49 protein-coding genes (2 of these 49 running past the window's edge) are annotated in these 56,880 nt (G+C 73.3%); 17 read left to right on the top strand and 32 right to left on the bottom strand.

The window, feature by feature from the left end:
* From ABD254_RS10290 to ABD254_RS10275, 4 genes are all read right to left on the bottom strand, one after another.
* A protein-coding gene (locus ABD254_RS10290; RefSeq protein ID WP_344248188.1) for a glycoside hydrolase family 35 protein crosses the window boundary here: on the bottom strand, window positions 1-216 show its 5' portion. It extends 1,665 nt beyond the left edge of the window; 216 of the gene's 1,881 nt are visible here — the first part of the coding sequence; the start codon lies at window positions 214-216; its stop codon lies off the left edge, out of view.
* 87 nt (window positions 217-303) lie between these two features.
* The gene (locus ABD254_RS10285; RefSeq protein ID WP_344248186.1) at window positions 304-1,647 is read right to left on the bottom strand and encodes an ABC transporter substrate-binding protein; all 1,344 of its coding nucleotides are present in this window, start codon (window positions 1,645-1,647) and stop codon (window positions 304-306) included.
* Between the two features lie 74 nt (window positions 1,648-1,721).
* The gene (locus ABD254_RS10280) at window positions 1,722-2,651 is read right to left on the bottom strand and encodes a carbohydrate ABC transporter permease (RefSeq protein ID WP_344248184.1); all 930 of its coding nucleotides are present in this window, start codon (window positions 2,649-2,651) and stop codon (window positions 1,722-1,724) included.
* A gap of 2 nt (window positions 2,652-2,653) precedes the next feature.
* Window positions 2,654-3,574, bottom strand: coding sequence for a carbohydrate ABC transporter permease (locus ABD254_RS10275; protein WP_425553710.1), 921 nt, complete (start codon window positions 3,572-3,574; stop codon window positions 2,654-2,656).
* A gap of 318 nt (window positions 3,575-3,892) precedes the next feature.
* On the opposite strand from ABD254_RS10275, the gene ABD254_RS10270 reads away from it, so the two are divergent.
* Entirely contained in the window at window positions 3,893-4,876 is a 984-nt protein-coding gene (locus ABD254_RS10270; protein ID WP_425553737.1) for a LacI family DNA-binding transcriptional regulator, read from the top strand.
* Window positions 4,877-4,898: 22 nt separating this feature from the next.
* On the opposite strand, the gene ABD254_RS10265 is transcribed toward ABD254_RS10270, so the two are convergent.
* A complete protein-coding gene (locus tag ABD254_RS10265) occupies window positions 4,899-5,465 on the bottom strand; it encodes a TetR/AcrR family transcriptional regulator (protein WP_344248178.1) in 567 nt (188 codons plus the stop codon).
* Between the two features lie 102 nt (window positions 5,466-5,567).
* Here ABD254_RS10265 and ABD254_RS10260 point away from each other — a divergent pair, with 102 nt between their 5' ends.
* Window positions 5,568-5,882: a DMT family transporter gene (locus ABD254_RS10260; RefSeq protein WP_344248537.1), complete on the top strand. Its 315-nt coding sequence runs from the start codon at window positions 5,568-5,570 to the stop codon at window positions 5,880-5,882.
* A 2-nt stretch (window positions 5,883-5,884) separates the two neighbouring features.
* Window positions 5,885-6,298, top strand: a complete 414-nt coding sequence (locus ABD254_RS10255; RefSeq protein WP_344248176.1) for a DMT family transporter — start codon at window positions 5,885-5,887, stop codon at window positions 6,296-6,298.
* Here ABD254_RS10255 and ABD254_RS10250 read toward each other — a convergent pair.
* The 3 genes from ABD254_RS10250 to ABD254_RS10240 form a co-directional block, all read right to left on the bottom strand.
* A complete protein-coding gene (locus ABD254_RS10250) occupies window positions 6,252-7,001 on the bottom strand; it encodes an SDR family NAD(P)-dependent oxidoreductase (protein ID WP_344248174.1) in 750 nt (249 codons plus the stop codon). The genes ABD254_RS10255 and ABD254_RS10250 overlap by 47 nt on opposite strands.
* A gap of 97 nt (window positions 7,002-7,098) precedes the next feature.
* Window positions 7,099-7,929: an aldo/keto reductase gene (locus tag ABD254_RS10245; RefSeq protein ID WP_344248172.1), complete on the bottom strand. Its 831-nt coding sequence runs from the start codon at window positions 7,927-7,929 to the stop codon at window positions 7,099-7,101.
* Between the two features lie 51 nt (window positions 7,930-7,980).
* Window positions 7,981-9,186, bottom strand: coding sequence for an MFS transporter (locus tag ABD254_RS10240; RefSeq protein WP_344248170.1), 1,206 nt, complete (start codon window positions 9,184-9,186; stop codon window positions 7,981-7,983).
* A 186-nt stretch (window positions 9,187-9,372) separates the two neighbouring features.
* On the opposite strand from ABD254_RS10240, the gene ABD254_RS10235 reads away from it, so the two are divergent.
* Both ABD254_RS10235 and ABD254_RS10230 read left to right on the top strand, forming a co-directional pair.
* A complete protein-coding gene (locus ABD254_RS10235; RefSeq protein ID WP_344248168.1) occupies window positions 9,373-9,819 on the top strand; it encodes a MarR family winged helix-turn-helix transcriptional regulator in 447 nt (148 codons plus the stop codon).
* Between the two features lie 8 nt (window positions 9,820-9,827).
* A complete protein-coding gene (locus ABD254_RS10230; protein ID WP_344248166.1) occupies window positions 9,828-10,271 on the top strand; it encodes a pyrimidine dimer DNA glycosylase/endonuclease V in 444 nt (147 codons plus the stop codon).
* A 9-nt stretch (window positions 10,272-10,280) separates the two neighbouring features.
* Here the strand turns inward: ABD254_RS10230 and ABD254_RS10225 are convergent, their stop codons facing one another.
* The 6 genes from ABD254_RS10225 to ABD254_RS10200 are packed head-to-tail and all read right to left on the bottom strand — an operon-like array spanning window position 10,281 to window position 15,369.
* Entirely contained in the window at window positions 10,281-11,189 is a 909-nt protein-coding gene (locus tag ABD254_RS10225; RefSeq protein WP_344248164.1) for a prenyltransferase, read from the bottom strand.
* Window positions 11,186-11,521, bottom strand: coding sequence for a lycopene cyclase domain-containing protein (locus ABD254_RS10220; RefSeq protein ID WP_344248162.1), 336 nt, complete (start codon window positions 11,519-11,521; stop codon window positions 11,186-11,188). The genes ABD254_RS10225 and ABD254_RS10220 overlap by 4 nt, the downstream gene beginning before the upstream one ends.
* Complete coding sequence (locus ABD254_RS10215; RefSeq protein ID WP_344248160.1) at window positions 11,518-11,856, bottom strand: lycopene cyclase domain-containing protein; 339 nt, start codon at window positions 11,854-11,856, stop codon at window positions 11,518-11,520. Before ABD254_RS10215 ends, ABD254_RS10220 begins: the two co-directional genes overlap by 4 nt.
* Entirely contained in the window at window positions 11,853-13,436 is a 1,584-nt protein-coding gene (gene crtI / locus ABD254_RS10210; RefSeq protein WP_344248158.1) for a phytoene desaturase family protein, read from the bottom strand. The genes ABD254_RS10215 and crtI overlap by 4 nt, the downstream gene beginning before the upstream one ends.
* Entirely contained in the window at window positions 13,433-14,332 is a 900-nt protein-coding gene (locus tag ABD254_RS10205) for a phytoene/squalene synthase family protein (protein WP_344248156.1), read from the bottom strand. Before ABD254_RS10205 ends, crtI begins: the two co-directional genes overlap by 4 nt.
* On the bottom strand, window positions 14,329-15,369 hold the full coding sequence (locus tag ABD254_RS10200; RefSeq protein ID WP_344248154.1) for a polyprenyl synthetase family protein: 1,041 nt from the start codon (window positions 15,367-15,369) through the stop codon (window positions 14,329-14,331). Before ABD254_RS10200 ends, ABD254_RS10205 begins: the two co-directional genes overlap by 4 nt.
* A 70-nt stretch (window positions 15,370-15,439) precedes the next feature.
* On the opposite strand from ABD254_RS10200, the gene ABD254_RS10195 reads away from it, so the two are divergent.
* Together ABD254_RS10195 and ABD254_RS10190 are read left to right on the top strand one after the other, a co-directional pair.
* A complete protein-coding gene (locus ABD254_RS10195) occupies window positions 15,440-15,985 on the top strand; it encodes a MarR family winged helix-turn-helix transcriptional regulator (RefSeq protein ID WP_344248152.1) in 546 nt (181 codons plus the stop codon).
* Window positions 15,982-17,496, top strand: a complete 1,515-nt coding sequence (locus ABD254_RS10190) for an SDR family oxidoreductase (protein ID WP_344248150.1) — start codon at window positions 15,982-15,984, stop codon at window positions 17,494-17,496. Before ABD254_RS10195 ends, ABD254_RS10190 begins: the two co-directional genes overlap by 4 nt.
* On the opposite strand, the gene ABD254_RS10185 is transcribed toward ABD254_RS10190, so the two are convergent.
* Entirely contained in the window at window positions 17,476-18,138 is a 663-nt protein-coding gene (locus tag ABD254_RS10185; RefSeq protein WP_344248148.1) for a transcriptional regulator, read from the bottom strand. The genes ABD254_RS10190 and ABD254_RS10185 overlap by 21 nt on opposite strands.
* A complete protein-coding gene (locus ABD254_RS10180; protein WP_344248146.1) occupies window positions 18,135-18,548 on the bottom strand; it encodes a DNA-binding protein in 414 nt (137 codons plus the stop codon). Before ABD254_RS10180 ends, ABD254_RS10185 begins: the two co-directional genes overlap by 4 nt.
* 77 nt (window positions 18,549-18,625) lie before the next feature.
* Here ABD254_RS10180 and ABD254_RS10175 point away from each other — a divergent pair, with 77 nt between their 5' ends.
* The 4 genes from ABD254_RS10175 to ABD254_RS10160 are packed head-to-tail and all read left to right on the top strand — an operon-like array spanning window position 18,626 to window position 22,359.
* Entirely contained in the window at window positions 18,626-19,933 is a 1,308-nt protein-coding gene (locus ABD254_RS10175) for a PEP/pyruvate-binding domain-containing protein (RefSeq protein WP_344248144.1), read from the top strand.
* On the top strand, window positions 19,930-21,039 hold the full coding sequence (locus ABD254_RS10170) for an RDD family protein (RefSeq protein WP_344248142.1): 1,110 nt from the start codon (window positions 19,930-19,932) through the stop codon (window positions 21,037-21,039). Before ABD254_RS10175 ends, ABD254_RS10170 begins: the two co-directional genes overlap by 4 nt.
* Before the next feature lie 7 nt (window positions 21,040-21,046).
* On the top strand, window positions 21,047-21,676 hold the full coding sequence (locus ABD254_RS10165; RefSeq protein ID WP_344248140.1) for an SRPBCC family protein: 630 nt from the start codon (window positions 21,047-21,049) through the stop codon (window positions 21,674-21,676).
* Window positions 21,673-22,359 (top strand): DUF4166 domain-containing protein, encoded by a 687-nt coding sequence (locus ABD254_RS10160; protein ID WP_344248138.1) that lies wholly within the window; start codon window positions 21,673-21,675, stop codon window positions 22,357-22,359. Before ABD254_RS10165 ends, ABD254_RS10160 begins: the two co-directional genes overlap by 4 nt.
* A 10-nt stretch (window positions 22,360-22,369) precedes the next feature.
* Here the strand turns inward: ABD254_RS10160 and ABD254_RS10155 are convergent, their stop codons facing one another.
* The 4 genes from ABD254_RS10155 to ABD254_RS10140 are packed head-to-tail and all read right to left on the bottom strand — an operon-like array spanning window position 22,370 to window position 26,133.
* Window positions 22,370-22,864 (bottom strand): pyridoxamine 5'-phosphate oxidase family protein, encoded by a 495-nt coding sequence (locus tag ABD254_RS10155; RefSeq protein ID WP_344248136.1) that lies wholly within the window; start codon window positions 22,862-22,864, stop codon window positions 22,370-22,372.
* A 38-nt stretch (window positions 22,865-22,902) separates the two neighbouring features.
* The gene (locus tag ABD254_RS10150) at window positions 22,903-23,790 is read right to left on the bottom strand and encodes a carbohydrate ABC transporter permease (RefSeq protein WP_344248134.1); all 888 of its coding nucleotides are present in this window, start codon (window positions 23,788-23,790) and stop codon (window positions 22,903-22,905) included.
* Window positions 23,791-23,797: 7 nt separating this feature from the next.
* On the bottom strand, window positions 23,798-24,748 hold the full coding sequence (locus ABD254_RS10145) for a carbohydrate ABC transporter permease (protein WP_344248132.1): 951 nt from the start codon (window positions 24,746-24,748) through the stop codon (window positions 23,798-23,800).
* Window positions 24,745-26,133, bottom strand: a complete 1,389-nt coding sequence (locus ABD254_RS10140; RefSeq protein WP_344248130.1) for an ABC transporter substrate-binding protein — start codon at window positions 26,131-26,133, stop codon at window positions 24,745-24,747. The genes ABD254_RS10145 and ABD254_RS10140 overlap by 4 nt, the downstream gene beginning before the upstream one ends.
* Window positions 26,134-26,304: 171 nt before the next feature.
* Between ABD254_RS10140 and ABD254_RS10135 the strand changes: the two genes are divergently transcribed.
* Together ABD254_RS10135 and ABD254_RS10130 are read left to right on the top strand one after the other, a co-directional pair.
* On the top strand, window positions 26,305-27,252 hold the full coding sequence (locus ABD254_RS10135) for a sugar-binding domain-containing protein (protein ID WP_344248128.1): 948 nt from the start codon (window positions 26,305-26,307) through the stop codon (window positions 27,250-27,252).
* A gap of 82 nt (window positions 27,253-27,334) precedes the next feature.
* On the top strand, window positions 27,335-28,399 hold the full coding sequence (locus ABD254_RS10130) for a YihY/virulence factor BrkB family protein (protein ID WP_344248126.1): 1,065 nt from the start codon (window positions 27,335-27,337) through the stop codon (window positions 28,397-28,399).
* Window positions 28,400-28,436: 37 nt separating this feature from the next.
* Here the strand turns inward: ABD254_RS10130 and ABD254_RS10125 are convergent, their stop codons facing one another.
* Together ABD254_RS10125 and ABD254_RS10120 are read right to left on the bottom strand one after the other, a co-directional pair.
* Window positions 28,437-29,609, bottom strand: a complete 1,173-nt coding sequence (locus ABD254_RS10125; RefSeq protein WP_344248124.1) for a PQQ-dependent sugar dehydrogenase — start codon at window positions 29,607-29,609, stop codon at window positions 28,437-28,439.
* Window positions 29,606-30,343 (bottom strand): SDR family oxidoreductase, encoded by a 738-nt coding sequence (locus tag ABD254_RS10120; RefSeq protein ID WP_344248122.1) that lies wholly within the window; start codon window positions 30,341-30,343, stop codon window positions 29,606-29,608. The genes ABD254_RS10125 and ABD254_RS10120 overlap by 4 nt, the downstream gene beginning before the upstream one ends.
* An 88-nt stretch (window positions 30,344-30,431) precedes the next feature.
* Between ABD254_RS10120 and ABD254_RS10115 the strand changes: the two genes are divergently transcribed.
* Window positions 30,432-31,034: a TetR/AcrR family transcriptional regulator gene (locus ABD254_RS10115; protein WP_344248120.1), complete on the top strand. Its 603-nt coding sequence runs from the start codon at window positions 30,432-30,434 to the stop codon at window positions 31,032-31,034.
* Window positions 31,035-31,043: 9 nt separating this feature from the next.
* Here ABD254_RS10115 and ABD254_RS10110 read toward each other — a convergent pair whose 3' ends face one another.
* Window positions 31,044-32,528: a mannitol dehydrogenase family protein gene (locus tag ABD254_RS10110; protein WP_344248118.1), complete on the bottom strand. Its 1,485-nt coding sequence runs from the start codon at window positions 32,526-32,528 to the stop codon at window positions 31,044-31,046.
* Window positions 32,529-32,704: 176 nt separating this feature from the next.
* On the opposite strand from ABD254_RS10110, the gene ABD254_RS10105 reads away from it, so the two are divergent.
* Window positions 32,705-33,133, top strand: coding sequence for a hypothetical protein (locus ABD254_RS10105; protein WP_344248116.1), 429 nt, complete (start codon window positions 32,705-32,707; stop codon window positions 33,131-33,133).
* A 40-nt stretch (window positions 33,134-33,173) separates the two neighbouring features.
* Here ABD254_RS10105 and ABD254_RS10100 read toward each other — a convergent pair whose 3' ends face one another.
* The 4 genes from ABD254_RS10100 to ABD254_RS10085 all read right to left on the bottom strand — a co-directional run bounded on the left by ABD254_RS10100 (window position 33,174) and on the right by ABD254_RS10085 (window position 39,005).
* Window positions 33,174-33,932, bottom strand: coding sequence for a GH25 family lysozyme (locus ABD254_RS10100; protein WP_344248114.1), 759 nt, complete (start codon window positions 33,930-33,932; stop codon window positions 33,174-33,176).
* Window positions 33,929-35,593, bottom strand: coding sequence for a GMC family oxidoreductase (locus tag ABD254_RS10095; protein WP_344248112.1), 1,665 nt, complete (start codon window positions 35,591-35,593; stop codon window positions 33,929-33,931). Before ABD254_RS10095 ends, ABD254_RS10100 begins: the two co-directional genes overlap by 4 nt.
* Complete coding sequence (locus tag ABD254_RS10090; RefSeq protein WP_344248110.1) at window positions 35,590-37,176, bottom strand: AMP-binding protein; 1,587 nt, start codon at window positions 37,174-37,176, stop codon at window positions 35,590-35,592. The genes ABD254_RS10095 and ABD254_RS10090 overlap by 4 nt, the downstream gene beginning before the upstream one ends.
* 71 nt (window positions 37,177-37,247) lie before the next feature.
* The gene (locus tag ABD254_RS10085; RefSeq protein ID WP_344248108.1) at window positions 37,248-39,005 is read right to left on the bottom strand and encodes an aldehyde dehydrogenase family protein; all 1,758 of its coding nucleotides are present in this window, start codon (window positions 39,003-39,005) and stop codon (window positions 37,248-37,250) included.
* A gap of 133 nt (window positions 39,006-39,138) precedes the next feature.
* Between ABD254_RS10085 and ABD254_RS10080 the strand changes: the two genes are divergently transcribed.
* Window positions 39,139-40,353 carry a PucR family transcriptional regulator gene (locus tag ABD254_RS10080; RefSeq protein WP_344248106.1) on the top strand — a complete coding sequence of 405 codons (1,215 nt, stop codon included), beginning with the start codon at window positions 39,139-39,141 and terminating at the stop codon, window positions 40,351-40,353.
* A gap of 239 nt (window positions 40,354-40,592) precedes the next feature.
* Entirely contained in the window at window positions 40,593-41,012 is a 420-nt protein-coding gene (locus tag ABD254_RS10075) for a transferase (RefSeq protein ID WP_344248104.1), read from the top strand.
* Window positions 41,013-41,055: 43 nt separating this feature from the next.
* Here ABD254_RS10075 and ABD254_RS10070 read toward each other — a convergent pair whose 3' ends face one another.
* From ABD254_RS10070 to ABD254_RS10050, 5 genes are all read right to left on the bottom strand, one after another.
* On the bottom strand, window positions 41,056-43,725 hold the full coding sequence (locus tag ABD254_RS10070) for an MMPL family transporter (RefSeq protein WP_344248102.1): 2,670 nt from the start codon (window positions 43,723-43,725) through the stop codon (window positions 41,056-41,058).
* Window positions 43,718-44,437, bottom strand: a complete 720-nt coding sequence (locus tag ABD254_RS10065; RefSeq protein ID WP_344248100.1) for a TetR/AcrR family transcriptional regulator — start codon at window positions 44,435-44,437, stop codon at window positions 43,718-43,720. Before ABD254_RS10065 ends, ABD254_RS10070 begins: the two co-directional genes overlap by 8 nt.
* 71 nt (window positions 44,438-44,508) lie before the next feature.
* Window positions 44,509-44,781, bottom strand: a complete 273-nt coding sequence (locus ABD254_RS10060; RefSeq protein ID WP_344248098.1) for a GlsB/YeaQ/YmgE family stress response membrane protein — start codon at window positions 44,779-44,781, stop codon at window positions 44,509-44,511.
* Window positions 44,782-44,922: 141 nt separating this feature from the next.
* Entirely contained in the window at window positions 44,923-54,081 is a 9,159-nt protein-coding gene (locus tag ABD254_RS10055; RefSeq protein ID WP_344248096.1) for a DUF5979 domain-containing protein, read from the bottom strand.
* Window positions 54,082-54,385: 304 nt separating this feature from the next.
* Window positions 54,386-56,880: the 3' end of a CshA/CshB family fibrillar adhesin-related protein gene (locus ABD254_RS10050; RefSeq protein ID WP_344248094.1), read on the bottom strand. It continues 3,457 nt past the right edge of the window; 2,495 of the gene's 5,952 nt are visible here — the last part of the coding sequence; the start codon falls outside the window, past its right edge; the stop codon is at window positions 54,386-54,388.

Here is a 56,880-nt window from a genome sequence, read left to right as displayed (position 1 = left end):
GCGCCGCCCGGTGAGGTCGAACTCGTCGGGCTCGGGCGCGTGGAAGTTCCACGCGACGTACGTCTCGATCGTGTTCAGACCCAGGAGCCGCGCGGAACGGATCCGGTCGGCCCACTGGTCGGGGTGGACGCGGAAGTAGTGCAGGGCCCCGCTGATCACCTGGAAGGGTCGGCCGTCGAGCAGGAAGTCCCGCTCGCCGATCTCGAACGTGGGCATGCGCAAGCCTTTCGGGCAGGTCGGAGGGCGGCGGGGCGGGCACGTCGCTGGCACGGTGCCCGCCCCGCCGACGCCACGGGCGGGGCGTCAGGGGTTGACGGTGAAGCCCTGGTCGGTGCCGTACGTGACGGACTGCTCCTGCCAGGCCGCGAGCCCGTCGCTGAGCGTCGTGCCGCCCACGTACGCCTGCCCGACCGAGTCGTTGAAGACCGAGTTGGCGTAGACCTGGAACGGCAGGTACTGCCAGCCCTCGACGACGTTCGCCGCGGAGTCGGCGAGGATCTCGTTGATCTTCTGCCCGCCGAAGTACTCCGACTCGGCGCTGCGGAACTCCTCCGACTCGAGGTCGGCGGTGGTGGCGGGGAAGGCGCCGTTCTCGACGCGGGTGGTCGCGCCCTCGCCCGTGGTCGCGTACTCGGTGAAGGCGTACGCCAGCTCGGCGTTCTCGCTCGCCGCGGGCACGGCCAGCGAGGAGCCGCCGTTCTCGGAGGTCGCGTGCGCGCCGGCCTCCCACTGCGGCATCTCGGCGACGCGCCACTTGCCCGCCCCCTGCGGCACCCCGGACTCGAGGTTGGCCGGCATCCAGGCGCCGATCGTCAGCGAGGCGATGGTGCCCTGGGCCATGCCCTGGTACCACTCGTCGCTCCACGACCCGACGGGGGCCAGCAGCTCCTCGTCGATGAGCTGCTGCCAGACCTCGGTGAAGGTCGTGGTGCCCTCGTCGCCGGCGAGGTCGATGGTGACGTCGGTGCCGTCCACCTGGTACGGCTGGCCGCCAGCCTGCCAGATCATGCTGGTGGTGAAGCCGGCGTCGCCGATGTCGTTGGTGATGTAGGCCTTCGGGTCGGCCTTGTGGATCGCGCGGGCGGCCTCGAGGTACTCCTCCCACGTGGTGGGGACCTCGACGCCGTACTTGTCGAAGACCTCCTCGTTGTAGAAGAGGGCCATGGGGCCGGAGTCCATCGGCAGGCCGAAGACGCCCTCGCCGCTGTGCACCGACGACCACGGGCCGGGGCTGTACGTGCCCTCGAGCTCGCTCGCGCCCAGGGACGACAGGTCGGTGAGCGCCTCGGAGATCGCGAACTGCGGGACGGCGTAGTACTCGACCTGCGCGACGTCGGGGACGCCGTCGCCCGCCGAGATGGCGTTCTGCAGCGCGGTGTACTGGTCGTTGCCCGTCCCGACGTTCTCGAGGTTGACGGTGACGTTCGGGTACTCGGTCTCGAAGTCCTTCACGACCTGCTCGAGCGTGGGCTCCCACGCCCACACGGTGATCTCGCCGCCCCCCTCCAGGACGGAGGCGGTGTCGACGGCGTCGGCGTCGCCGCCGTCCGAGCCGGCGTCGTCACCGGAACCGCAGGCGGCCAGCCCCAGGGCCAGCGCCCCGGCGACGGCCGTGCCACGCAGCACGTGGCGGGATCGAACGGTCATGTCAGTCCTCATTTCGTTGTGAGGTCGAGCCGTCGACGGTGCTGTCGGCGAGCTGTCTGGGGTGCGGCGGGTCGTCATTCCTTGACGCTCCCGGCGGCGAGGCCGGACTGCCAGTAGCGCTGCAGCAGCAGGAAGGCGGCGACGAGCGGCAGGATCGTCAGGAGGGAGCCGGTGATGACGAGGTTGAAGATCGCCTCGCCCCCGGCGGTGGCGGCCTGGGCGTTCCAGGCGTTGAGGCCGAGCGTCAGCGGGTACCAGGTGGAGTCCCGCAGCATGATCAGCGGCAGGAAGTAGTTGTTCCAGGTCGCGACCATCGTGAACAGCAGCACGGTGACGATCCCGGGCCCGAGCAGCGGCAGGCTGACCTTGAAGAAGGTGCGGAACTCGCCCGCGCCGTCGATCCGGGCGGCCTCGAGCAGCTCGCCCGGCACGGCCTCGGCCGCGAACGTCCACATGAGGTAGAGCCCGAACGGCGAGATCAGCGACGGGATGATCACCGCCCACGGCGTGTTGGTGATCCCCAGCTGGCTGAACATGAGGAACGTCGGCACGGCCAGGGCCGTGCCCGGCACGGCGACCGCGCCGATGACGACCGCCAACACGCCCCGCTTGCCGGGGAAGTCGAACTTCGCCAGGGCGTACCCGCCGAGGACGGCGAGGAACGTGGCCCCGCCCGCGCCCACCACGACGTACAGCACGGTGTTCAGCAGCCAGCGCACGAAGACGCCGTCGTCGTAGGTCAATGTGGTGGTGATGTTGTCCCACAGGGAGAACGAGCTCCCGAACCAGAGCCCGAACGAGGAGAACAGGTCCTCCTGCGTCTTGGTCGCGTTGATCAGCAACCACGCGAGCGGCACCAGCGAGTACACCAGCACCACGGCGGCGAGCACGGTGAGCAGGGGGCTGCGGCGCGGCCGGTCCACGGTGGGGCGCCGGCCGCGGAGGCGGGCCGCCGGGCGCCGGGCGGCTGCGTCGGAGGCTCTGCCGGTGGCGAGCGTCGTCATCGTCACGGCTCCTTGCGCATGCCGCGCAGCTGCACCACGTAGGCGATCACCATGGTGATCAGGCCCATGATGATGGCGACCGTCGCGGAGTAGTTGTACTGCTGGCCGGAGAAGGACAGCGAGTAGGCGTACAGGTTCGGGGTGTACGACGTCGAGATGGCGTTCGGCGCCAGGGACTGCAGGATGCTCGGCTCGTTGAAGAGCTGGAAGCTGCCGATGATCGAGAAGATCGTGGCGATGACGAGCGCGCCGCGGATGGCGGGCAGCTTGATGGCTGTGACGACCCGCCACTGGCCGGCGCCGTCGATCTCCGCCGCCTCGTACAGCGAGTGCGGGACGACGCGCAGCGCCGAGTAGAAGATCAGCATGTTGTAGCCGACGAACTCCCAGGTGACGATGTTGCCGATCGACGCCAGCACGAGCTCGGGCGACAGCGGGTTCGGCAGGCTGACGCCGAACGCGTCGTTGATGTTGCCGATCAGCCCGAACCGCGTGCCGTACATGAAGCCCCACATCAGCGACGCCACGACGGCCGGCACCGCGTAGGGCATGAAGATCGAGATGCGGAAGAAGTTGCGGCCGTAGAGCCGACCGCTGTCGATGGCGAGCGCCACCAGCAGGGCGATGCCGAGCATGATCGGCACCTGCACCACCAGGAACAGGCCGACCCGGCCGACGCCCTCCCAGAACTGCGGGTCCTGGATCGCGCGGGCGTAGTTGTCGAGCCCCACGAACGTCGTGCCGCCGACCATCTGGGTGCGGAACACCGACAGGTACAGCGAGTAGACGATCGGCGCCAGGAACACGAGCGCGAACACGAGCATGAACGGACCCACGAACATCCATCCCGTCCAGCGCCGCCTGCTGCGGCGCACGGCGACGGGGACGGTGCTCGCCGGTACCGGCGGAGACGTCATCGTCATGCTTCTTCCTCGGGTCACGTGGATGTTGACGTGAACATCGATGCTCGCGCCAACGGATGTTTACGTAAACATGGACTAGGGTGATCGTGCACCGAGACCGAGCCCACGTCAAGGGCAGCCGCCACGCCGGGCGGTCGCGACCATCCGGAGGAGCGGTTGTCCCAGCCACGCACGACCCCCGCGGGTCCCGCCGCAGCGGCGCCCGCCGACCTCGAGCCGGCCGACCTTGAGCCGGCCGACCTTGAGCCCGTCGACCCCGCGCCTGTCGACGGCGGCCCTCGTCGCGGCCGGCCGCCCGGCCGCGTGCAGCGGGTCTCCATGGCCGACGTCGCGCGGCGCGCCGGCGTGTCCTCGCAGACGGTCTCCCGGGTGGCGAACGGCTACCCGGGCGTCGTCGAGAGCACGCGCCGCGATGTGCTGGACGCCATGCGCGACCTGGGCTACCGCCCGAACAGCGCCGCCCGCGCCCTGCGCAGCGGCCAGTTCCGCACCATCGGCGTCATCCTGTTCACGCTCTCGACCACGGGGAACGTGCGCACCCTGGACGCGATCGCGACGTCGGCCGCGGCCGAGGGATACGCGATCACCGTGATCCCGGTCGAGGCACCCACGCAGGACGGGGTCAACGGGGCGTTCACCCGGATGGGCGAGCTCGCCGTCGACGCCGTCATCCTGCTCCTGGAGGTGCACCTCCTCGACGCGGCCAGCGTCTCCCTGCCCACCGACGTGCCGGTCGTCGTGGCCGACTCCGACGCCGGCGACCGCTACCCCGTCGTGGACACCGACCAGGCCGCGGGCTCGCGCGCCGCGGTGCAGCACCTGCTCGACCTCGGCCACGAGACCGTCGTCCACCTGGCCGGGCCGTCCGAGTCGTTCGCGAGCCAGCGCCGCGAGGCCGCCTGGCGCCGGGCGCTGGTCGACGATGGCCGGCCCGTGCCCGAGGTGCACCGCGGCGACTGGTCGGCGGCGTCCGGGTACGACGCCGGCCGCCGGATCGCCCGCACCGACGCCACCGCCGTCTTCGCCGCGAACGACCAGATGGCGCTCGGCCTGCTGCGCGCGCTCGCCGAGGCCGGGCGGCGCGTGCCCGAGGACGTCAGCGTCATCGGCTTCGACGACCTGCCCGACGCCGTCGCCTACCTGCCGCCGCTGACCACGGTGCACCAGGACTTCGCGGAGGTCGGCCGGCGCTGCGTCGCCGGCGTGCTGCGGCAGATGGCGGAGCACTCCACCGAGCACGGGACGACGCTCGTGCCGACCCGGCTGGTCGAGCGCTCCAGCACCGCGGCGCCGCGGCACTGACGCGGACGGACGCTCAGACCCGTCATCCGGCGAGCTGCGCCAGGTGCGCGTCGAGCACCTCGACCGCCCACGCGACGTCGGCGCCCGGGTCCTGCCGCACGAGATGGAGCGCCAGCCCGTCGACGAGCGCGTGCACCTGCCGCACCTCGACGTCCCGCGCAGCCCGCCCGGCGAGCGCGCCGAGGGCGCGGACGCACACGTCGCGGACGCCGGACTGGGCCGCGCGGTGGGCATCGCGCAGGGACGGGTCGGTCATCGCCGCCGTGCCGAGCGCGAGGTAGACCTCCATCTCGGTGCGACGCTCGTCGTCGAGCGGCAGCAGCTCCAGCAGCACGGCCCGGCCCCAGTCGCCCCGCTCGGGGTCGACGGCGTCGACCCGCTCGGTCAGCCGCTCGACGACGAGGGCCACCGCGCGTTCCCGCACGGTCGCGACCGTGGGGAACGTGTAGCGCAACGAGCTCTGCGGCAGGCCCGCCTCGGCGGCGACGTTGCGCACCGACAGCGCCTCGAGGCCGTCGCGCACGAGCACTCGCCAGGCAGCCTCGGAGACCTGGCGCCGCCGTTCTTCCCGGTCGAGTCGTGAGGGCACGGCGACCATGTTCGCACAGTCGTGCGAAGTGTGCTAGAACTGTCTTCGCACGGTCGTGCGAAAACAGCGCGACCACCCCGACCGGGAGAGGGAGTGAGCGGAGTGGACTGGCTGATCCTCGTCGCCGCCGGCGTCATGGAGGCGGTGTGGGCGACCGCGCTCGCCGCGTCGCACGGGTTCAAGCGCCCCGTGCCGACGGCGGTGTTCGTCGTCGGCCTCGCCCTGAGCATGTGGGGCCTGGCGCACGCGATGCTCACCATCCCCGTGGGGACCGCGTACGCGGTGTGGGTGGGCATCGGCGCCGTGCTCACGGTGCTCGTCGCCATCGTGCGCGGCGACGAGCGGCTGACCGTCGCGCGCGCGCTGCTGCTGGTCGGCCTGGTCGGGTCGGTCGTGGGACTCAAGGTGGTGAGCTGACGATGAGCGGGAAGAAGAACGCGAGCACTGTGGCCTGGGTCGTGCTGCTGGCCAGCGCGGTGCTGGAGGCGGTCTGGGCCACCGCCCTGGACGCGAGCCACGGGTTCACGGTGCTCGGCGACACGATCGTGTTCGTGGTCGCCCTCACGCTGAGCATGCTCGGCCTCGGCTATGCGGCCAAGCACATCCCGATCGGCACCGCGTACGCCATCTGGACCGGCGTCGGCGCGGCCCTCACGGTCGGGTGGGCGATGGTCGCCGGGACCGAGACGGTCAGCGCGCTCAAGGTCCTGTTCCTCGCCGGCATCATCGGCTGCGCCATCGGGCTCAAGATGGTCGGCCACGGCGAGGACCACCCCGATCCCGCCGTCAGCGCCGGTGGATCACCTGAGCCGCGGCCTGGTCGCGCGGCATGAGCAGCACCTGGTCGACGTTGACGTGCGCCGGGCGGGTGGCGATCCATGCCACCGTCTCGGCGACGTCGTCGGCCGTGAGCGCCTCGACGCCCGCGTAGACGGCGTCGGCCCGCTCCTGGTCGCCCTTGAAGCGCACGAGCGAGAAGTCGGTCTGCACCATGCCGGGGTCGATCTCGCTCACGCGCACCGGCTGGCCGAGCAGCTCGAGCCGCAGCACCCGGGTGAGCGCCGCCTCCGCGTGCTTGGCCGCGTTGTACCCGGCGCCGCCCTTGTAGGGCTCGCGGCCCGCGATCGAGCCGATGGTGATGACCTGCCCGTCGCCCGACGCGACCAGCTGCGGCAGCAGCGCCTTGGTGACCCGCACCGTGCCGAGCACGTTGATGTCATACATCCGCTGCCAGTCGGCGAGATCCGCCTCGGCGACGGAGTCGGCTCCCAGCGCGCCGCCCGCGTTGTTGACGAGCAGGTCGCAGCGGCCGAGCCGCTCGTCGACGGTGCGGGCGAACGCCTCGACCGATGCGTCGTCCGTGACGTCCAGCGGGATCGCGGTGCCGCCGGTCTGGGCGGCCACCTGCTCCAGCCGGTCCAGCCGGCGGGCCCCGAGGACGACGTGGAAGCCCGCCGCGGCGAGCGCGCGGGCGCTGGCCGCGCCGATGCCGCTGCTGGCTCCGGTGACGACGGCTACGCGGGTGGCACTCGGCATGGGTGGCCCCTCCTCGGGGAACGGGATCGGCCGGCCGGCAGGGCGCCGACCTCGGCTCCCCCGATCGTAGTGGTCGACGCCGCGCCGCCGGCGGTGCTCAGCCCTGGAACGTCGCCGGGTGCGGGCCCGTGCGCCCGTCGCGCTCGAGCCCGTCGATGGCGGAGAGCTCGGCGTCGGTGAGGTCGAACCCGAACACGTCGAGGTTGGCCGCGATCCGCGCCGGGGTCACGGACTTGGGGATGACGACGCGGCCCTGCTGCAGGTGCCACCGCAGCACCACCTGGGCGGGCGTGACGCCGTGCGCGCGGGCGGCGTCGACGACGGCAGCGTCGCCGAGGACGGCGCCCTGCGCCAGCGGGCTCCACGCCTCGGTGACGGCGCCGTGCCGCACGTTGGCGGCGGCGGTGTCGCGGTTCTGCAGCGCGGGGTGCAGCTCGACCTGGTTGACGACGGGGGCGGCGCCGCCGAGCGCCGCGACGCGGTCGAGGTGCTCGGGCAGGAAGTTCGACACGCCGATCGAGCGGGCGAGGCCGGCGTCGCGCAGGCCCTCCAGGCCCTGCCAGGCGTCGAGGTACGCGTCGGTCGCCGGGGCGGGCCAGTGGATCAGGTACAGGTCCACGTGGTCGAGGCCGAGCTTCTCGAGGCTCGCCTCGAGGCCCTCCCGCGCGGCGGCGCGGCCCAGCCCGTCCACCCACAGCTTGGTGGTGACGAACAGCTCGTCGCGGGCGACGCCCGACTCGGCGATCGCGCGACCGACGCCGCGCTCGTTGCCGTAGACGGCGGCGGTGTCGATGCTGCGGTAGCCCGCCTCGAGGGCCGCGCTCACGGCGGTCGTGGTCTCGGCGTCGGGCACCTGGAAGACGCCGAAGCCGAGCTGGGGCATGGTGCGGCCGTCGGCGAGGGTGACGGCGGGGACGTTCGTGGTCATGAGGGCGTGCCTTTCGTGGGGGTGTGTCGGGTCGTGGGGAGTGCCGAGGGGTCAGACGGCGGCGGGCGCGGGCTCGTGCTCGACGTCGCGCGGCCGAGCGAGCTCGCCGCCGCGGGTGCGGACGGCGACCAGCAGGACGCCGAGCCCGGCCACGGTGATGGCCGCGCCCACCCACAGGGGCGCGGTGTAGCCCGCGCCGGCGGCGAGGGCGAGGCCGGCGGCCCAGGCGCCGAAGGCGTTGCCGACGTTGAACGCGGCGATGTTGGCGCCGGAGCCGAGGGTGGAGCCGGTGCCTGTCGACCCGTCGGCGTACCGCATGATGCGGGCCTGCAGGCCCGGCACGGTGGCGAAGCCGAAGCCGCCCATGAGCAGCAGCGACACGACGGTCGCGACCTTGCTCTGCGCGGTGAGCGCGAAGACGACGAGGACGACGGCGAGCACCGCGATGATGGCGGTCAGCGCCTTGACGAGGTTCCGGTCCGCGGCACGGCCGCCGAGCACGTTGCCCGCGAAGAGCCCGGCCCCGAAGACGACGAGGAGCCACGGGACGGCGGCGCCGCTGAAGCCGCTGACATCGGTGAGCGTGAAGGCGATGTACGTGAAGCCGCCGAACATGCCGCCGAAGGCGAGCACGGTGACTGCCATGGACAGCCAGACCTGACGCTCGCGGAAGATGCGGAACTCCGACAGCACGGAGCCGGCGGAGCGGTGCTCGATGCGCGGCACCAGCACGGCGATGCCGACCAGGCCGATCACGCCGATGACCGTGATGGCCCAGAACGTGGCGCGCCACCCGGCGGCCTGGCCGAGGAACGTGCCGAGCGGCACGCCGGCCACGTTCGCGATCGTCAGCCCGGCGAACATGACCGAGATGGCGGCGGCGCGGCGGTTCGCGGGCACGAGGTCGGCCGCGACGACCGCCCCGATGCCGAAGAACGCGCCGTGGCACAGGGCCGCGACCACCCGGCCCGCCATCGTCATCCCGTAGGTCGGGGCGACGGCGGACAGCAGGTTGCCGGCGATGAACAGCACCATCAGCAGCAGGAGCGCGCGCCTGCGCGGCACGCGGGACAGGGCGGCGGTCAGGGCGATGCCGCCGACGGCGACGGACAGCGCGTAGCCGGAGATCAGGTAGCCGGCCACCGTCTCCGTGACGCCGAAGTCGGCGGCCACCTGCGGCAGCAGGCCCATGATGACGAACTCGGTGAGTCCGATGCCGAAGCCTCCCAGGGCGAGGGCGTACAGCGCGGCAGGCATCGAGGCCTCCAGTGATGAGGGTGCGGGACGCGTCCGGCCGCGTAGGGTCCGGGCGCAACTACCGGCGTGTGCATTAGTTGCACGCGCAACGTTCTAGATAGTTGCACACGCGCTCTACCCGCGCAAGGCGCTATGCTGTGACGCGGAAGACCGGGCCGCCACGAGGCCCGGCGAGGAGGCCGACACATGGGAATCGCCGACGACGCCGTCGAGATCCGCGCGCGCGGCTGGCGCACGCTCGCCGCGCTGCACGGGCTGATCGAGACCGACCTGGAGCGCGCGCTGCAGAAGGAGCACCGGCTCTCCGTGGTGGAGTTCACCGTGCTCGACGCGCTGAGCCGCCAGGACGGCTGGCACATGCGCATGCAGCAGCTCGCCCGCGCCGCGGCCCTGTCCAGCAGCGCGACCACGCGCCTCGTCACCCGCCTCGAGGACCGCGGCCTGCTCACGCGCATCCTCTGCGCCGACGACCGCCGCGGCATCTACACCGAGCTCACCCCCGCCGGCCGCGCCCTGCTCGAGGCCGCCCGGCCCACGCACGACCGCGCCCTCGAAGACGCCCTCGCCCGCGCCGACGAGATCCCCGAGATCGCCCCGCTCGCGGCGTCGCTGCACGCCGGCGCCACCGTCTGAGCCGCCCGATGCGGATCTGGTCGCTGCACCCTCGTCACCTCGACCGCCAGGGGCTGACCGCGTGCTGGCGCGAGGCGCTCCTCGCCCAGGCCGTGCTCGCCGGGCGGACCCGTGGGTACCGGAACCACAGCCAGCTGGTCCGGTTCCGGGCCGCCCCGGACCCCGTGGCCGCGATCGGCGACTACCTGTGGGGCGTCGCGGCCGAGGCCTCCGACCGTGCCTACTCCTTCGACCGGGCCCGCATCGTCGACCCGCCCCGCGACGGCCGCCCGCCGGCGCCGAAGGTGTCCGTGAGCGAGGGCCAGCTGGCGTTCGAGCGCGACCACCTGCTGGCGAAGCTGCGCGTGCGCAGCCCCGAGCGGGCCGCGGCGTGGGAGGCGGACCCGACGGTCCAGGTCCACCCTCTCTTCACGACGGTGCCCGGCCCCCGCGAGGCGTGGGAGAAGGGGTGAGGCCGACGCTCAGAGCCATCCCTGAGCGAGCGCGATGAGCAGCTGCGTGACGAGGAACCCGCTGACCAGGTTCAGCCAGAGGAACCGGCGCCAGCCCGGCCTCGCCCGCTCGCACTCGTCGTCCGACAGGTCGCGGAACGGCGCGATGCTCACCAGGTACGGCAGGGGGATCACGGCGGCCAGCGCGCCCGGCCAGCCCGCGGCGAGCATCGCCGCGGAGGCCAGCGCGTAGCCGACCATCGCGGCGCGGACCGTGGACCGCGCCCCGAGCCAGGTCGCGACGGAGGCGATGCCCGCCGCGCGGTCGGCGGCGATGTCCTGCACCGCGCCGAAGGCGTGCGACGCCATGCCCCACAGGAAGAACGCGACCATCGTGGCCACGGTCGCCCGGCCGGGCTCCGCTCCCGCCAGCGCCAGACCGAACGCGGCGGGGCTGACGAAGTGCGTGCTCGAGGTGACCGAGTCGAGCACCGGGCGCTCCTTGAACCGGAGCCCGGGCGCGGAGTACGCCACCACCGCGAAGACGCTCAGCGCGAGCACCGCCGTCGAGGCCGGCCCGCCCACGACCACCAGGTAGACGAGGAACGGCGCGTTCGACAGGGCGGCCGACCACAGCACGGTCCGGTGCCACCGGAGGCCGAGCACCACGCCCTCGAAGCCGCCCTTGCGGGGGTTGCGTAGGTCCGACTCGTAGTCGAAGACGTCGTTGGTCCCGTACATCAGCAGGTTGTAGGGCACCAGGAAGTACAGCGTGCCGATCACGAGCACGGCGTCCAGTCGGCCGGCGCTCAGCAGGTACGCGGCCGCGAACGGGTAGGCGGTGTTGACCCAGCTGATCGGGCGGGACGCCCCGATGAGCTGACGCACCGCGCCGGGCTGCGGCCGCGCGGGCGCCGCCGTCGTCCCCTGGTCGCTCACGGCTCGTCCCCCTCGGTCGCGGCCGTCGCGGCACGCCGCGCGCCGAGCAGCTCCCACGTGGCGGGCAGGAGCAGCGCGGCGGCGACCGGCCACGCGAAGTCCTCCACCGGGGCGTCGATGATCCGCAGGCCGCTGAGCGCCGCCTCGTCGTAGCGGAACAGGTCGGCGGCGATCATCACGGAGTCGAACACCGCGGTGAGGACGGCGAGCACGAGCGCCACCGCCCCCACCGCCGCCCACCAGCGCAGCGGCGGGCGCACCCGCGCGGCGCACACGGCCGCCACGGCGGCGGCGACGGCCACCACCGCCCAGGACAGCGCGCCGTAGGTCATCGCCGGGCCCCCCGGCGGTGGGACGGCCGGTCCGCGAGCCGCGTGAGCAGGCCGAAGAGCACCATCGTGAGGTAGCACAGGAAGGTCACGAAGACGATCTCCTCCACCGGCAGGTGCGGGAGCAACTCGAGACCGCTGAGGGACGCGCCGCCACCGCGCCCGTAGAACCCCAGCACGATCGCGGCGACGTCGACGAGGAGGAAGAAGGCCACCCCGCACGCCAGGGTGACGAGTCCCCGCCGCGGGCGGGCGAAGAGGAACAGGCTCCAGCGACGGTCCATCGCGACCATTCCCGCCAGCGAGGCCAGCAGGCAGCCCAGGTAGACCCACCTCATGCCGGCTCCGGCAGCGGCCCGGTCGAGCGGTCCCCGCGCAGCCGCTTGACCAGGATCTCGGCGCTGATCAGGCACATCGGCAGCCCGATCCCCGGGATGGTGCTCGACCCGGCGTAGTACAGGCCGGCGACCTTCCGGGAGGCGTTCCGGCCGCGCAGGAAGGCGCTCTGCCGCAGGGTGTGCGCCGGCCCGAGGGCCCCGCCGGACCACGCGTGGAGGTCCGCGAGGAAGTCCCCGGGGCCGACGGTGCGGCGCAGCACGATCCGCTCCCGCAGGCCGGCCACGCCGGACCACGCCGCGACCTGGTCGATGGCGGCGTCCGCGATGCGTTCGACGACGGGGTCCCCCGCGCCGTCGAGCCCGCCGCGACCGATCCCCGGGTCCGGCGGCACGGGCACCAGCACGAACAGGTTCTCCGCGCCCGGCGGCGCGACCGTCGGGTCCGTGGCCGAGGGGCGGCAGACGTAGCAGGAGGCCGGGTCGGGGACGCGCCGGCCGTCGAAGATGTCGTCGAAGTTCCGGGTCCAGTCCCGCGTGAAGAACAGGGAATGGTGGGCGAGCTCGGGCAGCTCACCACGCACCCCGAGCTGCACCAGGACGGCGCCGGGCCCCGACTCGCGCCGGTCCCACCAGCGCTCGGGGTAGGTCTGCAGCCGCGGCGGCAGCAGCCGCGTCTCGACGTGGTGCAGGTCGGCCGCACCCACGACGACGTCCGCCGGGACGTCGCGCTCCTCCCCGTCCTGCAGGACCCGCACCCCGGTCGCCCGCGCACGGCCGCGGCGCGTCGCCTCGGTGGCGATCGCGGTGACCGTCGCCCCGGTGTGCAGGCGCGCGCCCTCCTTCTCGGCCCGCAGCGCGATCGCGTCGATCAGCCGGGCGAACCCGCCGTGGGGATAGCGGACGCCGTCGGCCAGGTCGAGGTGGCTCATCAGGTGGTAGAGGCTCGGCGCCCGGTCGGGGGACGAGCCGAGGAACACGGCGGGATACCCGAGGATCTGCCGCAGCCGCCGGTCGGTGAAGGACCGCGCCACGAACGCCTCGAGCGGGGTCGTCAGCAGCGTCGACAGCCGGCGGGCGCGACGCAGCACGTCCGGGCGCGCCAGCGGGACCAGGGACTGGAAGCTGGAGTACAGGAAGCGCCGCGTGGCGATGTCGTAGGCGTCGCGCGCCGAGGCGAGGTAGCGGCCCAGCCGCGCGCCCGCTCCCGGCTCGATCGCCTCGAACGTCGCCTCGTTGGCCGCCTGGTCGGCGTGGACGTCCGCGGGTTCCCGGATCCCCTCGAAGAACACGCGGTAGCCGGGCTCCAGGACCTCGAGGTCGAGCTCGTCCTCGGCCGTGGTGCCGAGCAGCCGGAAGAAGTGGTCGAAGACCTCCGGCATGAGGTACCAGGACGGACCGGTGTCGAAGCGGAACCCGTCCCGTTCCCAGGAGCCCGCGCGTCCCCCCACGCGGTCGTGCTGCTCGAACAGGTCGACCTCGTAGCCCTCGCGCGCGAGCAGCGCCGCGCAGGCCAGGCCGGCGATGCCGCCCCCGACGACGACCGCCTTCCCGGCCGGCGCCGACCCGGCCGGCGTCGTCACGACCGGCCGCCGAGGGCGTAGGCGTGGACGAGGATCCACGTCTTGTGCGCCGCCGGCACGCGGACCCGGGAGCGGCGCAGCCGGCTCGCCGGGACCTGGCGGAGGTGCTTGGAGAGCGCCGCGAACAGGTCGTGCGCCGCCGCCACGGCGCGGCGGCTGCTGGCGGGGAGCCGGTCGATGGCGACGGCCGCGACGGCGAGGTCGGCGTCGACGTCGTCGAGCAGCTCGTCGCGCTGCCCGTCGGTCAGGCGCTCGGCGACCACGCCCGGGAAGTAGGTCCGCCCCCGCAGGTCGACGTCGGCGCCGAGGTCGCGCAGGAAGTTGACCTTCTGGAACGCCGCTCCGAGGCGACGGGCGCCCGGCGCGAGCTCGCCGTAGCCGGGGCACCCGGCGGCGTCCGGGGCCGCCACGAACGCGCGCAGGCACATGAGGCCCACGACCTCCGCCGACCCGTACACGTACTCCCGGAGGCTCTCGTCGTCGTGGCGACGGACGCTGAGGTCGGTGCGCATCGACGCGAAGAACGGCGTGATCAGCTCCGGGCCGATGCCGCAGGCGCGCGCGGTCAGCGCGAAGGCGTGCACCACGAGGTTCGAGCTGTACCCGTCCCGCACGGCGGTCAGCGTCTGCTCCTCGAGGGCGTCGAGCAGCACTCCGGCCCGCTCGGCGTCCGGCACCATCGGGCCGTCCACCAGCTCGTCCGCGACCCGCACGAGCGCGTAGATGTTGCGCACCTGGGTGCGCACCGGCTCGGCCAGCAGGCGGCACGCCCACGCGAACGACGTGGAGTAGCCGGCGATGACCGCGCCCGCGCTGCGCTGGGCGACCCGGTCGTACAGCGGGTCGCCCGAGGTCACGGCGGCGGGCGCGCGCTCCCGGTCGGCACGGACGGTCATGCGGCGCTCCGCAGCAGGCCCTCGGTGCGCGCTCCCACCCAGTCGAACAGCTCCGCCGGCAGGCCGAGCACGCCGGCGACGTCGAGCGCGAGCCGCAGCCGGCTCCGGACGAGCCCCTCGACGAAGCGCCGCGACCCGCAGGCCTCGAGCAGGCCGCACACGTCGTCGGCTTGCTCGCGGGTGAGGTCCGCGCAGCCATGGAACGGCGCGATCGACGGCCACGCCGTCGTGGTGCGGGCGTGGGCGACGAGGGCGGTCTGCCGCCCCTCTCGGAGGTCCGTGAGGCAGCTCTTCCCGCTCTGCGCCTCGTCGCCGAACATCCCGATGACGTCGTCCTGCAGCTGGAACGCCACGCCGACCAGCCGCCCGACCTCGCCCAGCCGGCGCACCACGCGGTCGTCCGCCCCGGCGAGCACGGCGCCGGCCTGGAGCGGGAGCGTGAAGGAGTACGCCGCGGTCTTGAGCTCGGCCGTCCGCAGCACGTCGTCGACGGTGGCGTCCCCGATGCCGACCGAGAGGCCGACGTCGGCCAGCTCCCCGGCGGCGCTCGCGTGCACGGCCCGGTCGACGAGGTCGTGCAGGCGTCGGACCGTCGCCGTCGGGGCGCCGCAGAGCGACACCGCGCGCAGCGCGCCCACCAGCGCGAGGTCGCCGGCGAGGATGCCGGAGGTGTCGGCGTAGGCGCGGGCGCCCGCCTCGCCCGCGCCGGCCGCGCGCGCCCGTCCCGCCGCGGCACCCGACACGTTGGGCCGGCCGCGCCGCGTCAGGTCGCCGTCGATCACGTCGTCGTGGACCACGAACGCGGTGTGCAGCAGCTCCACGGCCCCGGCGACCGTGGCGGCGAGCCGGTCGTCCGTGCCGCCGTAGGCCCGGTAGGTGCCCAGGAGCAGCGTCGGCCGGAACCGCTTGCCGCCCGTGGTGGCCGTGGCCAGGTCGGTCCAGAGATGGCGGTACGGCGCCCCGAGGGTGTCGGAGTGCGCGGCGCCCTGTGCCAGGAACTCGCGCAGCACCGCATCCGGGTCTGCGTGGTCGGTCACCTGTCGACCTTCCTCTCTCACGGAATATTGCTAGCCTGGCTAGTAATACATGAAAGGTAACATCGCGACCATGGAGCACACCACCCCGCCCGACGACCGCTACTGGTACGGGCGCGACGACGTGCCGGTCGTCGCGATGCTCGAGGCGCTCCGCGTCTTCCGCCGGGCGGACCAGGACATGCGCGCCCGGATCAGCGCGGGGATGGCCATGAACGTGACGGACCTGCAGGCCCTGCAGATCGTGATCGCCGCCGAGACCCGCGGTGAGCCGGCCACACCGCGGGCGCTCGCCACCGCGCTCCACATCTCGACCGCGTCGACCACGAAGCTGCTCGACCGCCTCACAGCCTCGGGTCACCTCCGGCGCGAGCCGCACCCGAGCGACCGGCGGTCGCTCGTCATCGTCGCCACCGAGCACGCCCATCAGGAGGTCCGAGAGCGGCTGACGCGGATGCACGAGCGCATGGCCGAGATCGGGCGCGAGGTGCCGGCGGGCGCCCGCCCCGCGGTGGCACAGTTCCTGCGCAGCATGGCGACCCAGCTCGACGAGGAGGGCGACGTCGCCCCGCTGCAGCGCGATCCCCGGCTGGCCGCCACGACGGAGCAGTCACCATGAACGACGGCACCGCTGACGACGGCCGGCCGGCGAGCGGCGGGCTCGCCCTCGTCACGGGCGCCACCGGGTACATCGGCGGCCGCCTCGTCCCCGAGCTGCTCGCCGCCGGGTACGCCGTGCGCGTCATGGCCCGGCATCCCGAGCGCCTCGCCGCCCGGGACTGGGTCGACGACGTCGAGGTGGTCACGGCCGACGCGACCTCCCGCGACGACCTGCGTCGCGCCCTGGACGGCGTGGACGTCGCGTACTACCTCATCCACGCCCTCGGGTCGGGCCCCGAGTTCGCCGACCAGGACCGTCGCACGGCCCGTGGCTTCGCCGTCGCGGCCCGCGAGGCGGGGGCACGCCGCGTCGTCTACCTGGGCGGCCTGTACCCGGAGGGCGAACGGCTCTCGCCGCACCTGGCCTCCCGCCGGGAGGTGGGCGAGATCCTGCTCGACGGCGGCGTGCCGACGGTCGTGCTGCGCGCCGCGGTGATCCTCGGCTCGGGAAGCGCCTCGTTCGAGATGATGCGCTACCTCACGGAGCGGCTCCCGGCGATGGTCGCGCCGCGCTGGATCGACAACCGCATCCAGCCCGTCGCCGTCCGGGACGTGCTGCGCTACCTCGTCGGCGCGGCGGGCCTCCCCGCCGACGTCAGCCGGGCGTTCGACATCGGGGGCCCGGACGTCCTGACCTATCGGGAGATGATGCAGCGCTATGCCTCCGTGGCCGGCCTGCCGCCGCGGATCATCCGGGCGGTCCCGGTGCTGACCCCCCGCCTGGCCAGCCTGTGGGTCGGGCTGGTGACGCCGGTCCCGCCGGGGATCGCGCGACCGCTCGTCGGCTCCCTGGTGCACGAGGTGGTCGCCAAGGAGGGGGACGTCAAGGCCTACGTGCCCGACCCGCCCGAGGGGCTCCTCGGCTTCGACCGCGCCGTCGCGCTGGCCCTGGCACGGATCCGCGACCTGGACGTCCGCACCAGCTGGACGTCCGCCTCGACGCGCGGTGCACCGTCGGACCCCTTGCCCGAGGACCCCGACTGGGCCGGCGGCAGCCTCCAGGTGGACGACCGCTCACGCACGGTGGACGCCACCGAGAAAGCCCTCTGGTCGGTGATCGAGGGCATCGGCGGCGCCCACGGCTGGTACTCCTGGCGCCTGGGCTGGATGGCGCGCGGCGTGATGGATCGCCTGTTCGGCGGGCCCGGCCTGCGGCGAGGTCGCCGCGACCCGCACCGGCTCGCCCCGGGCGACGCGCTCGACTGGTGGCGGGTGGAGGCGATCGTGCCGGGCCGGATGCTGCGGCTGCGCGCGGAGATGCGGCTCCCGGGCCTCGCCTGGCTCGAGCTGTCCGTCGAGGGCGACGACGGCGGCGGCACGCGGTTCCGGCAGCGCGCGATCTTCTACCCCCGCGGGCTCCTCGGCCAGGCCTACTGGTGGGCGATCAGCCCGTTCCACGGCGTCGTCTTCGGCGGTATGCAGCGCAACATCGCGCGCGCCGCAGAGGCGTCAGTCGGCGCCTTCGCGTGAGGTGACCGCACCACGCGCGATGCCCGCCGTGGCGAGCAGGTCCTCGTGCAGCTCCATCCACACCCCGTGCACGGACGCCGCGCCGAGCCCGGCCACGCGTGAACCGTCGCCGTCGCACGCGGCGGCCAGAGCGCCGTCGAGCCGCCCGTCGTAGCCGGCGAACCGCTCGAGGACGGCGGCGAGCCGGGCGAGCAGGGGGCGCACCCCGGCCACGGCGGCGCCCAGCTCGTCGAGCACCCGGGCGTCCCACGCGGGGTCGCGATGGTCGTTGACGTCCAGCCTCCCGCCGTCGCCGGGGCGCAGCTGCCAGTCCGTGCAGGCCTGCCGGAGCCGGCCGTTGAGCGGGTCGAAGCCGGCGAGCACCTCGTGCACGACGGCGGCGGGGCGACCCGTCGGGTCGGTCGCCAGCTCGGCGGCGAGCAGGCGCTCGTCCTCGGCCCTGCCGCGCCCGGTGAGCGACCAGCCGCCGAGGCCCGCGAACTCGGCCCGCCTGACGAGCCCGAACGCCTCGAGGTCCAGCAGGTGCTCGCGCGCGACGGCGACGTCGAGCCCGTAGCGCGCCGCGGCGGACTCGTCGTCCGCCGTGCCGAGGATCCGCACCGCGTGCAGCACCAGCAGCTCGGGCTCGGACGCGCTGCTCACGACGCTCCCCCGTCGTCCCCCGAGCGCGCGACCAGCCGGTCGAGCCGCTGCTGGCTCGCCTGCGGGGAGCCGAGGCCGAGCGCCGCCGAGAGGCGAGCCCACGTGTGCCCGGCCGCGCGCGCCGAGAAGAGCGCGGCCGTCTCGAGCTGGTCGACCTCGGCCCGGGCCGCGGGGACGAGGGCCAGCGCGGCGAGCGCGCCCTCGGCGTCCTGCTCCGACGTGAGGTCCCCGCGAGCCGAGCGCCACAGGTAGTGCCGCACGAGGTCGACGGCCGACGGCGGTGCGGGCTCAGGCTGCCACGGGCGCGGCTCCAGCGTGTGCGCGCCCAGTGCGAGCAGCGTGCGGCGCGCGCTCGCCCCGGCGTCGGCGTCGCTCCGGTCGGTCGCGGCGGCGTCGTGCTTGCGATCCATCCCGCGACGGTGGCAGCATCAACATCCTGTTGTCAACAGCGTGTTGAACATGGGTGCCCCAGAACGGAGGTGGAGCCGTGACCGCGACCGTCCCGCTCGACCACGCGACGGCTGTGCACGGCGGCAAGGCGGCCAACCTCGGCCGGCTGCGCCGCGCCGGCCTGTCCGTGCCCGACGGCTTCGTCGTCCCCGCCGCCGTGCCCGACGGCGAGGTGCCCGCGGCCGTCGCGGCCGGCCTCGGCGGGCTGAGCGCTCCTGGCGCGGCGCGCGCCGACGTCCCGGTGGCGGCGCGGTCGTCGGCAGCCGACGAGGACGGTCCGCGAGCCTCCGCCGCCGGGCAGTACGAGACGGTGCTCGGGGCGGTCGGGGCCGACGCCGTCGTCGCCGCCGTGCGTGCGTGCCGCGCCTCGGCCCGGGCGCCACGCGTCGCGGCGTACCGCGTCGCCACCGGCTCGGGTGCCGGCGCGGACGCCGCCGGGGTCGCGGTGCTGGTGCAGCGGCTCGTCGACGCCCGCGCGGCCGGCGTGCTGTTCACCGCCCCCGACGGCGGCGAGACCGTCGTCGAGGCGTCGTGGGGCCTGGGCGAGAGCGTGGTGCAGGGCTCCGTCGACCCGGACCGGTTCACCGTCACGCGCGGCGCGATCGCCGGCCGCCGCACGGGCGCCAAGCGCACCCGCGTCGACCGCTCCCCCGCCGGCACCACGACCGGCACCACGACCGGCACCACGACCGGCACCGTCACCCGCGACGTCGCCGACGACGACCGGCGCCGGCCCTGCCTCGACGACGACGAGGTGCTCCGCCTCGCCGACCTGGGGGCGCGGGTCGCGACCCTGCTCGGCGGCCCGCAGGACGTGGAGTGGGCGGTCGACGGCGCCGGCACTGCCTGGCTGCTCCAGGCGCGCCCCGTGACCGCCGCCCTCCCGCCCCCGCGCTGTGAGCATGATTTTGGCCCACTCTGGCCCGTGAGAGTGGGCCAAAATCATGCTCACAGCGGTCCAGCGATGCTGCGGGGGACGCCGGGGAGCGGCGGCCGGGGGCGCGGGCCGGTGCGGGTCGTGCGCGGGCCGGACGACTTCTCCGCCGTCCGCCCGGGCGACGTGCTGGTGTGCCGTGAGACCGACCCGGCCTGGACGCCGCTGTTCAGGGTCGTCGCCGCGGTCGTGACGGAGACCGGCGGGCTGCTGTCGCACGCCGCCATCGTCGCGCGCGAGCTCGGGCTGCCCGCCGTCCTCGGCGTCCGGGGGGCGACGCGCCGGCTGGGCGGAGCGACGACGGCGGTCGTCGACGGGGACGCCGGTACGGTCACCCCCCCACCAGGCGCCATGACCAGGGCCGACATCCGTGGACGCCGGCCCCCGGCCGGTGGGACCATGCCGTCATGACGACCACCCTCGCGGGCACGCCGCCGCCCGCGGCACCGCCCAACGGTGGCACGCCGGTGGCGCACGCGCTCGGCCCGTTCACCCCGGACCGGCCGAAGGCCTCGTGGGGGAGCCGGGCCGTCGCGGTCCTGCTCGACTCGGCGGTCGTCGCGTCGATCGCATTCCTCGGCGCAGGCGATGCCCCGTCCCTCGCCACGCTTCCGGGGCTGGGCGAGCCCGCGACGGCCGGCGGTGCCGCCTGGGCGGCCTGGACGCTCGTCGCGCTCGGCGTGCTGCAGGCGTACACCGGCATGACGCCGGGCAAGCGGGTCGCAGGCATCGCGGTGGTCGACGCGGGTAGCGGCCGCCCGATCGGGCTGCTCGGCACGGTACTGCGCTGGCTGGCCCACCTGCTCGACTCGATCCTCGTGATCGGGTACATCCGGGCTGCCTTCCACGTCGAGGGCCGGACCTTCGCCGACTCGCTGGTCGGCACCGTCGCGGTGCGCACGACGACCCCCGAGCCGCACCCGTGGGTCGCGCGACTCCGGCGGCTCCGTGACGACCGCGCCCCGTGGCTGCGGTGGCCGCGCCGCGTCACCGGCGGCATCGCGCTCGTCCTCTGCGCGGCGTCGGCAGCGATGAGCCTGGTGCACGGCGGCGGCGGCGGCCAGCTCATGGCGGAGTCCGAGGCCGCGTGCGACCTCGCCGGCGCGGAGCCCTACGTCGCGACGATCGGCAGCGCGTACAGCGAGGAGTGGGACACACGGCTCGGCATGACGCGCACGACGGCGGAGAGCTGGCAGGCCGTCGTCGGCTGGTCGACGGACCCGGCCGCCGAAGGCTCCGTCGACCCGAACGACGGCGAGAGCCCGCGCGCCACCCTCGTGGTGCGCTCGCCGGACGGCCGCCAGTACTCGTCCGCGCAGACCTCGCCCGACGGCTCCGGCGACGACGAGACCTGGTGGTCGGTCGACGTCGACCACGTCGCCTCCGCTCTGGTCGACGCCCCGGAGGACGTCTCGGGCTGGGCGGCTCGGGCGACGCTGGCGGACGCCTCGGGCGACGTCGTCGCCGAGTGCACGGGCGTCGTCCCCGAGGTCGACGCGTCCACGACCCCGTGGTGACGCGCCCGTGAGCCGGCGCGGGATCTACGTCGAGACGACGATCGCCGCGCCGCTGGAGACGGTCTGGGCGCTCACCCAGGACCCGGAGCAGCACGTGCGCTGGGACGTGCGGTTCTCGCGCATCGTCCCGACGACGCCGGCGGACGGCGGCGCGACCCGGTTCACGTACACGCGCCGCACGCCGATCGGCACGGTCGCGGGGGACGGCGTGAGCCTCGGCGAGACGGGCCGGCGCGACGGCACGCGCACCTCGGCGCTGCGGTTCGCCACCACCGACCGGCGCTCCCCGATCCGCGCGGGCCGCGGCTACTGGCGCTACGTGCCCGACGGCGACGGCGTCCGCTTCCTCACGGGGTACGACTACGAGCCGGGCTGGGGCCGGGTCCTCGACCTCGTGGCGCGCCCGCTGCTGGGGTGGGCCACGGCGTGGAGCTTCGACCGCCTGCGCCTGTGGGCCGAGCGGGGCGACGAGCCCGAGCTCTGGCCGCTGCGCAGCGTGCTGTGGGTCTGGCGGCCCGACCGTCCGCGCGCGTCCCGCTGCCGCCGCTCCCCCGCGCGCGGCCGCCGCCGCGACGACCACCTGCGCGACGCCCCGCGCAGCCTCGACTCCCTGCCCGCCCCGAAGGCCGCCCCGTGACACCCACCCGCGCCACCTCGATCTTCCGCCAGGCGATGGGGGCGGAGTTCGACCGCCTCCACCCGATGCTGCAGCGCCGCTTCGCCGTCGGGCTGGCTGGCGGCGAGGCGTGCGTCGGTACCGGCATGATGACCGAGATCCGCCGCGGGCCGTGGTGGACGGTCCCGTTCCTGCAGGTGGGACGGCTGCGGAACATCCTGGTGCCCGACGTCGGCCGCGACGTGCCGTTCACCGTCGAGAACTACCCCTACCGCGACCCGCTGGGCCGCGAGACGGTGACGTTCGTGCGTTCCTACGACATCCGCGGGCACCGGCGCTGGTTCGACGCGACCATGATCCTCGCCCCCGCCGGCACCGTCGTCGACTACCTCGGCACGCACCAGCACCTCGCCGTCGACCTCGACCTGCACGCCGACGACGACGGCGGCCTGGTGCTCACGTCCGACGCCCAGCGGTTCTACGAGGGCCCGCTGGCGTTCCGCTTCCCGATGCTGTTCAGCGGCCGAGCGCTGCTGCGGGAGCGGTACGACGACGCCGCCGACCGGTTCCACGTCGACCTGGAGGTCTCGAACCGCCGGTTCGGCTTCCTCTTCGGCTACCGCGGCTGGTTCACGTGCGACTGGGTGCCCGCGACCGACGCTCCCGCCCGGCTCAAGCCGGTGCGCCACGAGCGCCGCACCTGAGCCCGGGCGGTCAACGGCGGAACGTCGTCTGCCCGTGCGGGGACTTGGCGAAGGCGAGGACCTTGTCGACGACGACGCGGTAGACGAGCGCCCGCTGCCCGTGCGGGTCGAACGCCTCGTCGTCGCTCTCGAAGTCCCACGCGGTGCCGTACTTCTCGCGGTACGCGTCAGCGAGGCGTCGCAGCTCCTCGCCCCCCGTGGCGCGGACCGCCGCGCCCTCCACGACGACGTCGAGCCCCGCGTCCCAGGCCTCCGAGCCGATGGTGACCGCCACATGGGCGCCGTGCGCGAGGTTGCGCGCCTTCTGCTCGTCGGGCCCGGTGCAGAACACGAAGCCGTCGTCGACCCACAGGCCCACGAGGGGCGTGACGTGGGGGCGGCCGTCCGCCCGCACGGTGGTGAGCCGATAGAGCGTCGCGCCGGCCAGCGCGGCCTCCACCTCCGGCCATGCCGTCGGCTCCGTGGCCGAGCTGAATCGTGAGTCGAGCACTCCGGTGATCGTCATGCCCCTAGCGACCGGCCGGCGAGCGGAAACTCGTCGCCTTACTTGATCGCCCCCATCGACAGGCCGCGCACGAGCTGCTTCTGCGCGATCCACCCCGCGAGGATGACCGGCAGCGAGGCGAGCAGCGCCGCCGCGCACAGCCGTGCGAGGAACAGACCCTCGCTGGTCATGGTGGACACGAGGAAGATCGGCACGGTGGCGGCCTGCGACGCGGTGAGGTTGAGCGCGAAGAAGAACTCGTTCCAGGCGAAGATCACGCAGATGAGGGCGGTGGCCGCGATGCCGGGCGCGACCATCGGGATGAGGACGGACCGCAGCGTCTTCATGAGCCCCGCGCCGTCCATGGCGGCGGCCTCCAGCACCTCGGCCGGGATCTCCTGGAAGAACGAGCGCATCATCCACACCGCGATGGGCAGGTTCATCGCCGTGTAGAGCACGACGAGGGTCCACACGTTGTCGAGCACCTTGAGCTGCCCGGCGATGACGTAGATCGGCACGATGACGGCCACGACCGGCAGCATCTTGGTGGAGATGAAGAAGAACAGCACGTCGCTGACCTTCTCCACCGGCCGGATCGACAGCGCGTACGCGGCGGGGATGCCGAGCAGCAGCACGAGGACCGTCGAGACGCCGGTCGCGATCGCCGAGTTCGCCACGTACGTGCCGGACTCGCCGACCACGGCCCGGAACTGGTCGAGCGTCGGGGTGAAGAACCAGGTGGGCGGGCTGGACGACGCCTCGCTCTCCTGCTTGAAGGCCGTCATCGCCATCCACAGCACGGGGAAGAAGAACCCGAGGGACAGGATCCACGTGAGCGTGGTGAGCAGCCCGCCGGTGACGCGCCCGCGCCGGGGCTCGCGGCGCGGGGCCACGCGGCCCGCGGGGGCGCCGGCGGGGGGAGCGGTGGTTGCGGTGGCAGAGCTCATGACCTGCTCACTCCTTGACGTCGAAGCTGCGGAAGATGAGCCGCAGCGCGGCGGAGGCGACGATGATCGTGGCGATGACGACGACGACGCCCATCGCGGCGGCCTGCCCGACGTCGAAGCCGAGGAAGGCGCGCTGGTAGATGTAGAACGGCAGGTTGGCGCTGGCCGTCCCGGGGCCGCCGGCGGTCATGAGGTAGATCTGGTCGAACGTGTTGACCACGTAGATGATCCCCAGCAGCACGCCCAGCTCGATGTACCGGCGCAGCTGCGGCAGCGTGATCGAGCCGAAGGTGCGCCACCAGCCGGCGCCGTCCACCGCGGCGGCCTCGAGCACGTCCTTCGGCTGCGCCTGCAGCCCGGCGAGCACGAGCAGCATCATGAACGGCGTCCACTGCCACACGAGGGCCATGAGGATCGCGACGATCGGGTACGTCGACGTCCAGTCCACCGGGTCGATGCCGACGAGGCCGAGGGTCCAGTTGAACAGCCCGTACGTCGGGTTGAGCATCGCCATCGACCACAGCACGGAGCTCGCCACCGGCATGATGAGGAACGGCGTGATGAGCAGCGTGCGGGCCACGCCACGGCCGCGGAACGGGCGGTCCAGCAGGATCGCCAGCAGGATGCCGAGGAGCATCGCCACGAGCACGCACCCGAGCGTGATCACGACGGAGTTCCACGCCGTCTGGCGGAACACGGAGTCGCGGGCGATGTCCGCGTAGTTGGCGAGCCCGACGAACTGGTCGGAGCCCGGGTTCAGCAGGTTCCGCGAGCGCAGCGAGTACCAGAGCGTCACCAGGAACGGGATCTGCGTGACGACGACGGTGAAGACCAGCGCGGGAAGCAGCGGCGCCCGGCGACGCCACCGCTCGGCGCGGGGGTACTCGTGCTTGTCGGCGCGCGAGCGCTGCGCCTGGGCGCGACGCAGGCTCCCGGCCTGGGCGGTGACGGCGGTCATCGCTCGCCCCCCTCTCGGTACGTCTCGGCGACGGTCTCGGCGTAGCGCTGCGACTGCTCGAGCGCCTCGTCCACCGTCTTCTGGCCCGCCACGGCGGCCGAGATCTGCTGGCCGACCCGCGTCCCGAGGTCCTGGAACTCGGGGATCCCGACGAACTGGATGCCCGGGTACGGGACGGGCTGCGCCATCGTCTGCTCCTGGGTGGCCTCGTTCATCGCCGTGAGCGTCGCGTCGGCGTACGCCTCGGAGACCTCCGCGTACTCGGGGATCTCGTAGGTGGAGAGCCGACTGCCGGGCGGCACCCGCTCCCACGACAGCTCCTCGCCCACGAGCCGGATGTAGTCCTTGTCCGTCATCCACGAGACGAAGTCCCAGGCGGCGTCCTTGTGCTCGCTGGTGGTCGGGATCGCCAGCGACCACGAGTACAGCCAGCCGGCGGCGTCGGTGCTCTCCACCGGCGCGGGGACGTAGCCCGTCTTGCCCGCGACGGTGGACGACGCCGGGTCCTCGATCGAGGAGACCATCGACGTCGCGTCGTACCACATGGCCGCGTTTCCCTGCGCGAACCTGGTGAGGCAGTCGCCGAAGCCCGACGTCGCCGCACCGGGCTGGCCGTGCTCGCGCACGGTGTCGACGTAGGTCTGCACGGCTTCCTTCACCTCGGGCGAGTCGAGCCGGGCGTTCCAGCCCTCGTCGAACCACTGCCCGCCGAACGTGTTCATCACCGTGGTCAGCGGCGCCATGACCTCGCCCCATCCGGCCAGGCCGCGCAGGCAGACGCCCGAGAAGTCGTTCGCCGGGTCGTCGAGCTCGGCCGCGAGCTCGCGCACGTCGTCCCAGGTCGGCCGGTCGGGCATGGTGAGGCCGGCCTGCTCGAAGACGTCCTCGCGGTAGGCCAGGAACGACGACTCGCCGTAGAACGGCACCGAGTACAGGTCGCCGTCGTACGACAGCGCCTCGCGCACGCTCGGCACGAAGTCGTCGGGGTCGTAGCCCTCGGTCTCGTCGGCGTACGGCTGCAGGTTCTCGATCCAGCCGTTGGCGGCCCACATCGGCGTCTCGTAGTTGGAGATCATCACGACGTCGAACTCACCGCCGCCGGTCGCGACCGACGCGGTGATCTTGGCGCGCGCCTCGTTCTCGGGCAGGGACACGAACCGCACGTCGACGTCGGGGTGCTCGGCCTTGAAGCGGTCCTGCAGGGAGATCGCGTCCTGCATCTGCGGGTTCGAGACGATCGCGACCACGATCTGCTCGCCGTCTCCCCCGCCGACGGCGCCCGCCCCGGCGCACGCGGTCAGGCCGAGCCCGAGGGCGGCGGCGCTCAGCGCGGCGGTGAGCCGTAGAGCTGGCCGGGATCGGAGTCGGGTCAGTGCTCGGAACATCGCTGTCCTCACGTCGGGACGATCGCCTCGTCGCTGTCCGTTCGAGCACCGTCGCGCACAGATGAGATGCGGCGCTGCGCTCATCTGTTCCGACAGTAGTTCGCTAGGCTCAGGTGAGCAAGGCCCCACGCTCATTCGCTCGCGCATCGGCGCGCGTCCCCAGGAGACCCCGTGACCCAGCCCGACCACGCCAGGCTCCTCGTCGACGTGAGCCGCGACTATTACCTCGACGGCCGGTCCAAGGTGGAGATCGCCGACCGCCGCGGGATCTCGCGGTTCCAGGTCGCCCGCCTGCTCGCCGAGGCGAGGGAGGCGGGCGTGGTCCGCATCGAGATCGCGCCCCCCGCGCACCTCGACGGCGACCGGGCCCGACGCCTCGCCGACCTGCTCGGCGCCCAGGAGGTCGTGATCGTGGCGACCGGGAACGACCCCCGGCGCACCCGCGACGCGGCGGCGCACGCGCTGGCCGGTCTCCTCGCCGCCCGCGTGCGCGCGGGCACCACCGTCGGCGTCTCCTGGTCGCGCACCATCGAGCTCGCCGCCGGCCTCCTGGGCGCCCTGCCGCCCTGCGAGGTGGTGCAGCTCGTGGGCGCCCTGCCGGTCGACGGCGCGGGCAACTCGCTCGCGCTGATCGAGCGGTTCCGCGGCATGGAGGGCGTGCGCACCTGGCCGGTCTGGTCGCCGCTGCTCGTGGGCGACCCCGCGACCGCCGCGGGGATGCGCCGCCAGCCCGAGGTCGCCGCCGCCCTCGACCGCGCGGACGCGCTCGACCTCGCGGTGGTCGCCGTCGGGGCCTGGTCGGCCACCGGGTCGACCGTCTACCCCCTCGTCACCGACGCCGAGCGCGAGGACGCCGCCGCCGCGGGCGCCGTCGCCGAGTGCTCCGGGCGCCTCTTCGCCACCGACGGCAGCCCTTTGGTCACCCCGCTGGACGCGCGCGTCGTCGGGGTGACGCCCGAGCAGCTCGCCCGCACCCCCGAGGTCCTCGCCGTCGGCTACGGCGAGCACGTCGCCCCCGCGCTGCGCGCCGCCGTCGTCGGGGGGATCGCGACGACGATCGTGTGCGACGACGCCGCCGCCCGCGCCCTGGAGGAGCTGCTCGGCTCGCCCGCGGCCTGACGGGCTCGCCTTGCGGGCGATCCGCGCCGCGCCGAGCCTGAGAGGGACCGCGGCGACGTGCCGCGCGCACGAGGAGGTCGCCATGACCGAGACCGGCGAGCAGCGGACGGGCTCCGGCCCGCAGCCCGACCCCGACGACCCGCGCAAGCCCGAGTCCCCGCCCGACCTTGGCAAGCCGTCCTGGGGGATCGCGATCAAGGGGGCGTTCCGGGAGTTCTCCGACGACGACTGCACCGACCTCGCCGCCGCGCTCACGTACTACGCGGTCCTGGCGTCGGCTCCCGCGGTCTTGGCGCTCGTGTCGCTGCTGGGGTTCGTCGGCGACCCCGAGGCTGCGATCGACTCGATCATGACGACGGTCGAGGGCTTCCTGCCCGAGGACATGCTGCCGGTCGTCGAACAGCTCGTCAGCACGGCCACCACCTCGACGGGTGCCGGCCTCGCCCTGGTCCTCAGCCTCGTCCTCGCCCTGTGGTCGGCCTCCGGGTACGTGGGTGCCTTCGGCCGGGCGATGAACCGGGTGTACGAGGTCGAGGAGGGCCGGCCGATCTGGAAGCTGCGTCCGGTGATGCTGCTCGTGACGCTCGTGGTCGTCGTGCTCGCGGCCATCATCGTCGCGAGCCTCGTGCTCTCAGGGCCCGTCGCGCGCGCGGTCGGCGACGCGATCGGCCTCGGCGACGTCGCGCTCACCGTGTGGAACATCGCCAAGTGGCCGCTTGCCCTGCTGCTCGTCGTGATCGTCGTCGCCCTTCTGTACCACCTGACGCCCAACGTGAAGCAGCCGAAGTTCCGCTGGATCAGCGTGGGCGCCGCCGTCGCGATCCTCGTGTGGATCGTGGCGTCCGCCGCCTTCGGGTTCTACGTGGCGAACTTCGGCAACTACGGGTCGTACGGGATCATGGCCGGCGCCATCGTCTTCCTGCTGTGGCTATGGATCACCAACCTCGCGCTCCTCTTCGGCGCGGAGCTCGACGCCGAGCTCGAGCGCAGCCGGGAGCTGCAGGGCGGGATCGCCGCCGAGGAGACGATCCAGCTCCCGCCCCGCGACACGCGCGCGAGCGACAAGAAGGCCGCCAAGCGTGCCGACGCCGTCGCCCAGGCGCGCGAGCTGCGGCAGTCGGCCGCCCCCGACCCGCGGTCCCGCTGAGGTTCCGGCTGGGGTTTCCGGTACTCGGTCCGGGATCCTAGGACGCCGCCTCCACCGGGACGCGCAGGATGCGGTCGTCGCCCGCGCGCGGCTCGGTGCCGCCCCAGGTGGCGCCGTCGGTGTTCGACGTCATAATCCACAGCGACCCGTCCGGCGCGGCCCCGACCGTGCGGATCCTGCCGTGCTCGCCGACGAGGTGGTCGACCGGGTTCGCCGTGGCGGAGCCGCCGTCGACGGGGAGCTGCCAGAGCCGCTGGCCGCCCAAGGCGCCAATCCACAGGGAGCCCTCGGCATACGCGACGCCGGACGGGCTCGCGTCGTCCGGGTGGATGGTGGCGATCGGCGGCTCGCCTGTCGACCCGGCGATGCCCTCGGTCTCCGGCCACCCGTAGTCGGCGCCCGGACGGAGCACGTTCACCTCGTCCCAGGTGCGATGCCCCAGCTCGGAGGCGTAGGCCGTGCCGTCGGGACCGAACGCGATCCCCTGCACGTTGCGGTGGCCGCTGGAGTAGACCGGCGACGGGCCCGGGTTGCCCTCCGGGACGGAGCCGTCGACGGCGATGCGGAGGATCTTGCCGTTGAGCGACTCGTCGGAGGCCGCGTTCTCGGGCTCGAAGGCGTCGCCCGTGCCGATCCACAGGTGGCCGTCGGGCCCGATCGCGAGGCGGCCGCCGTGGTGCCGGTCCGCCGTCCGGATGCCGTCGAGCAGCACCCGGTCGACGGCGAGCGAGCCGTGGTCGGGGGCGATGGTAAGCGCCACGACCCGGTTCTGGTCGGTACCGGAGACGGAGGCGAAGACGGTGCGGTCGGTCTCGAAGTCCGGGGAGGCGATGATGCCGAGCAGCCCGCCCTCCGACGTCGCCCGCACCCCGGGCACGACACCGACCGTCCGCGGGTCGCCCCCGCCGGCGGGGATGCGCTCGATCTCGCCGGTGATGCGCTCGGACACGAGCGCCGACCCGTCGGGGAGGAACGTGAGGCCCCAGGGCGCGTCGAGCCCGGTCGCCAGCTCGACCGGCGTGCCGAGCGTCGCCGCCCCCTCGCCGGGGACGGCGCCCGGGGTGGCGGAGGGCGTCGCGCGGGCGGGCGTCGGGCGGGCGGGCGTCGTCGGCCGGGCGTCGGGCGAGCACGCGCCCAGCACCGCCGCGAGGCTCAGGGCGAGCCCGGCGGCGGCGACGGCGCGGGCGACGGCCTCCCGCCCGCGTCTCATGCCGCACCCCCGTTGACGTAGAGCACCTGCCCGTTCACCCAGCGGGCGGGCCCCGCGAGGAACGCCACGGTCTCGGCGACGTCCTCGGGGGTACCGATCCGTTCCATCGGGTTCATGGCGGCGATCCGGTCGACGGCCTCTTGGCTCTTGCCCTCGAAGAAGAGCGGCGTGGCCGTGGGCCCCGGCGCGACGGCGTTGACCGTGACGTCGCGACCCCGCAGCTCCCGGGCGAGGATCAGCGTCAGCGCCTCGACGGCGCCCTTCGAGGCCGCATAGGCGCCGTAGCCCGGCAGCTGCAGCCGGGTGACTGACGTGGAGAGGTTGACGATGGCGCCACCGGCACGCACCCGACGCACGGCGAGCTGGTCGACGACGAACGTCCCACGGACGTTGGTGCGCTGGATCCGGTCGAACGTGTCCAGGTCCATCTGCGCGACGGGCGCGAGCGGCATGATCCCCGCCGTGTGGACGACGACGTCGACCCCGCCGAACCGCGCGTCCGCGACGTCGAAGACGGCACGCATCGCGTCCTCGTCCGCCACGTCGCCGCCGGCGCTGACGGCCCGGCCCCCGGCGCGGGTGACCGCGTCGACCGCCTCCTCGGCGCGGTCCTGGTTCCCGGCGTGGTGCACGACGACGGCGAGACCGTCGGCGGCCAGGCGTCGGGCGGTGGCCCTGCCGATCCCGCCGGACCCCCCGGTGACGATCGCGACGCGATCGGTGCTCTGCGGCATGACGTGAACCTCCCGCTAGGATATGGACGCTCTGTCCACTTCGACGGTAGCCGCAAATGGACGCAGTGTCCATAAGAGGAGGGCGTCGATGTCGCAGGACCCTGGTGCACGACGAGGTCGAGGTCGCCGGCCGGCGGCCGAGGTGCGGGCCGCCGTGCTCGCGGCGGCGGGCCGCCTCCTGCTCCGCGACGGCCTGCCGGCCGTGACCTTCGACCGCGTCGCCGCGGAGGCCGGGGCGAGCAGGACGACCCTCTACAAGTGGTGGCCGTCGCCCGGCGCGCTCGCCGCCGAGGCGTACTTCGCCCGCAGCGAGCGGGAGCTGGCCTTCCCCGACACGGGTGACCTGCGGGCCGACCTGATCTCCCAGCTCGGCGCGTTCGTTCGCTGGCTGATGGACGAGGGCGCGCAGCAACCGATGGCCGAGCTCATCGGCGCCGCGCAGCTGGACCCCGACCTGGCACGCGCTTGGTCCCAGACCTATGCACAGCCCCGCCGCGAGCTCGCCCGCGTCCGGCTGCGGGCCGCGCAGCAGCGCGGTCAGCTGCGGGACGACGCCGACCTGGACGTCATCGTCGACCAGCTGTGGGGCGCCTGCTACCACCGGCTGCTCGTGCTCCGCGTGCCCTTCGACGACTCGATCGTCGAGCCGCTGGTCGACCACGCGCTCCACGGTGCTGCGCCGCGGACCTGAGCGGCGGGCTCACCCGCGGACCAGTCGCTCCACGGTCGCGCGCGCCCCGAGGGTGTGCAACGAGTCGAGCGCCGCGATGTACGCCTCGACGAACCGCGGCTCGGAGGCGAGGTCGCCGAAGAGCTCCTCGTCGCGCAGGAACGCGAGCGGGTCACGGCGGTTCTGCGCGGCGGCCGCCCGGAGCCGGTCGGCGAGGCGGTCGACGATCGCGATGGGCTCACCGTCCTCGTCGACGCCCTCGTCGTACCGCGCCCACGAGGCCACGACCGCCGCCGACCGGTGGACCTCGCCGCCCGACGCGAGGTTGGCGCGCACCACCGGCAGCAGCCACTTGGGGATGCGGTCGGACGACTCGGCGCACAGACGCGCGAGCGTGTCGCGCACGTGCGGGTTGGCGAACCGCTCGATGAGCGTGTCCTGGTACGCGGCGACGTCGATGCCGGGCACCGGGAGCAGCGTGGGCGCGCCCTCGCGGGCCATGTAGTCGCGCAGGAACCGCACGAACGTCTCGTCGGCGCAGACCTCGTGGGCGTAGCGATACCCGGCCAGGTAGCCGAGGTAGCACAGGGCCTGGTGGCTGGCGTTGAGCAGCCGCAGCTTCATCAGCTCGTACGGCTCGACGTCGTCGACCAGCTGCGCGCCGACCTCCTCGTACGGCGGTCGGCCGGCCGCGAACCGGTCCTCGATCACCCACTGCGTGAACGGCTCGGCCACGACGGGCCATGCGTCGTCGACGCCGAACCGCTCGGCGACCATCGCCCGGTCGTCGTCGGTGGTCACGGGCGTGATGCGGTCGACCATCGAGTTGGGGAACGGGACGTGCGCCTCGATCCAGTCCGCGAGCTCCGCGTCCTCGAGCCGGGCGAACGCCACGAACATGCGGTGCGCGACGTCGCCGTTGCCCTGGATGTTGTCGCAGCTCTGCACGGTGAACGGCGGGACGCCGCGGTCACGACGCCGGCGCAGCGCCTCCGTGACCAGCCCGAACGTCGTGGCCGGGACCGCGCCGGGCACGAGGTCGGCCTGGACGGCCGGGTCGGCGGCGTCGAACTCGCCGGTGACCGGGTTGACGTTGTAGCCGCCCTCCGTGACGGTCAGCGAGACGATGCGGATCTCGGGCGACGCCATCCGCTCGATCGCGGCCTCCGGGTCGTCGGGGGCGAGGAGGAACTCGACGATCGAGCCGATCACCCGGCCCTCGAGCGTGCCGTCCGGGTGCTTGAGCACCAGGGTGTACAGACCGTCCTGCGAGGTGAGCGCGTCGCGCATCCGCGCGTCGTGCGGCAGCACCCCCACGCCGCAGATCGCCCAGTCGAGCGCCTTTCCCTCCGTCATCAGCCGGTCGAGGTACATCGCCTGGTGGGCGCGGTGGAAGCCGCCGACGCCGACGTGCACGATGCCGGCGCGCAGCCGCGAGCGGTCGTAGGCGGGCACCGCGACCGGCAGGTCGCCTCCCGTCAGGGATGCCACGGTCTCGTCGCTGAGTGCGGTCATGGTGCGTCCTCGCTGGGTCGGGATGCTGACCCGCACAACGTATCAAACGAGCAGTCCATCGTTCACGGATGAGCGGAGGCGGGAACGCCGGCGTCACGACGGGCGTGCGCGGCCCACCCGGGTCAGAGTCGAGACAACGGTCATCCGACCGCACGCGCGACCAGGGAGACGCCCCGATGAGCCCACACCCCGCCCGCTGGTCACGGCCGACGGCGCTCGCGGCGGCGGCTCTGCTGCTCGCGGCCTGCGGTCCGGACTCGCCGGCCGAGCAGGGCCCGTCGGGCCCGGCGTGCCAGGACCTCGCCGCGTACGGGGACGCCCTGACGGACCTCGCCGGCGCGATCGGCCCGGACGCCACCGTCGACGACGTCCGCGCGGCCCGCGAGCAGGCCGACGCCGCGCGGAACGAGGTCGTGGACAGCCTCGCGGCGGTCGCGAAGAACGACCTCGACGAGGTGAACCAGGCCTGGGACGCCCTCGAGACGGCCTTCGCGCAGATCAGCGACGACGCCACCCTCGCCGAGGCGGCGGCGTCGCTGAAGGACGAGGCGCAGGGCGTGGTCCAGGCCACGGAGGGCCTGGCGGCCGACCTGGACTGCACGTGACGGCGGGGCGCGCACGGGCGACGACGACCGGCGCCGCCGCTCAGCCCAGCGTCATCGCGCGCAGGTCGTCGAGGGTGCCGTCGAACACGTTCATGTCGATGTGCTCCTCCTCGCCGGAGTAGCCGTCCAGCACGTCGCGGTCCGAGTACTGCCAGAACTCCCAGTCCCGGCGCGGCAGGTCGGGGCTCGTCGCGACGGAGCGGATCCACAGCGGATAGCGGTCGTAGTCGTCGCCCAGATACGTCTCGCGCACCTGCTGCGTCGTGTAGAGGATCGGCGGGGCGCCGTAGTGCGCCTCCAGCGCGTCGAGCAGCGGGTCGAGGATCGCCCGCAGCTCGTCGACCGACGGCGGGGCGCTCGCGAAGTCCCCGTAATACTCGACGTCGACGACGGGCGGCAGCGTCCCGGCGTCGGCCGGGACGTTCGCGACGACGTTCGCCGCCTGGTCGGCGCCGGGGCTCTCGAAGCTGAGGAAGTGGTACGCGCCGACGACGAGATCCGTCTCCCGCGCCGCCGCCCAGCTCGCCTCGAACCGCTCGTCGACGTGCCCGGAGCCCTCGGTCGCCTTGATGAAGGCGAAGTCGACGTCCTGGCCGGCGAGCACCGGCCAGTCGATCTCGCCCTGGTAGGCCGAGACGTCCACGCCCCGCACCTCGAACGTCGAGGCCGTGATCCGGTTGGGCCACAGCACCCCGTTCCAGACGAGGGCCGCGAGCACCGCGAGCAGCACCACGACGACGCCCGCGACGACCCCCACGACCCTCCAGGGCCGACGTCGTCCCGGTCGGGTGTCGCTCACACCCCCATTCTGGCGGACGCGACCCGGTGCCCGGCGGCGTCGACGCCGAGGAGCAGGTCGGCCGCCTTCTCGCCGATGACGATGGCAGGGGCGTTCGTGTGGCCGCGGATGATCGTCGGCATGACCGACGCGTCGGCCACACGCAGGCCCGTGACGCCGCGCACGCGCAGCTTCTCGTCGACCACCGAGCCGGCGTCGGAGCCCATGCGGGCTGTCCCGACCGGGTGGTAGAGCGTGTGCGCGTGGTCGACGAGCGCGACCTCGTCGCGCTGCGCGCGCGTCAGCTCCTCGCCGCCCGCGGGCTGCACGAACGCCCCGTTCGTCACCGCCCGCAGCGCGGGTGTCACGAGCAGCTCCTCGCACACGCCCAGTCCCGCGAGGAGGGCGGCGCGGTCCTTGCCCTCCGGGTCGCTCAGGTACCGCGGGTCGATGAGCGGCTTGTCGAGCGGGTCCGCGCTCGCGAGCGAGATCGTGCCCGTGCTCTCGGGCTGCACGAGGATCGCGCCAAGCGTGATCGCGTGCCCGTCGTGGGCGATCAGCCCCTCCCCGATGAACCCGACGGGCGCGAAGATCAGCTCGACGTCGGGCAGGTCGACCGACGGGTCGGTCGACACGAAGCCGTAGGCCTCGCCGACGTTCGAGGTCAGCATCCCGCGCCGGCGCGCCAGGTACGCCGCGAGCTCGCGCGGCTTCTCGGCGAGGAAGAGGGTGCCCTCGCTCGCCTCGACCGCCAGCACGGCCATGAGGTGGTCGCGCAGGTTCTTGCCGACCTCGGGGCTGTGGACGACGACCGGGATGCCGAGCCCGTCGAGCTCCGCACGGTCGCCGACACCCGACAGCATGAGCAGCTGCGGCGTGTTCACGGCACCACCCGACAGGACGACCTCCCGGCGCGCCTGCGCCACCCTCGTCACCCCGCCGCGGGCGTACTCGACCCCGACCGCCCGCGTGCCGTCGAACACGACGCGCGTGGCCTGCGCGTCGGTCACGACCGTGAGGTTGGGGCGCTTCCGCGCGGGCTTGAGGTACGCGTCGGCGGTGCTGAACCGCGAGCCCCTGTGCTGGCTGACCTGCGTGCGGCTGAAGCCCCGCTGGTCGCGGCCGTTACCGGGCACCACCGACAACCCGACCTGTTCGGCCGCCGTCAGGTACGCCCGCGTGTGGGGGCTGGGGCTGCGCTGGTCGTCCACGTGGACGGTGCCGTCACGTCCGGTCGCGTCGTCGTTGTCGCGCACGACGGCGGGCGCGACGCGCTCGACCCGCTCGAAGTAGGGCAGCAGACCCGCCCACGACCAGCCGGCCCCGGCCGCCTCGCCCCAGGCGTCGTAGTCCTCGGGGAACCCGCGGACCCACATCATCGCGTTGACCGACGAGCAGCCGCCGAGCACCCGGCCGCGCGGCCAGAAGACGCGCCGCCCGCCGAGGTGCTCCTGCGGCTCGGTGTCGTAGTCCCAGTCGACCTCGGAGCGGAAGAGCTTGGAGAACGCCGCCGGGATGTGGATCTCCGTCTTCGTGTCCCGCGGCCCCGCCTCGAGGAGCAGGACGCTCACCGACGGGTCGGCGCTGAGCCGGCCCGCGAGCGCCGCCCCGGCCGAGCCCGCACCGACGACGACGTAGTCGTGGGGCTGCCCGGCCCGCCCGGCCCGCTCGTCGCGGCTCATGCGGACACCCCCGTGGCGCGCAGGTTCTTGCGCAGGATCTTGCCGCTCGCCGACTTGGGGACGGCGTCGATGAACACGACCTGGCGCACCTTCTTGTAGGGGGCGACGCGCTCGGCGACGAACGACACGACGTCGTCGGCCGAGAGGTCGACGCCCTCCTGGGTCACGACGAAGGCCTTGGGCACCTCCTCGCCCTCGGCGTCGCGGGCGGCGACCACCGCGGCGTCGGCGATGCCGGGGTGGGTGAGCAGCAGCGCCTCGAGCTCCGCGGGGGCGACCTGGTAGCCCTTGTACTTGATGAGCTCCTTGAGCCGGTCGACGACGGTGACGACGCCGTCGGGCGTCGCGGTCACGATGTCGCCCGTGTGCAGCCAGCCGTCGGCGTCGATGGTGTCCGCCGTCGCCTCCGGGTTCCCGAGGTAGCCGACCATGATGTTCGGGCCCTTGACCAGGAGCTCGCCCGGGTCGCTGACGCCCGACGGGAGCAGGGGAACCTCTGCGCCGGTCGCCGGGTCGACGATCATGCACTCGACGTTGGGGATCGGGATGCCGACGCTCGACAGCGGGACGTCGCCGGTGTCGGGCACGAGCAGCGCGACCGGGCTGGTCTCCGTCATCCCGTAGCCCTGCCGCACGACGCAGCCGAGGCGGCGGGCGACGGCGCCGCCGAGCTCGCCGTCCAGCGGCGCGGCGCCGGAGATGACCTCGCGGACGACCGACAGGTCGTACCGGTCGACGAGCGGGTGCTTCGCGAGGGCGACGGCGATCGGCGGCGCGATGAACAGGAACGAGCAGCGCTCCTCCTGCGTGATGCGCAGGAACTCGGGCAGGTCGAAGCGCGGCATCGTGACTAGCGCGGCACGGGCGCGCAACGCGAGGTTGAGCAGGACGGTCATCCCGTAGATGTGGAAGAACGGCAGCACGGCGATGACGCGGTCCTGCGGGGTCACGTCGATCATGGCGGCGGTCTGGAGCACGTTCGCCACGAGGTTGCGATGCGTCAGCATGACGCCCTTCGAGCGACCGGTCGTGCCCGACGAGTACGGGAGCACCGCGAGGTGGGTCGCAGGGTCGACCGCGACGTCGGGCGCGGCGAGCCCGTCGGCGAGCAGGTCGCGCAGCGACTCGTGGCCGTCCGCGCCGTCGAGCACGACGACGCGCTCGGCCGCCAGGCCGGACGCCTCGGCCCCCGCCGTCGCCGCCGCCAGCAGCGGGGACACCGTGACCAGCAGCGTGGCGCCCGAGTCGGCGAGCTGGCGGGCGACGTCGTCGCCCGTGGCCAGCGCGTTGACGGTCGTCGCGGTCGCACCGGCGCGCAGGATGCCGTGGAACACCGGCACGAACGCGGGCACGTTCGGCGAGTGCAGGGCGACGACGTCGCCCGGCCGGACGCCGCGGGCCGCCAGGGCCCCGGCGACGGCGTCGACCTGGGCGCGCAGGGCTCCGTAGGTCGTCGCGGCCCCGGTCGGGCCGTCGATCGTGGCCGGACGCTCCAGGTCGGCGCCGGACAGGTCGGCGAACAGCAGGTCGTAGAGCGTGACGTCGGGGATCTCGACGTCGGGCAGGGGGCTTGCGAAGGGCATGTCGTCTCCTTTGACGATGGTGGTGCGGGGAGCTGCGCCGGGCCGGACGGCGGCGTCGGCGGCGGGTGCGGTCAGGCGCGGAACGCTGCGGCGAAGACGGCCGGCATCCGGAGCCAGCCGGGTCTGGCGGCGAACGCCGCGAGCCGACGACCGGTGCCGGCCGCGCTGCGCGCCGTCACGAACCACGGCGGCTTCGGGAACAGGGCGAGCTCGCCGTGGGCGACCGACCGCGGGAACGGCCGGAAGGGGCCGGTCACGACGGTGCGTTCGGTGGCGTCGACGAGCAGCGCGTTGTGCACGACGCCGCGGCCGCTCTGGATGTCGTCGAGCGTGTGCCCGGGGAAGGCGCCCCACGGCGCGGTCGCGGTGAGGTAGCCGACGCCGGTCCACGCGTTGATGCCGATCGTGCCGTAGCGCAGGGCCGCGATCGCCTCCCCGAAGCCGGCGCCGAGGGCCCTGCGGTCCTGGGGGGCGACGACGACGTTCGCACCGAGCGTGCCGGTGAGGTCACGGTTGGCCTTCTCGACCGCCGCGTCGAGGAACGCCTGCCCGGTGCCGGGCAGCTCGACGACGCCGAGGACCGGGGCGAAGTACTCCGTGCGCTCGAGGGCGGTCGCGTCCGCCCCGTCCGCGAGCTCGACGAGCACGCGGCAGCCGCCGTCCCCCAGCCGGGTCGCGTCGGGGTACGACGTGGTCGCCGCCGTGAGCCGCGCGTCGCTGCCGGGATACCACGCCGGCCGGGCGGGGGCGCGGTCGAGCGCCTCGCGCAGCGCGGCGAGGAACGCGTCCTTGAGCGCCCAGTCCCCGCTGATCATGACGACCTGGCCCGCGATGCAGTTGTAGCCGCCGTTGTGCAGCCGCATGGTGGCGATGTGCTCGGCCTGGTAGCGCAGGTCCTGCTCGGACCAGTCGCCGGGGACCACGACGACCGGGGCGACCCCGCCGAGCTCGCTCGTGATCTCCTTGTCGAGGATCGGCGCGCCGGCGGCCTTGCGCGCGCGCCCGTCCTCTCCCGGGCCGTACACGACGGCGTCGTGCGTGACGGCGCTCCCGGTGATGTGGACGTGCGCGATGCCGGGGTGGTGCGCGAGGTACGCGCCGGCCTCGGCGCCGCCACGCACGATGCGCAGGACGCCGGCCTCGATCAGCGGGGCGAGCGCCGCCACGAGGACCGCCTCGAGGTCGTCGAGCGTCGGGTTGAGCTTGAGCAGCACGACCCGGTTGTGCGCGACGAGCTCGTAGGCGACGTCGAGGGGCGCGATCGAGGTGATGTTCCCCGCGCCGAGCACGAGCGCGACGCCCTGCGTCCTGCTCGGGTGGTGCTGGGCGAGCCCCGCATGCGACCTCGCGGTCGACGCCGCGACGCCCGGCCGCAGCCAGACCTCCGCGCGGAACCCGTGCAGCAGGACCGACTCGTACGCGTTGTGCGGCAGCACACGCAGCGTGACCCGCCGGCCGGGCGCCGTGCCGAACCGGGCGCCGGAGAGCGGACTGCGGCCGGAGGCCAGCGCCTCCAGCGAGCGGGCGAGCTGCCCGAACCCGGTCAGCGCCGGGTAGGGGCCCGAGATCCACTCCTCGCCCAGGAGCGGCGAACCGGGGTCGAGGCCCTTGATCCGTCCGGCTGTCGTCGCCCAGCGCGCGGCGGACGCCGCGATCGTCGCGTGCGTGCGGGCGAGGAGGGCGGCCCGCTCGGCGAGCGGCGTCGCCGCCCAGCGCCGCTCCCCCGCCGCCAGCTCGTCGATCGTCGCGTCGAGGACGGTGCGCTCCGGGTCGCTCAGAGTGGTGCGGTCGGCCGCGGCCGACGGCGAAGAGCTCGCGATGGTGGTCATGGATCTCCTTCGATCGTGACTCGAGTCTCGGCCCCTCGAGGGCGGACCTCCATGGGCGGGTGCCCCCAGTTGTCGGGGGAAGTTTGTGCAGCGGCACAAGGCCGGCGCGCCGACGGCCTGTAGCCTGGCGCGCATGACGATCCACGAGGACGTGGCCGTGGGGGTGGCCGCCCCGCTCCCGCCCGTCGCCGACCTGTTCCGCGAGTTCCTGGGCTCGGTGCACGACGTCACCGGTCGCGTGGTGGCGCAGATCTTGGCGGGCGAGCACGCGTACGCCGAGTCCGCCCTCCCGGACGGCGCCCTCGACCGCGTCGTCGCCGTCAACATCGAGGCGCTGCTGCGCAGCATGAGCGGCGCGCCGGACGACCTCCGACCGGCCCGCGACGCGGGGCGCCTCAAGGCCGAGCACGGCATCCCGCTCGCCAGCCTCCTGCACGCCTATCGCCTGGCAGGCCTGGCGCTGTGGGACGAGGTGGTCACGGGCGCGGCGTCCCGGCACCGGTCGGAGGAGCTGCTGCGGGCCTCGTCGGACGTGTGGGGCATCATCGACCGCTTCTCGAACGCCGCCGCCGACGCGTACCGTGACGTCGTCGACGAGCGCGACCGCCGCAGCCAGCACTCGCGCAGCCTCATGCTCGTGGCGCTCCTGGACGCCGACACCCCGCTCCGCGAGGCCGCGGGGATCCTCCGCACGCTCGGCCTCACCGAGCAGGGCCGCTACCTCGTCGTGTCCGCCGAGCTCGACGCGACCGGCGACGACCCGCTCCCCGACGTCGAGGCACGTCTGCGCCACCGGGGTATCCGGTCCACCTGGTCGACCTGGGGAGCCGAGCACGTGGGGGTCGTCGCGTGCCGCAACGACCTCGAGGTCGCGGGCGCCGCGGACCTGGTGGAGGCCGCCGCGACGGGGCGGGTCGGGATCTCCGGCTGCATCCCGACCGTCGCCCACATCCACCGCGGGCTCCGCGAGGCACGGGTGGCGCTGGAGTGCGTCGCCCCGGCCACGGCGGGTGCGCACGCGTACGGGGCGGCGCCCGTGGACGTCCTCCTCGTCGCGCATCCCGAGCAGGCCGCCGAGATGAGGTCCACCGTCCTCGGAGCCCTCGCCGACTCGCCCGACCGCGGCCACCTGCTCGACACGCTCGAGGCGTGGTTCCGCGCCGACGGCTCGACGGCCCAGGCCGCACGGATGCTCCACTGTCACCGCAACACCGTCGGCTACCGCCTCGGGCGCATCGAGGACCTGACCGGGCGCTCCGTCGCGCGTCCCAGCCAGGCGGCGGAGCTGTACGCCGCGCTCCGGGCGGTCCGGCTCGTCGCCGGCGGCGCGGTGCCCGGGCCCGCCTGACCGGCGGCGACCGCGTCAGCCCTGCGGAGCCGGGGCGCGCCACTGGGCGGGGTCCCGCCGGGCGAGGTCCCGACGGGCGAGGTGCCGGCATCGGGCGTGCACACGGCGAGCCCGAGCAGCACAGCCGAGACCCGGCCCGGCACGGGCTCGATCCTGTGGGACTCCCGGGTACGGGAATCCCTTCGCGCGCTCGTTCGTTATGTCACAAGCACGCACCCGGAGCATGAGTGAGGAGAACCGTGCGACGAATCCCCCGGAAGGTTCAGGTCGAGGACGACGCGGGCAACGTCATGCGCTACCTGAAGCACGAGAACGGCGAGGGCTACGTGTCGCCCTACGCGACCGTCCACCCGGACGCGACGATCGAGGCCGGCGCGTACGTCGAGGCGGGCGCGCGAGTGGCCGCGCGCGCCCGCGTCGGGCGCTTCAGCTGGATCGACCTGGACGCCGTCGTCGGCCCGCGGGCCCACATCGGGGACGCCGTGCACGTCGGGGTCCGCGGCGTCGTGGGCGACGGCGCCCGCATCGGCGCCCACGCCCGGCTCGGCGAGGACATCCGAGTCGAGCCGGGCGCCGTCGTGCTGCCGGACGCCGTCGTCCCCGAGGGCACGGTCGTCCGCGCCGGGCGACGTCGCGGGGACTTCGGCACCGCCGCCTGACCGGCGGGCCGGCTCAGCCGACCCGCCTGACCGACGGGCCGGCTCAGCCGACCGTCGCCCGCACGGGCTCGTCGGCCGGGGCGCCGTCCTCGACGTGCGGGTGCCGGCGCTCCAGCGCCGACCCCTCCACGTCGACGTTCGGCAGGATCTTGTCGAGCCACCGCGGCAACCACCACGCGGAGTCGCCGAGCAGGTGCATGAGCGCCGGCACGACGAGCATCCGCACGACGAACGCGTCGACGAGCACGCCGAACGCGAGGGCGAACCCGATCGACCGGATCATCGCGTCCTCGGCGAAGACGAACCCGCCGAACACCGAGATCATGATGATCGCCGCCGCTGTGACCACGGAGCGGCCGGCCCGGAATCCCTGGGCGACGGCGAGGCGCGCCGGGGCGCCGTGCGCGTACGCCTCCCGCATGCCGGAGCCGAGGAACAGCATGTAGTCCATGGCCAGGCCGAACAGGATGCCGACGAGGATCGTGGGCAGGAAGTTGAGGATCGCCCCCGGGTTGTGGACGCCGAAGACGCTCGACAGCCAGCCCCACTGGTAGATCGCCACCACGCCGCCGAGGGCCGCGAAGTAGGACAGCACGAAGCCGAGCGTCGCGATCACCGGCACGAGGATCGACCGGAACACGACGATCAGGATGAGCAGCGACAGCCCGATGACCACGCCGAGGTACAGCGGCAGGGCGTCGGACAGCTTCTGCGAGATGTCGATGTTGCCCGACGCCGCGCCTGCGACGCCGATCTCGACGTCCCCCGTCACGGACGCGCCGTTCGTCCCCTCGGCGTCGATCGTCAGCGGGGACAGGCCGCGCAGCGTGTGCACGAGCTGCTCGGTGGACTCGCTGGTCGGACCGTCCGCGGGGACCACCTGGAAGGCGATCACCGTGCCGTCGTCCGACGTCCCGGCGGGCGCGACGGCGACGACGTCGTCCTGGGCGGCGAGCTGGGTGGCGATCGCGAGCTGGGTCGCGACCTCGTCCTCCTCACCGACCGCCTGGGGCAGGTCCGCGACCACGAGCAGCGGCCCGTTGACGCCCGGCCCGAACGCGTCGGCGACCGTCGTGTACGCCGCGTACGACGTGGAGTCCTCGGGTGCCGAGGACCCGTCGGGGAGGTTGGTCCGCAGGTCCAGCGCCGGGATCGCGACGACGCCCAGGACGGCGACGCCGAGCACGACGCGGCCCACGGCCACGGACGTGCGCATCGGCCTGAGCGGCTTCGCGGGCTCCGCGGCCGCGTGCTCGGCGGCGTGCGCGTGCGGGCCTTGCGCGTCGGCCGGGGCGGCCGGCGCGAGGCGCGCGCGCTCCTTGCGGCTGAGGATCCGCAGGCCGATGGCCGACAGCAGGCTGGGCGTGAGCGTCACCGAGACCAGGACCGCGACGGCGACCGAGGCCGCGCCGACGGTGCCCATGAGGCCAAGGAAGGGGATGCCGGTGACGTTGAGCGCGAGCAGCGCGATGACCACCGTCGCCCCTGCGAAGACGACGGCGTTCCCCGACGTCCCGTTGGCGAGGGCCACCGACTCGCGGACCTCGTAGCCCTCCTTGAGCTGGTGGCGGTGCCGGTTGACGATGAACAGCGCGTAGTCGATGCCCACGGCGAGCCCGAGCATGAGGCCGAGCACCGGCGTGACGGACGACATCTGCACGACGCCGGAGAACGCGAGCGCGCCCAGCGCGGCGACGCCGACGCCGATCAGCGCGGTGAGCAGCGGCAGCCCGGCGCCGATGAGCGTGCCGAGCATGACGACGAGGACGATAGCCGCCACGACGAGGCCGACGATCTCGCCCGGCCCGACGACGGAGGGGGTCTCCTGGGCGATGTCGGAGCCGAAGTCCACCTGCACCCCGTCGACGTCCGCGACCCCGTCGTCGATCGTGTCGATGACGGCGTCCTTGGTCTCCTGGGAGAGGTCCATCTGCGCGTCGGTGAACATCACCGTGGAGACGGCGGTCGAGGCGTCGTCGGACACGAGGCTGATGCCCGAGGAGAGGTCGAGCAGCTCCCTGCCCTGCTCGAGCTGGGTGGCCTGCTCGTCGAGCTCGGCGGCGCCGTCCTCCAGCTCCGTGGCCTTGGAGTCGAGCGTGTCCTGCTGCGCGTCCAGCTCGGCGAGCCCGGCGTCGAGCTGCTCCTGCTGGGCGTCGAGCTGCGGGGCGGCGTACTCCGCCTGGCCCGCGGCCTCGGCCTGCGCGCGGGCGTCGTCGAGCTGCTCCTGGCCGGCCTCGAGCTCGGCCCGCGCGTCGTCGAGCTGCTGCTGGCCGGCGTCGAGCTGCTCCCGGCCGTCCGCGAGCTGGTCGCGGCCGTCGGCGATCTGCTGCTCGCCGTCGGCGAGCTGGTCGGCCTGCTCCTCGCGGTCGGCCTCGGTGGCGAACGGGTCGACGACCGCCTCGACGCCGTCGATGCCCTCGACGTCCGCGAGGACGTCCGCGACCTGGTCCTGCTGGTCGGCGGTGAACGCCTCGCCGCCGGTGGTGCTGAGCACGACGGTGCCCGTGCCGCCCGCGGCCTCCGGCATCTCGGTGGCGAGCCGGTCGGTCACCTCCTGGGTGGGGGTGCCCGGGATGGAGAAGCTGTCGGACAGCGTCCCGGCACCGACGGCGTAGCCGACGCCCGCGATCGCGAGCACGGCGATCCAGGCGGCGATGACGGTCTTGACGCGCCGGGACGCGAACCGCCCGAGGCGGTAGAGGAGCTCAGCCATGGTGTCCTTCGGTTGCGGGAGTGCCGGGTGGGGCGGTGGCGGTGGCCAGCGCGGGGGCGAGGTGCGCGAGGAGGTCGGCCCAGACGCCGCGCGCGGCGGCGTCGGACGCGGCGCCCGTGCGGGTGAACCAGTGCCGGTGCAGCACGACGAGGCTGCTCATCGTCTGGGCGACCAGCAGCTCGACGTCGAGCAGGTCGACGCCGGCGTGGCGGCTCACCAGGTCGTCGGCGACGCGCTCGCTGACCTCGGAGAGCGACCGCAGCAGCAGCATCGCCTGGTGCGGCGGCACGACGGCGGCGTCGGCGCACTCCCCCGCCAGCCCGAGGCCGCGCGTGAGGGAGGCCATCGGCCGCACGAGGTCGGCGCGGCGCAGGGCGCCGACGAGGTCGTCCAGGACGGCGGCCCGCCGCGCGTGGGCGTCGTCCCGGTGCGGCTCCGGCGGGCGAGCGGCGAGGAGCGCGTCGCGGACCGTGCCGAACGCGTCGGCGCCGACGGCCGCCACGACGTCGTCGAGCGACGGGAAGTGGTTGAAGACGGTGCGCCGGGAGACCCCGGCGCGCGCGGCGAGGTCCTCGACCGAGAAGTCGACGCCCTCCGTGTCGTGCATCAGCCCCGCCGCGGCGTCGACGAGGTCGCGGCGCGTGCGGGCCTTGAGCTGCGCCCGGCGCCCGACGGTCGGGTCGTCGGCGCGCGGGGACGGGGTCGGGGACACCAGGCGACAGTAGGACGCTAGTTGCACTCAGTGCAACGAAGTGCCGGGTGACCCTCGTCTCAGAACACTGGTCAGGTCGTGTCGCGGCGCCCCATCGTGCCGGCGACGATCGAGACGCCGATCGCGGCGAGGACCACCTGGAAGAGCAGCTCGATCCAGTCGATGCCGCCCGTGTCCCGCACGTCGAACAGGCTCGCGACAAAGGTGCCCAGCAGCGCCGCGACGATCCCGACAAGGATCGTCACGATGATCGAGATGTTCTGCCGGCCGCGGACCAGCAGACGCCCCAGCGCGCCGATGATCGCGCCGATGATGATCGCGGTGATGACGCCCTCGATGGTCATGGTGACGCTCCCTCCTCGACCGCGGCGCCCGGGTAGAGCGCCTCACCGTGAACGTACGACCGACCCCGCTTGCACGCCCCCGGACGCCGGTCGAGCCTGTCGAGACCGGGTCTCGACAGGCTCGACCGGAGGTGACGGCTGTCAGCCCTGGCGGCGGCGGCGCACGTTCACCAGCACCAGGCCGGTCGCCGTCAGCAGGATGACGAGGCCCACGAGCCGGAGGATGTCCGCGCCGGTCCGCGGCAGGATGCCGCCGCCGTCGGTACCGTCCGGCTGCTCGGGAGCAGGCGGGGGCGGCAGCTCCGGGAAGGTGTTCGTCACGGTCACCGACGCCGGCTCCGCCGCGACGGTCGCCGCGCCCGGGTCGCCGGACTCCACGGCCGAGACGGTCGTGGACTCGGCGCCGCCGTCGTCCGTCTCCGTGACCACGCACTCGGCGCCGATCGGCAGGCCGTCGTACATGACGGTCTCGCCACCGGTGATCTCCCGCGCGGCGCCGCCCGGGATCTCGAGGTCCGCGCCCTGGAACGTGCACTCCAGGGTCACCTCGAACGGACCGACGTCGTAGGCGTCGCCCTCGAAGTCGACCACCTTGTCCACCGCGATCGACCCGACGTCGAACGTGTTGGTCACGGTGACCGTCGCGGGGTCCGCATCCGCTGTCGGCACGACGGTCTGGCCCGGCTCGCCGCCCTCCACGGTCGTGGAGACCGTGGACGACGTCGCGCCCGCGGCGTCCGTCTCCGTCACGACGCACTCGGCGCCGATCGGGAGCTGGTCGTAGACCGCCGGCTCGTCCGGGGTCACCGTGCGGGTGGCCCCGCCGGGGATCTCGATCTCCTCGCCGTCGAACGTGCACGCCAGCGACACCTCGAACGGTGCAGTCACGAACTCCGCAGCCGGCCCGTCCACCACCTTCTCTACGGTGATCGACCCCGCATCGTAGGTGTTGGTGACGGTCTCCGTGACCGGATCCTGGAAGGACGCCTCGTCGTCGACCGTCACCGTCTCGGGCGCGATCGTCACGGTCGTGGCGCCCGCCTCGTCGGTCTCCGTGGCGGTGCACTCCGCGCCATCCGGGAGCCCGAAGTACACGCCGGGGAATCCAGGACCGAACCGCCGGGTCTCCCCGCCGGGGATCGGCACGTCTTCGCCCTCGAACGTGCAGGAGAGCTCGACCTGGTACGGGAACGCCTCGAACGGGATAGCGCTGAAGTCGTAGTCCGCCAGCTCGTCGAGAGTCGTGGGCAGCGGCGGGAAGTCCGGCATCGGCGGCGCGAACTGGGCCGCGTCGCCGTCCACCACCTTCTGCACCACCAGCGGGCTGGTCTCGAAGGTGTTCGCCATCGTGACGTCCACCGACGTGACCTCGCCGTCCTCGTTCCCTGGCACCACGAGGTCCGCCGACGGCGGCACGAACGGGTCGGCGTCGCCGTCGAACTCCACGGGGTCGCCGCCGTCCACGGACACGCTCGTGGACGACGCCCCGAACGTGTCAGTCTCCGTCACCGTGCACTCGGCTCCCACGGGCAGGCCGTCATAGACGACCGGGTTGCCCGGCGTGAGCGTGCGCGTCGCGCCACCGGGGATCTCGATCTCGGCCCCGTTGAACGTGCAGGCGAGCTCCACCTCGAACGGCCCCGGACCGTAGAGCGCGCCAAGCCCGGCGAGCTCCTTGTCCACCTGAACCTGGCCGAGGTCGAACGTGTTCGTCACCGTGACCGTCACCGGCTCGGCGTCCTGCGCGGCGACCGTGACCGTCTCCGGCTCGATCGTCGTGCTGGTCGCGCTGCCGTCGTCGGGCTCGGTGACGGTGCACTCGGCCCCGACCGGCAGGTCGTCGTAGCTGACGGCGTCTCCCGGCGAGAGCGTGCGGACCGCACCGCCCGGGATCTCGATGTCGTTCCCGTTGAACGTGCAGGCGAGCTGCACGTCGAACGGACCGGCGCCCCACGCCTCAGCACCGTCACCGTCCACCGCCTTGTCCACCACGACCGACCCGACGTCGAACGTGTTGGTCACAGTGAGACCGACTGTCTCGTCGCCCGCGGCGGGAACGACCACCTCTCCCGGCTCCCCGCCGTCCACGGTGGTGGAGATCTCCACGGCGGTGGCGCTGCCGTCGATCGACTCCGTGACGACGCAGTCCGCGCCGACCGGCAGGCCGTCGTAGAGCACGGACGTGCCCGGCTCGATCGTGCGTGCCGCGCCGCCAGGGACCTCGATCTCCTGGCCCTCGAAGGTGCAGGTCGCGGTGACCTCGAACGGACCGGAGCCCCACAGCTCCGCGCCGTCACCGTCCACCACCTTGTCGACGCTGAACTGCCCGACGTCGTAGGTGTTGGTGATCGTCGCCGGGATCGGGGTGAGCGGGCTGCCGGTGTCCGTGATCGTCACCGTCTCCGGCTCGATCGTCACCGAAGTGGCGCCGCCCTGGTCGGTCTCGGTGATGGTGCACTCCGCGCCCTCCGGGAGCCCGAAGTACAGCGCCGGGAACCCGGGGCCGAACCGGCGGGTCTCCCCGCCGGGGATCGGCACGTCCTCGCCCTCGAACGTGCAAGCGAGCGACACCTCGTAGGGGAACTCGTCGAACGGCACCTGGGCCAGGTACTCCTCGAGCTCGGCCAGGTAGTCCGCGAGCTCCTCGTCCGTGATCGGCGGGGTCGGCCGGACCGGCGGGTCCGGCAGGTCCGGCATCGGCGGCGCGAACTCGGATCCCTCGACGTCCACGACCTTGGTGATCTCCAGCGGGGCTGTGTCGAACGTGTTCGTCACGACGATCTCGACGGCCGTGGGCTCGCCGCCCTCGGCCGGCGGCACGACGACGTCGGCGCTGGTGCCGTCGATCGGCTCGCCGCCGTCGACGGTCATCGTGGTCGACGACGCCCCGAAGGTGTCCGTCTCGGTGATCGTGCACTCGGCCCCGACGGGCAACCCCTCGTAGAGCACCGGGTCGCCCGGGAGGAGCGTGCGGGTCGCGCCGCCGGGGATCTCGACATCCTCGCCCTCGTAGGTGCAGGCGATCTCGACCTCGAACGGCCCCGGCCCGTACAGCGCGCCGAGACCGGCGAGCTCCTTGTCGACCTGGATCGTGCCCAGGTCGAACTCGTTGGTCGCCGTGACGTCAACGGTCTCGCCGGAGCCGATCGTGACGGTCCCGTCCTCCGGGTCGAGCGTCGTGCTCGTCGCGCCGCCGTCGTCGGTCTCGGTGACGACGCACTCCGCTCCCGCCGGCAGGTTGTCGATCGTCGCCTCGAGCGGGTCGACCCCGCCGAGGCTCACCGAGTCGTCGTAGACGGTGCGTGCCTCGCCCGGCCCGTCGCCGTCGTCGTCATACGTGCACACGACGTCGAAGACGAACGGCCCGTCTCCGAACTCGTCCGCGCCGCTGCCCGTGACCTCCTTGAGCAGGTGCAGCGAGCCGACGTCGTACGTGTTGGTCAGCGTGACCTCGTTGGTGCTCGCGCCGACCACGTCACGCGTGAGGGTGAGGTCCGTCGACGGCCCGTCCGTGGTCACCGGGTGACCGGGGAGCCCCTGGTCGACGGTGATCGTCACCGAGGATGCGTTGCCCGTGCCGGTCTCGGTCACGGTGCACTCGGAGTTCACCGGAAGCCCGGTCAGGGTCACCGTCTCGCCGTCGGTGATGGTGACCACCATGGGGTTGTCCGGGCCGTAGCCCTCGGCGTACACGTCCTCGCCGAGGAACGTGCACTCCACCGTGGCCTCGAACGGGCCGAACGGGACGGGCTCGCCGTCCTGGTCCACGGCGTCGGTGACGACCTCCTTCGAGATCTCGATGCTCGACAGGTCGTACACGTTGATCGCCGCGAGGGTCACGACGTCGGGAGACTCGCCGATCGTCACGGAGCCCACGACCAGCTCGGTCTGCCCGGCGGACGGGTCCTCGGTCAGCGTGCACTCGGCCCCGTACGGCAGGTTCGGCACGGTCACGGGCGTCCCCGGCGTCACGGTGATGGGGATGGGATCGAGCTCCGTCTCCACCCACGTCCCGACCGCCGAGGTGCACTCGACCATGAGGTCGAACGAGTCCGGCGCGTACTGCGCGCCCTCGCCCGTCACGAGCTTGCTCACCTCGAGCGGGCCGGTGGCCGTGGCGACGCCCACCTTGACGCCCTCGGTGGGCAGCAGGTTGAAGTTGCCCTGGGGTGCCACCGTCACGCCGGAGGCAGCCGCTGAGTTCCAGGCGATCGACCGGTCGCCGGCCTCCGGAGCCACCGGCGGCGTGGTCGTGGTGCCTTCGAGGGCGACGGCGTCGCCGGGCTGGAACAGGTTGTCCTCCGCGAAGATCACCACCGCCTTGAGCGCCGTGATCGACTGGTAGACCTCGTCGCTCTCGTCGCCGGTGAGCTCCACCCAGCCCGACTCCGGGTCGTCCGTCGGGCAGATCGGCTCGTTGAGCGGGTCCTCGATGTCGTCCCGGCAGTAGTCCTGCGTGGTCGAGTAGTAGAACGTCGTCTCCGCGTCGTCCGGGACGTTGACGAACTGGGGCGGAGGATCGTTCGTGAGGATCGGCTGCCAGGCCGAGCCGCGGGCCGCGCCCGCGTAGGAGCCGGTGTCCCCGGGCACGGGCAGGCGGTCGTACAGGACGAGCTTGCTCATCGGCAGGTTGCCGACGTTGTCGACGCGGACTCGCCAGGTCTCGTCGTGCCCCGGCGCGATGACGGGGGTGCAGGGGTACGCGTAGAAGCCGAACGCGTTCGTCGTGCACTCGTCGGGCGGGTCGGTCTCCGCCGGGTCGACGATGACGTCGAGCTCGTCGTCGTCCGTGGCCTTGACGAACTTCTGCTGCTGGAGCGCCGCCGATCCCGTCGGGGTGACGTCCGCGCTGGCCTCGCAGGCACCGGTCTCCGGGTTCAGGGTCGGCGAGCACTCGTCCCACGGCCGGTCGCCCGTGACGCCCGCCGTGTTCTCCACGAGCGTCTGCGGCGCGAGACCGAGCCGGAACTGCACCTGCACCGTGATCGTGTAGCTCTGCCCGACCTCGAGCACCGAGCCCGCGGGGAACGTGAACCCCAGGCTCTCGAGGTTGCCCTCCTGGTCGACGGTCACGTCAGCTGCGTCGTTCGGCAGGTCCGGCGTGCTCGGGTCGGGGTCGGCGACGCCGCCCAGCGCATAGCTGAAGGGTTCGTCGACGTCGTCGGCCAGCTCGAGCTGGGCGCCGTCGTCGTCCACCGGCATCGGGTCGCTGACCACCGGGTCGACGATCGGCCGGTCGCCGGTGTTCGTGAACGTGATGTTCATGGGGAACGTCGCGTCGGGCGCCTGGGTGCCGCCCGTGACGTCGTCGGCGAAGTCCTTGACGATCGTCACCCCGTTGGTGGCGTGCTGGTAGAGGATTGAGGACTCGGCCTCGTCGGTGTTCGAGACGGGCACCAGGTCGCCGGTCTCCGGGTCGACGACGAGGTCCGCGCCGGTCGTGCTGCCCTGCACGGAGTTGCTCGCGACGCCCGGGGCCGTCTCGCCCGGTGCCGTCGGGTTGCCCTCCAGGTCGTGCTGCACGTCGCCGCCGGAACGCATCTCGTCGCGGCGCAGGATCTGGATCGGCACCGGCTGGGTCGGGGTGGCCGGGTTCTCCCAGATGTCCCCGTCCGCGCGGCTGAAGGTGAACCGCAGGCCCTGGACGTCGGCCGGGTCCACCCCCGCCGGGAGGGCGAAGGTGCTGGACGGGGTGCCCTCGACCCAGTCGCCACCCGTCACCGTCACCGGGTCGGGCGAGCCCGGCTCACCGGAGAACGTGCCGCCGGTGAACACGTCGACCTGCACCAGGTCGATCGGGTTCACCAGGCCGGCGCTCGGGTCGAAGCCGACGAAGTCGTACTGGTTCCAGAACTGCGGGTCGTCGTCGGTCAGCACCATCTCGACGCTGCGCGACGGGCCGAGGGGCCGCCCCGTGAGCGTCATGACCACGGGCGTGTCGCCGTCGGGGCCCACCCCGTTGTTGGGCTCCACGATCGTGTCGGGGTCGAACGACTTGGTGACGTCGAGCGCGATCGCGGCGTCCTGCAGGACCATGTCCGCGTCGTCGAACGCCTGGCGGACGTCGCCGCCCGTGCCGCCCGGGTCGTCGAGGGTCGCGACGGCGCCGTTCGGCACCGGGCTGTAGTCCGCGACCGTGATCGGGGCGTCCGTGTACCGGTCGGTCTCCCGCAGCTGCAGCGTGAGGTCCATGGTGCCGGCCGCGCCCGGCTCGACGAGGCCGTCGTACGCGACCTCGACGCCCACGACGTCGACGAGGTCCTCGGGCGCCAGCGCCTCGGCCTCCGCCTCGGTGAAGGTGTCCGTCGTGTCGTCGTCGTAGGTCAGGGTCACCGTCGTGGCCTCGGTGCCCGTGGGCGGCGAGAGCTCGATCGCGGTGAGGGTGAAGGCGTCGAACGGCGGGGTGCCGTCCGCCGTCTGCACGTCGTCGGAGTCCTGCGCGCCCGGGTCGGCGAGCCGCAGCTCCTCGATCTTGGCGGCCGAGTTGTTGGTGCCGGTGACCGTCACCGTGGTCGAGGGGTAGAACTCGTCCGGCGTGCCGGCCGGCGGCACGGACAGCGGGCCGCCGGTCCACTCCTTGTCCACCGTCACGTTGAGCGGCACGTCGAGGATCTCGGCGGTGTCGGCGTCGGCGGCCGTGAAGTCCTCGCCGTCGTACGTCGCCGTGCCCTCGGCGGTGTCGTTGACGACGCCCGCCGTGTCGGTGTTGTACATCGTCCCGGAGGTCGCGCCGAGCACCGCCTCGGTCGGGTCGCTGCGCTTGAAGTCGCGCACCTGGAACGTGAGGTCCAGGTGGCGGCCGTCGGACTGCGTGGACCGTGCGACACCCTCGCCCGCCGCCGGGGCGGTCGGGTCGGCCGGGTTCGCCGACCGCGACGGCGACTCGATGTACGTGAGGCGCACCGACGTTGCCGACTCCTGCTCCTCGGCCGTCAGCGTGTACCCGGGGAACGTGCCGTCACAGGCCTCCGGACAGGGGTCCCCCGACGCCTCGACCCACGCTCCGTCGATGAACAGCTCGACGCTGGTGACCTGGTCGTATTGGATCAGCGGGTCGACCGACGCATCGATCGGGTCCACGCTGACCAGGTTGAAGGCGTCGTAGAACGAGTCCGCGATCGCCGTGGCCTCGGGGTTCTCGATGTCCGAGATGACCATCGGGTCCACGCCCGAGAACCCGCCGGTGGACCACGTGATCTGGGCGGTCACCTGGTCGTCCGTGCGGGCCCGGACGGTCGCCGGGTCCCCGAGCATCGTCTTGTCGATGAAGTCGCCCGGGCCCTCGCCGTCCACGGGGAACGGGTCGACGGTGTCGCAGCCCTCGACCGGTTCGGTCATGTCGATGTTGTCGGCCGACGCCGCGGAGTAGCCGCAGTTCTCGATCGGGGCGTCGCGGTCCGTCGGGCCGGTGTAGTCCGCGGTGAAGTTCGGCTGGAACTCCGTACCCGGCGGGAATCCGTCCTCGGAGGTGAAGACGAACTGGACGCCCTCGGCGCCGGCGGGGAGGTCACAGTTCACCGTGGCGGGGCCGTCCGTGGGGCCGCAGCCGGGCGCCGGCTCCCAGGAGTCGCCGTCCCAGTAGTTGACGGTAAGCGTCGCGTTCGCGGGCACGTCGGTGCTGCGCACCCCGGTGGCCTCGAAGTTCTCCCAGAACTCGCCCGGGTTCTCGGGGTCCACCGGCTCCTGGACGACGAAGGTGTTCGCCTCGGTGGTCGAACCGTCCGGCCCGAAAGGCAGGAGCGAGCTCGGCAGCTGCACGACCACGCTCTGCCCCGGCACGGCCGGGATCGTCGACGGCGTGACGATCTTCTCGATGTCCGTCGCGAGCCGGTCGACGAGGGTGACGAGCTCGGCGTCGGCCGTGGCCGGGTCGGCGCTCGGCACGTCGGCCTCGATCTCGTTGGGGTGCGTGACGTTGTCCGGGGTCTGGTCAGGGTCGGTGTCCGCCGTGAACGGGACGGTCGCCGCGCCACCGTTGACGATGGTCCCGGTGTACTCGATGGTGAACCCGACCACCTCGCAGCCGGCCGGCGGGTCGGGCAGCGTGTTCGCCGTCGTGGTGCTGTCGCTCGGCGTCGAGCCGTCGGCACAGGTGAAGGTGACCGTGGCCTCGGTCGCGCCCGTGGGCCACACCACGCCGGCGCCCGCGCCGTCGGTGCCCCACCCGGTGAAGGTGATCGGGTCCTCGCCCTCGAACGGGCTGTCGGTCCCCGGTGCTGGCTCGATGATCGTCATCGTGTCCACGGGCGTGCCGGTGTTCGTGGCGCCCAGGGTGACCGTGGTCGGGTCTCCCGCGCTCACCTCGGCAGGGTCGAAGCTCTTGGAGGCCGTGACGCTCGTGTCAGGCGGCGTGATGAGGTAGGTGTCCTCCGCCTCGACCGGGTCGGACTGCGCGTCGTCGAGCGTCACGAGAGACGACGTGTCGTTGGTGATCGTGGTCGGGTCGTTGAGCTCGGTGACCGCCTCGCTCTGCTGCACGTTCACCGGGATGGTCGCAGTGGCCCCGGGCTGGATGTCGCCGCTGAACGTGTAGCGCACGCCCTGCACCGTGGTGGGGTCCACCGTGTCGTCCAGCGGCTCCCAGGAGTCGCCGTCCCAGTACTCCTCTTCCACCGTGTCCGCGTTCGGCGGCAGGTCGATGTCGCCCGTGCTCGCGTACTCGAGGTAGGTGAACGGGTTCGGGTCGGCGGTCGGGTCCACCGGGTCCTGCACGACGAGCGTGTCGACGGGGGCGTTGGAGGTGTTGGTGCCCTCGAGAGTCATAGTGGCCGGGGTGCCCGGCTCGGCGAGCGCGCCCTCGGGCTCGATGGTCTTGGCGGTCTCCGAGTCGAGCGCGAGCTCGACGACGGGGATGATCTCCACGTCGTCCGACGCCGGCTCCGTGTTGTCGCCGTCGACGGTCGCCGTGTTGGGGATCGGCACGCCGTTCTCGCTGAACGGGAGGTCGGGGTCCACCTGCGCCGTGACCGTGATGAGCGCCTGCGAGCCGTTGTTCGTCGAATCGTCGGTGTACGTCACCGTATTGGTGCCCGGGTCGGCTACGACGTCGCCGTCGCCGCTGCTCACCGTCGCGTCGACGAGGATCAGCTCGTCGGGCAGCACGTCGGTCATCACGCTGTTGATGCAGGGGTCGTTGTTCGGGTCGGAGCAGGAGATCTGGATCGCGTAGACCACGTTGTCCCCGGGCTCGTACGGCCCCGGCCCGCTGGTGACCTGCTTCTGGATGCCCCACTCGGCCGCGGACGCCGACGTCGCCGGCACCAGCAGCACGGGGAGCGCGAGCGCCACGGCGCCCAGCACGGACCAGCCGCGGCCGAACCGCCGCCCGTCCCGGCGCCTCCTCCCGTGACGCGCCGTCCGGCCCCCCGACCTGCGACCCTCCACCATCAGTGCCCCTCCCACCTCGGTGCAAAGCTCGCGCGCGACCTCGTGCGCGAGCACCCCCTACCGAAGTTGCCAGACATCTGGGTCTTTGGCGCGCCGAACGGGAATTTCGCTCCTCGGTGCCCATTCCGACGGCTCCGGCTCGACGCTGTCGGGCTCGACGCAGCCGGGCCCGGTCAGGAGCGTGTCCTGACCGGGCCCGGTGCGGCACGGTCCCGCGCTACTCCTCCCGGCGGCTTCCGAACCGGTAGAGCAGCCCGCCGCCGAGCATCAGCAGTGTGGCGATGGCCAGCAGGGTCCCGATCCACTCCGGTCCCGTGCGGGGCAGGATGCCGGGCCCTGCGGGCGTGTCCGGACCCGGCGTGACGGCGGTGCTGGTGGTGCAGTCGTCGTCGCTGGTGCAGCGCCCGCCGGTTCCGTCGGTCGGCGCGACGACGTTCACCAGCGTGCCGTCACCCTCGTCGGGGTCGTCGACCTGGACGGGGTACGTCACCGTCACCCTGCCGCCCACCTCCAGCGGCCCACGCCACTCGAGCACCGGCTCGTCGTACCTGAGCTCGCCGGCGCTCGCCGCCGGGGTTCCCGTCGGCGTCGCGTCGTCCAGCACGTCGCTCAGGTCGTCCGAGAACCCGGCCGGCACGTCGTCCGTGTACGGTGCCGTCCCGGTGGACGTCACCGTGACCGTGTAGGTCACCACGTCGCCCGGGGCCGCCTCGGTGGTGTCGGACGTCTTCGACACCTCGAACGACCGGATCGGCGTGAGGACCTGGCAGCCGGGCGGCATCTGCGGGATCGCCGTCGAGACCCCGAGCGCAGCCCCGCCACCCCCACCGGACGGCATCTCCACCGGGCAGTTCGACTCCTGCGGCCCGAGGACGGCGTTGGCCAGCGTGCCGTCGCCGCTGATCGGGTCGTTCACCGTCACCGAGTACGTCACCGTCGCCGTCTCGCCCGACGCGAGCGCGCCCGACCAGGCGACCTCTCCGTCGTCGAACGAGGCCGAGCCGGTGTCGGCGGCGACGTCGTCGTTGTAGACGGCGTCGTCCAGCACGCCCTCCATGACGTCGGTGAAGAACGCCGGGTCGTCCTCGGTGTAGTCGCCCGTGCCCGTGTTGGTCACCGCGACCGAGTAGGTCACCGTGTCACCCACGGTCACCGCGCCCTCCGGGTCCGCGGTCTTGAGGATCTCCAGGTCCTTGACCGGGTCCGGCTCGATGCAGTCCGGGTCGTCGGACTCCGGGTCCGTGCAGTTCGACTCGCCCGGCCCGAGGACCACGTTGAACACGTTCTCGTCGCCCGTCGGCGGGTCGTTCAGCGTCACGGAGTAGGTGATCGTGGCGACCTCGCCCGGCTCCAGCGGACCGGCCCACGACAGGATCGGCTCCGCGAACGACACCGTCCCGACGTCCGCCGTGGCGTCGTCGTTGAAGACTGCGTCGTCCAGCACCTCGGTGAGGTCGTCGTCGAACGTCGCCGGGTCGGCGTCGGTGTAGGGCACCTGGCCCGTGTTCGTCGCCGTCACCGTGTACGTGATGGTGTCGCCCGGGCGGGCGCCCGCGGCCCCGTCGGAGGTCTTCTCCAGGAACAGCGCCCGCACCGGTACGTCGGTGGCGCACTCTTCCGGCAGCTCGCCCTCGTCATCGGGCAGGCAGTTGGACTCCTCCGGCCCGACGACGGCGTTGGTCAGCGTGCCGTCGCCCGAGACCGGGTTGTTGACCGTGACCGAGTACGTGACCGTCGCCGTCTCGCCCGCAGGCAGCGGACCGCTCCACGCCAGCTCCGGCTCGGCGTACGTCACCTCGCCGACGTCGGCGCTCGCGTCGTCGTCGTAGGTCGCGTCGTCGAGCACCGCCGTGAGGTCGTCCGTGAACGACGCCGGGTCGTCCGCCGTGTAGTCGGCACCGCCCGTGTTCTCGACCGTCACCGTGTACGTCACCGTCGAGCCCGCGTCCACCTGGTCGACGGGGTCGGCGGTCTTGGTGATCGTCAGGTCGCGCACCGGCACCGGCACGTGGCAGCCGTCCTCGTCACCGGTGTCGCAGTTCGACTCCTCCGGCCCCGTGACCGAGTTGTCCAGCACGCGGTCGCCGTCCTCCGTCAGCGGGTCGGCCACCGTCACCGAGTACGTGACCGTCGCGACGTCGCCCGGCTCGAGCGGCCCGGACCATGTCAGCTCGGGATCACCGTCACCTGTCACCGCGCCGATGTCCGCCTCGGCATCGCCGTTGTACTCAGCGTCGTCGGTGACACCGGTCAAATCGTCCGTGAACGTCGCGGGTGCGTCGTCCGTGTACGGCACCTGGCCGGTGTTCTCGACCGTCACGGTGTAGTCCACCTCGCCACCGGCCATGACCTCGGACGGCTCGGCCGTCTTGGTGATCGCGAGCGCCTGGATCGGCACGACCACCTGGCACTCGGGGGCCGGGAACGGCGGGTCGTCGTCGAGCGGGAAGCAGTTGGACACCGGCGGCCCGGAGACCGTGTTGTCCAGGTCGCCGTCGCCCGACACCGGGTCGTTCACCGTCACCGAGTACGTGATGGTCGCCGTCTCGCCGACCCCGAGCGGGCTCTCCCAGTGCAGGGTGGGCTCCTCGTAGGTCGTCTCGCCGACGTCCGCCGACGCGTCGTCGTTGTAGACGGCGTCGTCGAGCACGTCGGTCAGGTCGTCGTCGAACCGCGCCGGCAGGACCTCACCGAACGGGAACTCGCCGGTGT

This window comes from Isoptericola hypogeus, assembly GCF_039531145.1.
Lineage (GTDB): Bacteria > Actinomycetota > Actinomycetes > Actinomycetales > Cellulomonadaceae > Isoptericola > Isoptericola hypogeus.
This window is presented reverse-complemented; position numbering and strand designations above follow the sequence as displayed.

Bases quoted from the DNA above. Each gene is read 5' to 3' on its own strand.
- ABD254_RS10285 (WP_344248186.1), bottom strand. From the start codon at position 1,647: ATGACCGTTCGATCCCGCCACGTGCTGCGTGGCACGGCCGTCGCCGGG.
- ABD254_RS10280 (WP_344248184.1), bottom strand. From the start codon at position 2,651: ATGACGACGCTCGCCACCGGCAGAGCCTCCGACGCAGCCGCCCGGCGC.
- ABD254_RS10275 (WP_425553710.1), bottom strand. From the start codon at position 3,574: ATGACGATGACGTCTCCGCCGGTACCGGCGAGCACCGTCCCCGTCGCC.
- ABD254_RS10270 (WP_425553737.1), top strand. From the start codon at position 3,893: ATGGCCGACGTCGCGCGGCGCGCCGGCGTGTCCTCGCAGACGGTCTCC.
- ABD254_RS10255 (WP_344248176.1), top strand. From the start codon at position 5,885: ATGAGCGGGAAGAAGAACGCGAGCACTGTGGCCTGGGTCGTGCTGCTG.
- ABD254_RS10250 (WP_344248174.1), bottom strand. From the start codon at position 7,001: ATGCCGAGTGCCACCCGCGTAGCCGTCGTCACCGGAGCCAGCAGCGGC.
- ABD254_RS10245 (WP_344248172.1), bottom strand. From the start codon at position 7,929: ATGACCACGAACGTCCCCGCCGTCACCCTCGCCGACGGCCGCACCATG.
- ABD254_RS10240 (WP_344248170.1), bottom strand. From the start codon at position 9,186: ATGCCTGCCGCGCTGTACGCCCTCGCCCTGGGAGGCTTCGGCATCGGA.
- ABD254_RS10235 (WP_344248168.1), top strand. From the start codon at position 9,373: ATGGGAATCGCCGACGACGCCGTCGAGATCCGCGCGCGCGGCTGGCGC.
- ABD254_RS10230 (WP_344248166.1), top strand. From the start codon at position 9,828: ATGCGGATCTGGTCGCTGCACCCTCGTCACCTCGACCGCCAGGGGCTG.
- ABD254_RS10220 (WP_344248162.1), bottom strand. From the start codon at position 11,521: ATGACCTACGGCGCGCTGTCCTGGGCGGTGGTGGCCGTCGCCGCCGCC.
- ABD254_RS10215 (WP_344248160.1), bottom strand. From the start codon at position 11,856: ATGAGGTGGGTCTACCTGGGCTGCCTGCTGGCCTCGCTGGCGGGAATG.
- ABD254_RS10205 (WP_344248156.1), bottom strand. From the start codon at position 14,332: ATGACCGTCCGTGCCGACCGGGAGCGCGCGCCCGCCGCCGTGACCTCG.
- ABD254_RS10195 (WP_344248152.1), top strand. From the start codon at position 15,440: ATGGAGCACACCACCCCGCCCGACGACCGCTACTGGTACGGGCGCGAC.
- ABD254_RS10190 (WP_344248150.1), top strand. From the start codon at position 15,982: ATGAACGACGGCACCGCTGACGACGGCCGGCCGGCGAGCGGCGGGCTC.
- ABD254_RS10180 (WP_344248146.1), bottom strand. From the start codon at position 18,548: ATGGATCGCAAGCACGACGCCGCCGCGACCGACCGGAGCGACGCCGAC.
- ABD254_RS10170 (WP_344248142.1), top strand. From the start codon at position 19,930: ATGACGACCACCCTCGCGGGCACGCCGCCGCCCGCGGCACCGCCCAAC.
- ABD254_RS10155 (WP_344248136.1), bottom strand. From the start codon at position 22,864: ATGACGATCACCGGAGTGCTCGACTCACGATTCAGCTCGGCCACGGAG.
- ABD254_RS10150 (WP_344248134.1), bottom strand. From the start codon at position 23,790: ATGAGCTCTGCCACCGCAACCACCGCTCCCCCCGCCGGCGCCCCCGCG.
- ABD254_RS10145 (WP_344248132.1), bottom strand. From the start codon at position 24,748: ATGACCGCCGTCACCGCCCAGGCCGGGAGCCTGCGTCGCGCCCAGGCG.
- ABD254_RS10140 (WP_344248130.1), bottom strand. From the start codon at position 26,133: ATGTTCCGAGCACTGACCCGACTCCGATCCCGGCCAGCTCTACGGCTC.
- ABD254_RS10130 (WP_344248126.1), top strand. From the start codon at position 27,335: ATGACCGAGACCGGCGAGCAGCGGACGGGCTCCGGCCCGCAGCCCGAC.
- ABD254_RS10125 (WP_344248124.1), bottom strand. From the start codon at position 29,609: ATGAGACGCGGGCGGGAGGCCGTCGCCCGCGCCGTCGCCGCCGCCGGG.
- ABD254_RS10120 (WP_344248122.1), bottom strand. From the start codon at position 30,343: ATGCCGCAGAGCACCGATCGCGTCGCGATCGTCACCGGGGGGTCCGGC.
- ABD254_RS10115 (WP_344248120.1), top strand. From the start codon at position 30,432: ATGTCGCAGGACCCTGGTGCACGACGAGGTCGAGGTCGCCGGCCGGCG.
- ABD254_RS10110 (WP_344248118.1), bottom strand. From the start codon at position 32,528: ATGACCGCACTCAGCGACGAGACCGTGGCATCCCTGACGGGAGGCGAC.
- ABD254_RS10105 (WP_344248116.1), top strand. From the start codon at position 32,705: ATGAGCCCACACCCCGCCCGCTGGTCACGGCCGACGGCGCTCGCGGCG.
- ABD254_RS10095 (WP_344248112.1), bottom strand. From the start codon at position 35,593: ATGAGCCGCGACGAGCGGGCCGGGCGGGCCGGGCAGCCCCACGACTAC.
- ABD254_RS10090 (WP_344248110.1), bottom strand. From the start codon at position 37,176: ATGCCCTTCGCAAGCCCCCTGCCCGACGTCGAGATCCCCGACGTCACG.
- ABD254_RS10085 (WP_344248108.1), bottom strand. From the start codon at position 39,005: ATGACCACCATCGCGAGCTCTTCGCCGTCGGCCGCGGCCGACCGCACC.
- ABD254_RS10080 (WP_344248106.1), top strand. From the start codon at position 39,139: ATGACGATCCACGAGGACGTGGCCGTGGGGGTGGCCGCCCCGCTCCCG.
- ABD254_RS10070 (WP_344248102.1), bottom strand. From the start codon at position 43,725: ATGGCTGAGCTCCTCTACCGCCTCGGGCGGTTCGCGTCCCGGCGCGTC.
- ABD254_RS10060 (WP_344248098.1), bottom strand. From the start codon at position 44,781: ATGACCATCGAGGGCGTCATCACCGCGATCATCATCGGCGCGATCATC.